Annotated in this window: 46 protein-coding genes, 1 tRNA gene and 3 rRNA genes (2 of these 50 running past the window's edge); 36 read left to right on the forward strand and 14 right to left on the reverse strand. The window is 67.1% G+C overall.

Annotated elements, in window-relative coordinates; genetic code table 11:
* On the forward strand, positions 1–331 hold the 3' portion of the coding sequence (locus tag H4W27_RS03440; protein WP_192594695.1) for a (deoxy)nucleoside triphosphate pyrophosphohydrolase. Its footprint begins 131 nt before the window's first position; 331 of the gene's 462 nt are visible here — the last part of the coding sequence; its start codon lies beyond the left edge, outside the window; the stop codon is at positions 329–331.
* 231 nt (positions 332–562) lie between these two features.
* On the opposite strand, the gene H4W27_RS03445 is transcribed toward H4W27_RS03440, so the two are convergent.
* Positions 563–1,450, reverse strand: coding sequence for a methyltransferase domain-containing protein (locus tag H4W27_RS03445; RefSeq protein WP_192594696.1), 888 nt, complete (start codon positions 1,448–1,450; stop codon positions 563–565).
* Entirely contained in the window at positions 1,405–2,490 is a 1,086-nt protein-coding gene (locus H4W27_RS03450) for a glycosyltransferase family 4 protein (protein WP_192594697.1), read from the reverse strand. Before H4W27_RS03450 ends, H4W27_RS03445 begins: the two co-directional genes overlap by 46 nt.
* A 97-nt stretch (positions 2,491–2,587) precedes the next feature.
* On the opposite strand from H4W27_RS03450, the gene H4W27_RS03455 reads away from it, so the two are divergent.
* From H4W27_RS03455 to pheT, 3 genes are read left to right on the forward strand one after another with little or no spacing between them, the layout of a single operon-like run.
* Positions 2,588–3,676, forward strand: coding sequence for a hypothetical protein (locus tag H4W27_RS03455; RefSeq protein WP_192594698.1), 1,089 nt, complete (start codon positions 2,588–2,590; stop codon positions 3,674–3,676).
* Between the two features lie 50 nt (positions 3,677–3,726).
* Positions 3,727–4,776, forward strand: a complete 1,050-nt coding sequence (pheS, locus tag H4W27_RS03460; protein WP_192594699.1) for a phenylalanine--tRNA ligase subunit alpha — start codon at positions 3,727–3,729, stop codon at positions 4,774–4,776.
* Between the two features lie 3 nt (positions 4,777–4,779).
* Positions 4,780–7,323 (forward strand): phenylalanine--tRNA ligase subunit beta, encoded by a 2,544-nt coding sequence (gene pheT / locus H4W27_RS03465; RefSeq protein WP_192594700.1) that lies wholly within the window; start codon positions 4,780–4,782, stop codon positions 7,321–7,323.
* 107 nt (positions 7,324–7,430) lie between these two features.
* Here pheT and H4W27_RS03470 read toward each other — a convergent pair whose 3' ends face one another.
* Positions 7,431–8,438 carry a quinone oxidoreductase family protein gene (locus H4W27_RS03470; protein WP_192594701.1) on the reverse strand — a complete coding sequence of 336 codons (1,008 nt, stop codon included), beginning with the start codon at positions 8,436–8,438 and terminating at the stop codon, positions 7,431–7,433.
* Between the two features lie 103 nt (positions 8,439–8,541).
* Between H4W27_RS03470 and argC the strand changes: the two genes are divergently transcribed.
* The 6 genes from argC (at position 8,542) to H4W27_RS03500 (ending at position 14,531) form a co-directional block, all read left to right on the forward strand.
* A complete protein-coding gene (argC, locus tag H4W27_RS03475; protein ID WP_192594702.1) occupies positions 8,542–9,573 on the forward strand; it encodes an N-acetyl-gamma-glutamyl-phosphate reductase in 1,032 nt (343 codons plus the stop codon).
* Entirely contained in the window at positions 9,570–10,769 is a 1,200-nt protein-coding gene (argJ, locus tag H4W27_RS03480) for a bifunctional glutamate N-acetyltransferase/amino-acid acetyltransferase ArgJ (RefSeq protein WP_192594703.1), read from the forward strand. The genes argC and argJ overlap by 4 nt, the downstream gene beginning before the upstream one ends.
* Positions 10,770–10,836: 67 nt before the next feature.
* A complete protein-coding gene (gene argB / locus H4W27_RS03485) occupies positions 10,837–11,781 on the forward strand; it encodes an acetylglutamate kinase (protein ID WP_192594704.1) in 945 nt (314 codons plus the stop codon).
* Positions 11,778–13,058: an acetylornithine transaminase gene (locus H4W27_RS03490; protein WP_192594705.1), complete on the forward strand. Its 1,281-nt coding sequence runs from the start codon at positions 11,778–11,780 to the stop codon at positions 13,056–13,058. Before argB ends, H4W27_RS03490 begins: the two co-directional genes overlap by 4 nt.
* Positions 13,055–14,029, forward strand: coding sequence for an ornithine carbamoyltransferase (gene argF, locus H4W27_RS03495; RefSeq protein WP_192594706.1), 975 nt, complete (start codon positions 13,055–13,057; stop codon positions 14,027–14,029). Before H4W27_RS03490 ends, argF begins: the two co-directional genes overlap by 4 nt.
* Position 14,030: 1 nt before the next feature.
* On the forward strand, positions 14,031–14,531 hold the full coding sequence (locus tag H4W27_RS03500) for an arginine repressor (protein ID WP_318782116.1): 501 nt from the start codon (positions 14,031–14,033) through the stop codon (positions 14,529–14,531).
* 1 nt (position 14,532) lies between these two features.
* Here H4W27_RS03500 and H4W27_RS03505 read toward each other — a convergent pair whose 3' ends face one another.
* Complete coding sequence (locus H4W27_RS03505) at positions 14,533–14,991, reverse strand: ankyrin repeat domain-containing protein (RefSeq protein ID WP_225938988.1); 459 nt, start codon at positions 14,989–14,991, stop codon at positions 14,533–14,535.
* A 174-nt stretch (positions 14,992–15,165) separates the two neighbouring features.
* Here H4W27_RS03505 and H4W27_RS03510 point away from each other — a divergent pair, with 174 nt between their 5' ends.
* The 17 genes from H4W27_RS03510 to H4W27_RS03590 all read left to right on the forward strand — a co-directional run bounded on the left by H4W27_RS03510 (position 15,166) and on the right by H4W27_RS03590 (position 37,958).
* Positions 15,166–16,404, forward strand: a complete 1,239-nt coding sequence (locus H4W27_RS03510; RefSeq protein WP_192594708.1) for an argininosuccinate synthase — start codon at positions 15,166–15,168, stop codon at positions 16,402–16,404.
* A gap of 2 nt (positions 16,405–16,406) precedes the next feature.
* Positions 16,407–17,903 (forward strand): argininosuccinate lyase, encoded by a 1,497-nt coding sequence (gene argH / locus H4W27_RS03515; protein WP_192594709.1) that lies wholly within the window; start codon positions 16,407–16,409, stop codon positions 17,901–17,903.
* Positions 17,904–17,987: 84 nt separating this feature from the next.
* Positions 17,988–18,752, forward strand: a complete 765-nt coding sequence (locus H4W27_RS03520; protein WP_192594710.1) for a lytic transglycosylase domain-containing protein — start codon at positions 17,988–17,990, stop codon at positions 18,750–18,752.
* Between the two features lie 59 nt (positions 18,753–18,811).
* Positions 18,812–19,531 (forward strand): DNA-3-methyladenine glycosylase, encoded by a 720-nt coding sequence (locus tag H4W27_RS03525; RefSeq protein WP_192594711.1) that lies wholly within the window; start codon positions 18,812–18,814, stop codon positions 19,529–19,531.
* 124 nt (positions 19,532–19,655) lie between these two features.
* On the forward strand, positions 19,656–21,920 hold the full coding sequence (locus tag H4W27_RS03530) for a HelD family protein (protein WP_192596401.1): 2,265 nt from the start codon (positions 19,656–19,658) through the stop codon (positions 21,918–21,920).
* A gap of 15 nt (positions 21,921–21,935) precedes the next feature.
* Complete coding sequence (tyrS, locus tag H4W27_RS03535; RefSeq protein WP_192594712.1) at positions 21,936–23,285, forward strand: tyrosine--tRNA ligase; 1,350 nt, start codon at positions 21,936–21,938, stop codon at positions 23,283–23,285.
* 714 nt (positions 23,286–23,999) lie between these two features.
* Positions 24,000–25,524, forward strand: a 16S ribosomal RNA gene (locus tag H4W27_RS03540).
* A 462-nt stretch (positions 25,525–25,986) separates the two neighbouring features.
* Positions 25,987–29,099, forward strand: a 23S ribosomal RNA gene (locus H4W27_RS03545).
* A gap of 254 nt (positions 29,100–29,353) precedes the next feature.
* Positions 29,354–29,470: ribosomal RNA gene (gene rrf / locus H4W27_RS03550) — 5S ribosomal RNA — on the forward strand.
* Together the 16S, 23S and 5S rRNA genes form the textbook arrangement of a ribosomal RNA operon.
* Before the next feature lie 233 nt (positions 29,471–29,703).
* Positions 29,704–30,552 (forward strand): tetratricopeptide repeat protein, encoded by an 849-nt coding sequence (locus H4W27_RS03555; RefSeq protein WP_192594713.1) that lies wholly within the window; start codon positions 29,704–29,706, stop codon positions 30,550–30,552.
* Complete coding sequence (locus H4W27_RS03560; protein WP_192594714.1) at positions 30,549–31,400, forward strand: HAD-IIA family hydrolase; 852 nt, start codon at positions 30,549–30,551, stop codon at positions 31,398–31,400. Before H4W27_RS03555 ends, H4W27_RS03560 begins: the two co-directional genes overlap by 4 nt.
* Positions 31,397–31,537 (forward strand): hypothetical protein, encoded by a 141-nt coding sequence (locus H4W27_RS03565; protein ID WP_192594715.1) that lies wholly within the window; start codon positions 31,397–31,399, stop codon positions 31,535–31,537. The genes H4W27_RS03560 and H4W27_RS03565 overlap by 4 nt, the downstream gene beginning before the upstream one ends.
* Positions 31,534–32,352 (forward strand): TlyA family RNA methyltransferase, encoded by an 819-nt coding sequence (locus tag H4W27_RS03570; protein WP_192594716.1) that lies wholly within the window; start codon positions 31,534–31,536, stop codon positions 32,350–32,352. Before H4W27_RS03565 ends, H4W27_RS03570 begins: the two co-directional genes overlap by 4 nt.
* A 10-nt stretch (positions 32,353–32,362) precedes the next feature.
* A complete protein-coding gene (locus H4W27_RS03575) occupies positions 32,363–33,331 on the forward strand; it encodes an NAD kinase (protein WP_192594717.1) in 969 nt (322 codons plus the stop codon).
* Complete coding sequence (gene recN, locus H4W27_RS03580; protein ID WP_192594718.1) at positions 33,328–35,172, forward strand: DNA repair protein RecN; 1,845 nt, start codon at positions 33,328–33,330, stop codon at positions 35,170–35,172. The genes H4W27_RS03575 and recN overlap by 4 nt, the downstream gene beginning before the upstream one ends.
* A gap of 35 nt (positions 35,173–35,207) precedes the next feature.
* Complete coding sequence (locus tag H4W27_RS03585) at positions 35,208–36,911, forward strand: CTP synthase (RefSeq protein WP_192594719.1); 1,704 nt, start codon at positions 35,208–35,210, stop codon at positions 36,909–36,911.
* Positions 36,912–36,914: 3 nt separating this feature from the next.
* Positions 36,915–37,958, forward strand: coding sequence for a site-specific tyrosine recombinase (locus H4W27_RS03590; protein WP_192594720.1), 1,044 nt, complete (start codon positions 36,915–36,917; stop codon positions 37,956–37,958).
* A gap of 22 nt (positions 37,959–37,980) precedes the next feature.
* On the opposite strand, the gene H4W27_RS03595 is transcribed toward H4W27_RS03590, so the two are convergent.
* The 4 genes from H4W27_RS03595 to H4W27_RS03610 all read right to left on the reverse strand — a co-directional run bounded on the left by H4W27_RS03595 (position 37,981) and on the right by H4W27_RS03610 (position 42,417).
* On the reverse strand, positions 37,981–39,129 hold the full coding sequence (locus H4W27_RS03595; protein WP_192594721.1) for a bifunctional 2-methylcitrate synthase/citrate synthase: 1,149 nt from the start codon (positions 39,127–39,129) through the stop codon (positions 37,981–37,983).
* 94 nt (positions 39,130–39,223) lie between these two features.
* On the reverse strand, positions 39,224–40,141 hold the full coding sequence (prpB, locus tag H4W27_RS03600) for a methylisocitrate lyase (protein WP_192594722.1): 918 nt from the start codon (positions 40,139–40,141) through the stop codon (positions 39,224–39,226).
* A gap of 3 nt (positions 40,142–40,144) precedes the next feature.
* Entirely contained in the window at positions 40,145–41,662 is a 1,518-nt protein-coding gene (locus H4W27_RS03605; RefSeq protein ID WP_192594723.1) for an MmgE/PrpD family protein, read from the reverse strand.
* A 71-nt stretch (positions 41,663–41,733) separates the two neighbouring features.
* Entirely contained in the window at positions 41,734–42,417 is a 684-nt protein-coding gene (locus tag H4W27_RS03610; protein ID WP_192594724.1) for a GntR family transcriptional regulator, read from the reverse strand.
* 157 nt (positions 42,418–42,574) lie between these two features.
* Here H4W27_RS03610 and H4W27_RS03615 point away from each other — a divergent pair, with 157 nt between their 5' ends.
* From H4W27_RS03615 to der, 9 genes are all read left to right on the forward strand, one after another.
* The gene (locus H4W27_RS03615; RefSeq protein WP_192594725.1) at positions 42,575–44,482 is read left to right on the forward strand and encodes an AMP-binding protein; all 1,908 of its coding nucleotides are present in this window, start codon (positions 42,575–42,577) and stop codon (positions 44,480–44,482) included.
* Between the two features lie 150 nt (positions 44,483–44,632).
* Entirely contained in the window at positions 44,633–45,298 is a 666-nt protein-coding gene (locus H4W27_RS03620; protein WP_192594726.1) for a trimeric intracellular cation channel family protein, read from the forward strand.
* Positions 45,299–45,513: 215 nt separating this feature from the next.
* Positions 45,514–46,350, forward strand: coding sequence for a ParA family protein (locus H4W27_RS03625; RefSeq protein WP_192596402.1), 837 nt, complete (start codon positions 45,514–45,516; stop codon positions 46,348–46,350).
* Positions 46,350–47,399 (forward strand): segregation/condensation protein A, encoded by a 1,050-nt coding sequence (locus tag H4W27_RS03630; RefSeq protein ID WP_318782118.1) that lies wholly within the window; start codon positions 46,350–46,352, stop codon positions 47,397–47,399. The genes H4W27_RS03625 and H4W27_RS03630 overlap by 1 nt, the downstream gene beginning before the upstream one ends.
* Positions 47,392–47,967, forward strand: a complete 576-nt coding sequence (scpB, locus tag H4W27_RS03635; protein ID WP_192594727.1) for an SMC-Scp complex subunit ScpB — start codon at positions 47,392–47,394, stop codon at positions 47,965–47,967. The genes H4W27_RS03630 and scpB overlap by 8 nt, the downstream gene beginning before the upstream one ends.
* Before the next feature lie 53 nt (positions 47,968–48,020).
* The gene (locus tag H4W27_RS03640) at positions 48,021–48,983 is read left to right on the forward strand and encodes a pseudouridine synthase (RefSeq protein ID WP_225938989.1); all 963 of its coding nucleotides are present in this window, start codon (positions 48,021–48,023) and stop codon (positions 48,981–48,983) included.
* Positions 48,980–50,167 (forward strand): prephenate dehydrogenase, encoded by a 1,188-nt coding sequence (locus H4W27_RS03645; protein WP_192594729.1) that lies wholly within the window; start codon positions 48,980–48,982, stop codon positions 50,165–50,167. The genes H4W27_RS03640 and H4W27_RS03645 overlap by 4 nt, the downstream gene beginning before the upstream one ends.
* Entirely contained in the window at positions 50,146–50,883 is a 738-nt protein-coding gene (gene cmk, locus H4W27_RS03650; RefSeq protein WP_192594730.1) for a (d)CMP kinase, read from the forward strand. The genes H4W27_RS03645 and cmk overlap by 22 nt, the downstream gene beginning before the upstream one ends.
* Before the next feature lie 37 nt (positions 50,884–50,920).
* Positions 50,921–52,408: a ribosome biogenesis GTPase Der gene (gene der, locus H4W27_RS03655; RefSeq protein ID WP_318782381.1), complete on the forward strand. Its 1,488-nt coding sequence runs from the start codon at positions 50,921–50,923 to the stop codon at positions 52,406–52,408.
* Between the two features lie 94 nt (positions 52,409–52,502).
* Here the strand turns inward: der and H4W27_RS03660 are convergent, their stop codons facing one another.
* From H4W27_RS03660 to nadC, 6 genes are all read right to left on the reverse strand, one after another.
* Positions 52,503–53,795: a serine hydrolase gene (locus tag H4W27_RS03660; RefSeq protein WP_192594732.1), complete on the reverse strand. Its 1,293-nt coding sequence runs from the start codon at positions 53,793–53,795 to the stop codon at positions 52,503–52,505.
* Between the two features lie 96 nt (positions 53,796–53,891).
* A complete protein-coding gene (locus H4W27_RS03665; protein ID WP_192594733.1) occupies positions 53,892–54,422 on the reverse strand; it encodes an acyl-CoA thioesterase in 531 nt (176 codons plus the stop codon).
* A 160-nt stretch (positions 54,423–54,582) separates the two neighbouring features.
* Positions 54,583–54,659, reverse strand: a tRNA-Pro gene (locus tag H4W27_RS03670).
* Between the two features lie 160 nt (positions 54,660–54,819).
* A complete protein-coding gene (gene mgrA / locus H4W27_RS03675) occupies positions 54,820–55,857 on the reverse strand; it encodes an L-glyceraldehyde 3-phosphate reductase (RefSeq protein WP_192594734.1) in 1,038 nt (345 codons plus the stop codon).
* A gap of 147 nt (positions 55,858–56,004) precedes the next feature.
* Positions 56,005–57,108 (reverse strand): cysteine desulfurase family protein, encoded by a 1,104-nt coding sequence (locus H4W27_RS03680; RefSeq protein WP_192594735.1) that lies wholly within the window; start codon positions 57,106–57,108, stop codon positions 56,005–56,007.
* On the reverse strand, positions 57,105–57,671 hold the 3' portion of the coding sequence (nadC, locus tag H4W27_RS03685) for a carboxylating nicotinate-nucleotide diphosphorylase (protein WP_192594736.1). 405 nt of this gene lie beyond the right edge of the window; 567 of the gene's 972 nt are visible here — the last part of the coding sequence; its start codon lies off the right edge, out of view — the gene reads right to left on this strand; its stop codon occupies positions 57,105–57,107. Before nadC ends, H4W27_RS03680 begins: the two co-directional genes overlap by 4 nt.

Below are 57,671 nucleotides of genomic sequence, written 5' to 3' on the forward strand. Positions count from 1 at the left end.
GGAGTTCCCCGGGGGGAAGCTTGAACCGGGGGAGACCCTGCACGAGGGCCTGCACCGGGAGCTGCTCGAGGAGCTCGGTGTCTCCGTCGTTCTGCATGAAGAGATCGTCGGAGGCGGTCACGCGAGCTTCTCTCCAGAATCTGGGTGGTGGCTGAAGGAGACGACGGCGATGCGGCTCTTCCGTGGAGAGCTGGTCGACGGCGAGCCGTTCCCGCTGCAGGATCATGATCGCGTGGACTGGGTGCCGGTGACGCCGCGGCTGCTGGATTACGCGTGGATCCCCGCGGATCGACCGATCGTGGAACAGATCCTTCGGGACGTCAGCGTCTGAACCCGCAACGGTGGAGGCGTCGAATGGGGAGATGCGCGCAGAAGCAGTGAGGAGGGCCTCTGCGCGCATCGCGCTTCCCATCGCGCAAGGCCATTAGAACACCTATTCTACGCGCCTGCAAGTGTCTTGAGCCGACACTCGAAGCTATGTTCGAGGCGTGAAACCTGTGAGAAAACTGTCAGAACGCAGGTTCGATGAGTTCATGCCGAGAAAGCACCGGCAGGGCCGGGATCACGGCTCCTGGGAGCGTGCCGGCAGCGCGAGCAGGTCGACATGTCCGACTCTGACCTGCAGGTCCCCTGTTGCGAGCTGCTGCTGGCGGACCTGCAGCCAGGCCGCCGCGGTCGAGGCCAGGGAAGGATCGTTCTCCACGGCCACATCGGCCCGATCGCTCAGATAGCGCGTGATGAGCGCGGCATCGGAGGTGTCCAGCAGCCAGTCGGTCTCACCGACGCTCACCTGAGCTCCGCGCTCGCGCAGCAGCTCGGCGACGATGCCCGCGGCGTCGGGTCCGAGCAGGTCTCCGCGGCGCTGGTGAGCGTCGAAGGCCTGGGAGATGACGGCGTCAGATTCGTGGGCGGGGTGGATCTCCACCGCGCCGGTCACGCTCAGGCTCAGCAGGGCAGCGACATCTCGTCCTGCGCGCGGGCCAGCTATCGCGTCGGCCAGGACTTCGGCCTCGGCAAGCGAGAGCAGGTCCAGCAGCGCCGAACAGGTCACCAGCTGGACCTCCTCGCCGGAGGTCAGGCCCGGGAGGTCGTCGACGGTGCCCAGCACCCGAACCGTCTCCCGGACCTCGGAATCGGCAGGAGTCTGCGATGCTACGTCCAACAGATCGGCATCATGGTCCAACAGCGTCCAGCGCTGGGACAGGTGGAGCCGCGGGGCCAGCCACGCCTGGTTCGATCCGGTGCCGGCCCCCACGTCGATCACCCTGACCGACGCGGCGTCGTCGACTGCGGTGAGCCCGCGCAGCGTCTCGGTCAGTGCGTCGATCAGCGGTGCGGCCTTCTCGCGGGCACGGTGGTCCGCTCGGCGTCGCTCGTCGAGCCAGTCGGCAGGCACCGGGCGAGTCACCAATGGAGCTCCGTGCTGAGATCCTGCGCTGCTTGTGACCATGACCGCAGTCTAGCCCGGTGCATTCCGGCGGCCGTCTGCCAGCGGCGACGAAGAGTGTCATCTTCGAACCAGCGCCGCAGCGTCTGGACCCAGGCCTCCGCAGCCCCTGGATCCAGCGCGGCTCCGGGGGTGGCGAGCGACGCTCGGGACGCGGGGGCCACACCGACCAGCGCCTCCTCAGCTCCGGTGCCCGCGCCGACGAGCACGGGAATGCCGTGGGCGAGCGCCTCGGTCACCACCATGCCGTAGGTCTCGGCCACGGAGGGCAGCACAAGCAGATCGGTGCTCTGCCAGAGCTCCTCCAGCATCTGACCGGCCAGCGGGCCCGGGACGGCGACCTGTCCCGCGGGGAATCCAGCCGCCGCGGCACGGACCTCCTCGGCGTAGCTGGGATCGGGACCGTCGGGTCCAGCGATCACGGCGGTCCACGGATGGTCGGTGAGCTCCCGCAGCACCTGCAGCAGCAGGAGTGGGCCCTTCCGGGGAGTCAGCGCTCCCAGGAAGAGCAGCCGCCGCGGGGAGCTGCCGGTGGCCAGAGGTGCAGCGTCGACCCCGGGCTCTGCCACGGAGACCCTGCGCAGTCCGTACCGTGCCTGCAGGTCATCCCGGGCCCAGCCGCTGGTGGCGACGACGACGTGCGCCGCATGCACCGCGGCACGCTCGCTCGCGGCCAGGCGCGCCTGCTCCGGGAGGCTGAGTCCGGACTCGGCGGGCAGCGGAAGATGCACCAGCACGGCGACCTCGGTGCCGGCCGCGGCTGCCTGGGCGAGCTCGGCTGGAGCCGCGGAGGCGATGATCCCATCGACGAGCACCCGAGGACTGCCGTCCAGCGCCCGGGCCAGCGCGCGACGGTCCGCAGTGCTCGGGCAGGGCCAGCTTCCCGGCACGGGCACCTCGGCGACCTCGATTCCGGTCTTGCGCCAGGCCTCGAGCACCCGCTGGTTGTAGGTGAGACCGCCGCTGGGTCCCGGCAGGTCCCGTGGAACGAGCAGCGCTCGCTGCGCCCCTCCGGGAGCCGCGTCATATGAGTGGTCCACCATGCCGACAAAACTATCGGTTCCGTCGGCCGCAGAGACCCACCGACGGGCCGAAGCGTCGAACCTGCCTTCTCTGCGATGGACCGGTAGCGTGAGCCTCATGGAGACAACAGCTGCCGCCGCCCAGAAGCTGCGCCCGGGGATCACACTGGGTGCCCTGATGCTTGCCCTGACCCTGCCAGCCTGCGGAGCGGAGGATTCCGACTCCGAGCCGGACTCTGCAGGTGCCACAGCGGAGGCCTCAGGAAGCGCCGCCTCCGGTGAGAGTTCGGGTGAGAGTTCTGCAGGTGAGGGTGCTCAGGAAGAGGAGTCTGCGGAGGCTCCGGACACGGAGGATGAGCAGTCTGAGGAACCCGGAGAGCAGCCCTCCGAAGACCAGGCCGAAGAGGAACCGCTGGAGCTTCCCGGTGGAGGGGACACGCTCTTCCCTGACCGTCGTTTTCTCGCCGCCTATGGCTCCCCGGGCATCCCCGCCCTGGGAGTCCTCGGTGAGGCGGAGGCGGAAGACACCGCTGAGCGGGTGAAGTTCTACGCAGAGCAGTACCAGAAGCACTCCGAGGAGCCGGTCCAGCCGGCCTTCGAGATCATCACCTCCGTCGCCACCGGTGATCCAGGTCCCGATGGCGACTACTCCAACGCGCTGGATCCTGAGGTCATCGAACCCTGGGTGGAGCTCGCCGCCGAGGAGGACATCTACGTCGTGCTGGACCTGCAGCCCGGACTCGCCACGTTCCTGGAGCAGGCGGAGCTGTATGAGGATCTTCTGGCCCAGCCCCATGTCGGGCTGGCCCTGGATTCGGAGTGGCGGCTCAGCGAGGGACAGCGGCACATGCAGCAGATCGGCACCGTCACGGCGGAAGAGATCAATGAGGTCTCCGACTGGCTGGCCGAGCTCACGGCCGAGCACGAGCTGCCGCAGAAGATGCTGCTCCTGCACCAGTTCAAGCACACCATGATCCAGAACCGCGAAGATGTGGACACGTCCCACGAGGAGCTCGCGATCGTGCTGCACGCGGACGGGCACGGCTCGCCGGATCTGAAGCTGGAGACCTACGAGGCCCTGCAGGAGGGTCTCAGCGAGGACATCTGGCTCGGCTGGAAGAACTTCTATGACGAGGATTCCCCGACCTTCACCTCGGAGCAGACCTACGACGTCGACCCCAAGCCGTGGTTCGTCTCCTATCAGTGACCCGCATAAACTGAGCCAGATCGTTTCTAGTCACCTCACACGGGAGCAGAATGTCCACGCCTGAAACACCGCACCCCCTGGACGAGTCCGCCGTCGAGGCCAGTGTCGAACAGGCCATCGCCGCCTTCGCCGCGGCGCAGGACCTCGAAGAGCTCAAAGTCGCCCGCCTAGCCCACACCGGTGACAAGGCTCCGATCGTGCTCGCGAACCGGCAGATCGGCACGCTGGACAAGACCGAGAAGGCCGCCGCAGGCAAGCTCCTCGGCGGCGCTCGCGGGAAGATCCAGAAGGCGCTCGCCGCGCGCACCGAGGTGCTCGAGGTCGAAGACGCCGAGCGGATCCTGGTGGAGGAGACGGTGGACGTCACCGCGGCCGGCCGCCGTCGTCCCCTCGGTGCGCGGCACCCGCTCTCCGTGCTGCAGGAACGTGTCTCCGACGTCTTCATCGCCATGGGCTGGGAGATCGCCGAAGGCCCCGAGGTGGAATCCGAGTGGTTCAACTTCGACGCCCTGAACATCGCCCCTGATCATCCCTCCCGGGAGATGCAGGACACCTTCTTCGTGGAGCCCACCGAGGCACATCTGGTGCTGCGCACCCACACCTCTCCGGTGCAGATCCGTTCCCTGCTCACCCGCGAGCTGCCGGTCTATGTGCTCTGCCCCGGCAAGACGTTCCGCACCGATGAGCTCGACGCCACCCACACCCCGGTCTTCCACCAGTTCGAGGGTCTGGCCGTGGACAAGGGCCTGACCATGGCGGATCTGAAGGGCACATTGGAACATTTCGCCCGGCAGATGTTCGGCGAGGCGGCCGCGATCCGGCTGCGCCCGAGCTACTTCCCCTTCACCGAGCCGTCCGCGGAGCTCGACGTCTGGCACCCCGAGGCCAAGGGCGGCCCGCGCTGGGTCGAGTGGGGAGGCTGCGGGATGATCAACCCGGCCGTGCTGCGCGCCGCCGGCGTGGACCCTGAGGAGCACACCGGCTTCGCCTTCGGGATGGGGATCGAGCGCACGCTGATGTTCCGCAACGGCGTGCCCGATATGCGCGACATGATCGAGGGCGACATCCGCTTCAGCCAGCACTTCGGAATGGAGGTCTGAGACATGCGCATTCCGCTGACTTGGATTCGTGAATACACCCAGTTCCCCGCCGAGGCCACCGCTGAGGACCTCATGGCTGAGCTGGTCAAGGTCGGGCTCGAGGAGGAGGACGTCCACCGCCCCACTGATGAGCTCGCTGGTCCGATCGTCGTCGGCGAGGTGCTGGAGAAGATCCCCGAGCCGCAGTCCAACGGCAAGACCATCAACTGGTGCCAGGTCCGCGTGGTCCCCGAGGGAGAGTCGCAGACGCTGACCCACGAGGGGATCGACCCGTCCGGAGTGCAGGGGATCGTCTGCGGCGCCCACAACTTCGAGGTCGGGGACAAGGTCGTCGTCACCCTGCCCGGCGCGGTGCTTCCCCGTGATTTCCGCATCGCCGCGCGCAAGACCTATGGCCACGTCTCCGCCGGCATGATCGCCTCCGTGCGTGAGCTGGGCATCGGCGAGGACCACGACGGCATCCTGGTGCTCTCCACGCTCGGACTGGACCCCGAGCCCGGCACCGACGCGATGGAGCTGCTGGGACTCTATGACTCGGCGGCGGAGATCAACGTGACTCCGGACCGCGGCTACGCGTTCTCCCTGCGCGGGATCGCTCGGGAGTACTCCCACGCCACCGGCACGCCCTTCATCGATCCGGCGGAGCAGATCCAGACCGACGCCGCCGCCGGGCCCGGCCTCGAGATCACGCTCAATGACCAGGACCCCATCTATGGGGTCCAGGGCTGCAGCCGCTTCGTCACCCGCAAGGTCACCGGCATCGACCCGCAGGCACCGACCCCGCCGTGGATGGCCTCCCGGCTGCGCCTGGCCGGGATGCGTTCGATCAGCATCGCGGTGGACGTGTCCAACTACGTGATGCTGGAACTGGGCCAGCCCAACCACTGCTACGACGCTGCCAAGCTCGACGGCGGCATCCAGGTCCGCCGCGCCGCGGCAGGCGAGAAGCTCGTCACTCTGGATGAGAAGGAACGCAGCCTGCACGTCGAGGACCTGGTGATCGCCGACCAGGCCGGGCCCGTCGGCATCGCCGGAGTCATGGGTGGTGCGCGGACCGAGGTGGATGACACCACCTCTGCGGTGATCGTGGAGGCGGCGCATTTCGACCCGATCAGCGTCAGCCGCAGCAAACGCCGGCACAAGCTCCCCTCAGAGGCCTCCAAGCGTTTCGAACGCGGAGTGGACCCGCTGCTGGCTCCCCTTGCGGCGCAGCGGGTGGTGGACCTGCTGGTCGAACTCGCAGGCGGCACCGACGCGGGCGAGCTCAGCGATGCCGGAGCACCGGTCCTGCCGGAGCCGATCCTGCTTGAGCCGGCGCTGCCGGAGAAGCTCACCGGGGTGTCCTACACCGAGGAGCAGATCCAGCAGACACTGATCGCGATCGGGGCCGAGGTGACCCAGTCCGGGGACCAGCTGCTGGTCACCCCGCCCAGCTGGCGCCCCGATCTGACCATCCCCGCCGCCCTGGTGGAGGAGATCGCCCGGCTCGTCGGCTATGACCAGATCCCGTCCAGGCTGCCCGTGCCCCCCGCAGGCCGGGGGTTCTCCTTCTCCCAACAGCGGCGCCGCAGCGTCTATTCAGGCCTGGCCGCTGCCGGGTTCACCGAGGTGCTGAGCTATCCGTTCTACTCCGAGACGGCCAATGCCCGCTTCGGACGTCCTGAGGAGACGGAGGCGCCGCTGCCGATGCTCCGGCTGGCGAACCCCATCGCCAGCCAACAGTCCACGCTGCGGACCACGGTGCTGCCGGGTCTGCTGGAGGCGCTGCGCCGCAACGTCTCCCGCGGGTTCACCGACCTCGCGCTCTTCGAGGCCGGGATGGTCTTCCTGCCCAAGGCGCAGCTGGGATCCGCGACGATCCCTGGGCTCGGCGCCCATCCCGGCGAGGACGTGCTGGCTGATCTGGATGCAGGCATTCCGGATCAGCCGCTGCACATCGCTGCGGTCCTCTGCGGCTCCGAGCCGGCGGAGCTGCCAGGTGCGGCAGGACGACGTCGAGACTGGGCTGACGCCATCGACGCCGCAGAGAAGGTCGCTGACCTGCTGCGGGTTCAGCTGGAGGTCGTCCAGGGCCGCCATCAGGCCTTCCATCCCGGTCGCACTGCTGAGCTGCGCCTGAGCGGGACCCGCGTGGGCCACGCCGGTGAGCTGCACCCGAAGGTGATCGAGGAGCTGGATCTTCCTGCCCGCACCTCAGTGATGGAGCTGGACCTCTCCGCGCTGATCTCCGCCGCACCGGAGCAGGTCAGCGCCGCGGCGTTCTCGACCTTCCCGCCCACCACCCAGGACGTCTCATTGATCGTGGCACAGACGCTGCCGGCGGCGACGCTGGAAGCGACACTGGCCGAAGGCGCTGGACCTCTGTTGGAGGGGATCGAGCTCTTCGACGTCTACGCGGGGGAGCACATCGAGACGGGTCATAAGTCCCTGGCCTATGCCCTGCGCTTCCGAGCGGAGGACCGCACGCTCACCGCTGAGGAGGCCTCTGAGGCCCGCGCCTCGGCGGTGGCCCTGGCGAGCGAGCGTCACGGCGCCGTGCAGCGCTAGTCTGCAGCGCGAGATTCAGCATCAGATGCAGCTCGGCCCCGGTCCTCGCGAGAGGATCGGGGCCGAGCTGCACCAGCCGGAGCTTCTGAGTCGTGGCGGCAGCAGACTCAGGCCGTGAGCACCAGCTTGCCGGTGGTGCGCCGGTTCTCCAGGTCATCGTGGGCGCGCCCCGCCTCGTCCAGCGGGTAGGCGGCGCCGATGCTGAGCTTCAGATCACCCTTCGTGAGCGAGTCGAAGAGCTCCGCGTAGCGCCAGGAGCGCTCTTCGGCATTGCGCAGGTACCAGTGTGTGGCAGGGCGGGTGAGGTAGAGGCCTCCGCGCCGGTTCAGATCCTGGGGATCCAGCGGGGGGACCTGCCCGGAGGCGCCGCCGAAGAGCACGAAGGTTCCCCGGATCGCCAGGGAGTCCAGGGAGCCGAGATAGGTGTCCCTTCCCACGCCGTCGAAGACCGCGGCCACACCTTCGCCCTTGGTGATCTCGCGGACCCGATCGGCGAAGTTCTCGTAGCCGAGCACATAGTCGGCGCCCGCAGCCTGGGCGATCTGCGCCTTCTCCTCGGTGGAGCAGGTGGTGATGACCCGCGCTCCCTTGGCCTTGAGCAGCTGGGTCAGCAGCTGCCCGACCCCGCCGGCGCCCGCGTGGGTCAGAACGGTCTCGCCGGGGGAGACCCGGTAGGTGGAGTTCATCAGATAGTGGGCGGTGATGCCCTGCAGCGGCAGCGCCGCGGCCTGTTCGTCGGTCACCTCGTCGGGGACCGGCATGGCCTTCCCCGCGTCCACCAGGAAGTGGGAGGCGTAGGTGCCGGTGTCGGCCTCCATCGTGGTCACGCGCTGGCCCGGGGAGAGACTCTCCACTGCCTCGCCCACGGCGAGGACCCGTCCGGAGGCCTCGGTGCCAGGGGTGAACGGGTACTGCGTCGGATAGACGCCGCTGCGCTGGTAGGTCTCGATGAAGTTGACGCCCACGGCGGCGGTCTCGACCAGCACCTGGTGGGGGCCCGGCTCCGGCAGAGCCGACTCCGTCGCGACGAGCACCTCGGGACCCCCTGCCTGCGCGGCGTGCACCACTCGTGCTCTGTCCGGCAGATCCTCTGGGAAAACGCTCTGTTCATTCATGGCGGCAAGCGTACCCAACACGGACCCGCACCGACGAAGTCTCCGGGCCAGCGCAATGCATAAATATTGGATAAGACGCATATATCCGCTTAGACTGCTGACCATGACCTATAAGATCGCTGTCTCTGGAGCCTCGGGCTATGCCGGGGGAGAAGTCCTGCGGCTGCTGGCGGGCCACCCTGAGGTGGAGATCGGCGCAGTCACCGCGCATTCCAGCGCCGGGGAAAGGCTGGGCTCGCTCCAGCCTCAGCTGATCCCGCTGGCCGATCGCGTGCTGACCGAGACCACGGCGGAGAACCTCGCGGGACACGACGTCGTGTTCCTCGCGCTGCCACACGGGGCCTCAGGAGAGATCGCGGCCCAGCTGGGTGAGGACACCATCGTCATCGATGCCGCCGCTGACCACAGGCTGGAATCGGCCTCCGCCTGGGAACAGTTCTACGGCTCCGCCCATCAGGGCGCCTGGCCCTATGGGCTGCCCGAGCTGCCGGGCCAGCGGGCCAGGCTCGCAGGTGCCCGCAGGATCGCCGTGCCCGGATGTTATCCGACCACCATCATGCTCGGCCTGGCCCCGGCGCTGGGGAGCGGCCTGGTGCAGCCGGATGACATCGTCATCGTGGCCGCCACCGGAACCTCCGGGGCGGGCAAGGCGCTCAAGCCCCACCTGCTCAGCGCCGAGGTCATCGGCGGCATGAGCCCCTATGGGGTCGGGGGCGTGCACCGGCATACACCGGAGATCGAGCAGGGACTCAGCACCGCCGCAGGTGTTCCGGTGCAGATCTCCTTCACCCCGACCCTGGCCCCGATGTCCCGCGGGATCCTGGCGACCTCCACCGCCAAGCTCGCCCCCGGGACCACGGAGGCGCAGCTGCGGGACGCCTATCGGCAGCAGTACGACGCCGAGGCCTTCGTGCATCTGCTCCCCGAGGGTCAGTGGCCGAGCACCAAACAGGTCATCGGATCCAATCACGTGACCATGCAGCTGGCCGTCGACGCGCACGCGGGCCGGGCCGTCATCGTCTCCGCCGCGGACAACCTGACCAAAGGCACTGCTGGCGGAGCCGTGCAATCGATGAACATCGCCCTGGGTCTGGACGAGACCACGGGACTCAACCTGTTGGGAGTCACGCCATGAGTGTCACCGCCGCTGAAGGATTCACCGCCGCCGGCGTCGCCGCCGGGCTGAAGTCTGCCGCTCCCGACGGAGCCCGGCCCCGTGATGTGGCCCTGGTGCTCAACCACGGTCCGGACAAGCACGCCGCCGCAGTGTTCACCACCAATCGGGTGGCGGCGGCACCGGTGCTGTGGTCCCAGCAGGTCATCTCCGACGGCCGCGCCGACGCCGTGGTGCTGAACTCCGGGGGTGCCAATGCCTGCACCGGGGCGCCGGGCTTCGCCGACACGCACCAGACCGCCGAGTACGTGGCCGAGAAGCTCCAGGCCACCGGCGCCGAGGTCTCCGCCGGGGACGTGCTGGTCTGCTCCACAGGACTCATCGGGGAGCGCCTGGACATGCCCGCCCTGCTCGGCGGTGTGGCCTCCGCCGTGACGGAGCTGAACCCGGACGACGCCGCCGGACAGCGTGCGGCCCAGGCGATCATGACCACCGACTCGGTGATGAAGATCTCCAGCGCCTCCGGAGCCGAGTTCACCGTCGGAGGCATGGCCAAGGGTGCCGGCATGCTCGCCCCGGGAATGGCGACCATGCTCTCCGTGGTGACCACCGACGCCGTCATCGCGCAGGCTGATCTTGATGCCGCGCTGCGCGAAGCCGTGCGGCTGAGCTTCAACCGGGCGGACTCCGATGGCTGCATGTCCACCAATGACACCGTCATCGCCATGGCCTCGGGAGCACACCCCCAGGCTGATCCCTCCGGAGTGGACCTTGCGGAGTTTCAGGCCGCGCTGAACCAGGTGTGTCAGGATCTCGCCGCGCAGCTCATCGCCGACGCCGAGGGCGCCCATCACGAGATCGCCATCAGCACCGTCAACGCCGCCACCGAGGAGCAGGCTGAGACCGCGAGCCGCTCGGTGGCTCGGTCGAACCTCTTCAAGACCGCGATCTTCGGGCAGGACCCCAACTGGGGTCGGATCCTCTCCGCCGTGGGGACGACCGATGTGGACTTCGATCCGAGCACCATCGATGTCGCGGTCAACGGAGTCTGGGTCTGCCGGGCCGGCGGGATCGGGGACGAGCGCTCCCTGGTGGATCTCAGCGGACGCCACGTCAAGGTGGTCATCGACCTGAAGTCCGGCGGTGCCGAGGCGACGATCCTGACCAACGATCTCACCCACGACTATGTGCATGAGAACTCCGCCTACTCGACCTGATCAGCGCACCGCCGCCAGGCCCTCCAGCTTCACCCCGTCCACCCAGTCCAGCCACCCGAGGACACCGATGACCTCCACTCTGAAGCCCCGCGACGCCGGGAGCCTCGGCTCAGCCGGGGACAAGGCCGCCGTCCTGGTCGAGGCCCTGCCCTGGATCCAGAAGTTCGCCGGTGAGACCATCGTGATCAAATACGGCGGCAACGCCATGGTCAACGATGAGCTGCGCCGCGCCTTCGCCGAGGACGTCGTCTTCCTGCGCCATGTGGGCGTCAATCCGGTGGTCGTCCATGGCGGAGGGCCACAGATCAACGCGATGCTGGAGACGCTGGGCATCGAATCAGAGTTCCGCGCCGGTCAGCGGGTGACCACGCCCGAGGCCATGGATGTGGTCCGCATGGTGCTCACGGGTCAGGTCGGTCGCCAGCTCATCGGGCTGATCAACAGTCATGGGCCCTACGCCGTGGGACTCTCCGGCGAGGACGCCGCCCTGCTGCAGGCGACCCGGACCAGCGTGGAGATCGACGGCGAGACCGTGGACCTCGGCCTGGTCGGAGAGGTCAGCGGCGTCAACCCCGAAGCGATCAAGGACATCCTCGCCGCCGGACGCATCCCCGTGATCTCCACGATCGCGCCCGAGTTCGACTCGGCCGAGCCCGGTGCCCAGCCCACCGGCGAGGTGCTCAACGTCAACGCGGACCTTGCCGCCGCCGCCGTCGCCTCCGCGCTGGGCGCCGCGAAGCTCGTGATGCTCACCGACGTGGAGGGTCTCTATGCGAACTGGCCGGACAAGTCCTCCCTGATCTCCTCACTGAGCGCCACGGACCTGCGCGCCATGCTGCCCAGCCTGGAATCAGGCATGATCCCCAAAATGACCGCGGCCCTGAAGGCCGTCGAGTCCGGCGTGCCGCGAGCCCACGTGGTGGATGGACGCGCCCCGCACTCGATGCTGCTGGAGATCGTCACCACCGAAGGCGTGGGAACGCAGATCGTGCCCGATGAGGAGGACGCATGAGCAGGCAGAACACAGCCGCCGGGACCGGGGACTCCGGGGACGAGCTGCTGGCCCGCTACAGCGACTCGCTGCTCGGAGTGTTCGGCACCCCGCAGCGGGTGCTGGTGCGCGGATCTGGCGCAACCGTCTGGGATGCTGACGGCCGCGAGTACCTCGACCTGCTCGGCGGCATCGCCGTCAACGCACTGGGCCACGCCCACCCGCTGATCACCAGCGCGGTCTCCTCCCAGCTGAGCACGCTGGGTCATATCTCCAACTTCTTCACCAGCCCGCCCCAGATCGCTCTGGCGGAGAAGCTGCTCACGCTGGCCCAGGCGCCGTCGGGCTCCAAGGTCTTCTTCACCAACTCGGGAACCGAGGCCAACGAGGCCGCCTTCAAACTGGCGCGCCGCCACGGCGGGACCTCCCGCTCCAGGATCATCGCCCTGGAGAACGGCTTCCACGGCCGGACCATGGGCGCCCTGGCGATGACCCACAAACCCAGCTATCGGGAACCCTTCGAGCCCCTGCCGCAGGGGGTGGAGTGGGTGCCGGCCGGCGATGCCGCCGCCCTGCGCGCCGCCGTGGATGAGACCGTGGCAGCCGTCATCATCGAACCCATCCAGGGTGAAGCCGGGGTCCACGGCCACCCGGACGGCTACCTCGAGCAGGCTCGTGAGATCACCCGGGCCGCCGGTGCGCTGCTGATCTTCGACGAGGTCCAGTCCGGCATCGGCCGCACCGGCGCGTGGTTCGCCTCAGCCCCGGCCGAGACAGACGCGGTGATCCCCGATGCGATGACGCTGGCAAAGGGCCTCGGCGGGGGATTCCCCATCGGCGCCATGCTGACCTTCGGCGAACACGCCAGCTCCCTGCTGAGCCCGGGCCAGCACGGCACCACCTTCGGCGGCAACCCCGCCGCCACCGCCGCCGCACTCGCCACGCTGGACGCCATCGAGGCCGGTGACCTGCTCTCCCAGGTCCGCCGGGTCAGCGCCCATGCCCAGCAGGAGCTCGAGGAGCTGGACTTCGTGGCAGAGGTCCGCGCGCACGGGCTGCTCATCGGCATCGACATCGCCCCCAGCCTCAGCGGCGCCCCCGGGGAGGCCCCCAGCGCCGGCGGACCGTCCGCCGCGCCCGCTCCCGCCATGGTCGCCGCGGCGCTGGAGGCCGGCTTCATCATCAACGCCACCGGTCCGCACACGCTGCGGCTGGCCCCTCCGCTGATCACCACCATCGAACAGATCCAGCGCTTCATCGACGCCCTTCCCGAGATCCACCGCAGGAGCACCTCATGACCGTCCGCCATTTCCTCACCGACCTCGACCTCAGCCCCGCCGAGCTCGACCAGGTGCTGACCCTCGCCGGTCATCTGAAGGCCGATCCCTATGCGATAAGGGCACTGGCCGGTCCGCAGACGGCGGCCGTGTTCTTCGACAAGACCTCCACGCGCACCCGGTTCTCCTTCGCTGCGGGAATCTCGGCCCTGGGGGGTGCTCCACTGGTGGTCAATCCCGGGGAGTCCCAGCTCGGTCACAAGGAGTCCATCGCGGACACCGCCCGAGTGCTCGAGCGGATGGTCAGCCTGATCATCTGGCGCACCTATGCGCACTCGGGCCTGGAGGAGATGGCCGAGCACAGCGGCGTCCCGGTGATCAACGCGCTCTCGGACGACTACCACCCCTGTCAGCTGCTGGCCGACCTGCTCACCGTGCGGGAACACCTGGGCTCCACGACGGGCCGCTCGCTGGCCTACCTGGGCGATGCGGCGAACAACATGGCCAACTCCTATCTCCTGGCCGGGGCCAACGCCGGCATGGATGTCCGGATCGCCGGGCCGGAAGGCAGCCTGCCGGAACCAGGGATCATCGAGGCCGCCCGTGGGCGCGCCGCGCTCACCGGCGGCGCAGTGCTGGTCACCACGGATCCGGCGGAGGCGCTTCGCGGAGCCGATGTGGTGGCCACCGACACCTGGATCTCCATGGGCCAGGAGGAGCAGAAGGAGCAGCGGCTGACCCGCTTCGGCGACTATCGCGTCGACGCGGCGGCGATGGCGCAGGCCGCGCCGGGCGCCGTCGTCCTGCACTGCCTGCCCGCCTACCGCGGGGTGGAGATCAGCGCCGAGGTGATCGACGGGCCGCAGTCCGTGGTCTGGGACGAGGCGGAGAACCGGCTGCATGCGCAGAAGGCGCTGATGGCCTGGCTGCTGGTGGAGTCCGGGCTGGCCGATGCCGAGACCGAGCGGCTTGTCCGAGCGGCGGTGCGCTGAGGTGACGCCGACCACGAAGACTGCCCGCCACGCGCAGATCCGCGAGCTGATCTCCCGATCCTCGGTGCGCTCCCAGGCTGAGCTCGCACAGCGCCTGGCGGACGCCGGCGTCACGGTCACCCAGGGCACGCTCTCCCGGGACCTCGAAGAGATCGGTGCGGCGCGGGTGCGCGGGGCGCAGGGTTCGCTGATCTACGCGGTGCCCTCGGACGGCCACGATCGCGAGCTGCAGGCGGATCAGACCGAAGCGATGATGACGGCGCGCCTGATCGCGCTGTGCAAGGATCTGCTGGTCTCCGCGGAGCCCAGCGCGAATCTGGTCATCCTGCGCACCCCGCCGGGAGCGGCGCAGTTCCTGGCCAGCGCAGTGGATCACGCCGGGCTGCACGAGGTGCTGGGCTGCATCGCCGGCGATGACACGATCATGGTGGTCACCACGAGCCCGACCGGGGGAGCGGCCGTGGCCGATCGGTTCACCGGCTTCGCCGAGGGTCGCAGCTAGTTCAGCTCTGGTGTGCGTCCAGGATCGCGCGCATCGAGTCGAGGCTGAAGATCTCGGCCACCGCATAGGCACTCTGCCGTCCCAGGTGGGGATCCGAGCCCGCTGCCAGGAGCGCTCTGGTCGCCTCCTCGTTCTGCCGGAACACCGCACAGCCGAGCGCCGTCTGGCCGCGATCGTTGATCCGGTGAACATCGGCGCCGCGGGCGAGCAGGCCCTCGGCCAGCTCCGTATGATCGTTGTAGACCGCGAGGATGAGCAGCGAGTCACCCTTGTCGTTGCTGAGGTTCACCGGCACGCCGCGGTCCACCAGGTCCAGCAGCTCCTGGGTCCTGCCGGAGCGGGCGACGTCGAACATCGAGGCGAGAAACTCCATCTGTTCCGCGGTGAGCTCAGGGGTGCCGCCGTCGGCGGGCGGCTGGTTCTCCGGGGCATCGGCCGAGGGGCGGGAGTCTTGTGACATGGCCGCAAGTCTATCGGAGCCCGTGCCGAGAGGGTCCCGAGAACGCCTTCGTCGCGTCATGGTACCGATAGCCTGAGCGGGAGGCGGACTCACTGAACCCGAGTTTATGCAGACCTTCGAATAATTATGTAGAGTGTTCCCGAGCCAAGATTCCGTTCTTCAAGGAGACCCGCTGTGACTGATCGTATTGTTCTCGCCTATTCCGGCGGCCTCGACACCTCTGTGGCGATCGGCTGGATCGCCGAAGCCACCGGCCAGGAGGTCGTCGCCGTCGCTGTCGATGTGGGACAGGGCGGTGAGTCGCTGGAGACCGTGCGCCAGCGCGCGCTGGACTGCGGCGCCGTGGAGGCCTATGTCGCAGACGCCCGCGACGAGTTCGCCGACCAGTACTGCATGCCCACGCTGAAGGCCAACGGCCTCTACATGGACTCCTACCCGCTGGTCTCCGCGATCTCCCGCCCGGTGATCACCAAGCACCTGGTCGCCGCCGCGCAGCAGTTCGGGGCCACCACTGTGGCCCACGGCTGCACCGGCAAGGGCAATGACCAGGTCCGCTTCGAGGTCGGCATCCAGACCCTGGGTCCAGAGCTCAAGTGCATCGCCCCGGTCCGTGACCTCGCGCTGACCCGTGAGCTCGCCATCGAATATGCCGAGAAGCACAGCCTGCCGATCGAGACGACGAAGAAGAACCCCTTCTCGATCGATCAGAACGTGTGGGGCCGCGCGGTGGAGACCGGCTTCCTGGAGGACATCTGGAACGGTCCCACCAAGGACGTCTACGACTACACCGAGGACCCCTCCTTCCCGCCCTCGCCCGACATCGTGAACATCACCTTCGATCAGGGCGTGCCCGTGGCCCTGGACGGTCAGACCGTGACCGCGCTGGAAGCGATCGAGCAGCTCAACCGCCGCGCCGGCGCCCAGGGCATCGGTCGGATCGACATCGTCGAAGATCGCCTGGTCGGGATCAAGTCCCGCGAGATCTACGAGGCCCCCGGTGCGATGGCGCTGATCGCTGCGCACCGCGAGCTGGAGAACATCACGCTGGAGCGCGAGCAGGCCCGGTTCAAGAAGACCGTGGATCAGCGCTGGACCGAGCTGGTCTATGACGGCCAGTGGTTCTCCCCGCTCAAGCGGAACCTGGACAGCTTCATCGACGAGACGCAGAAGTACGTCTCCGGCGAGATTCGCCTGGAGCTGCACGGCGGCCGCGCCACCGTGCAGGGCCGCCGCTCCGAGACGAGCCTGTACGACTTCAACCTCGCCACCTATGACGCCGGCGATGCCTTCGATCAGTCCAGCGCCCGCGGCTTCATCGACATCTTCGGCCTCTCCTCCAAGGTGGCCTCCCAGCGCGAGCAGCGTATCCACGGCAAGCCGGACTTCTCCGGCCTGGGCAGCCTGGACCGCTGAGCATGACCCCGGAGAGCGTGAATGCGGAGAGCCCGGATTCTCAGAGCGGCCGGCACGGCACCAATGAGGGGGCGCTCTGGGGCGGCAGGTTCGCCACAGGCCCCGCCGATGCGCTGGCGGCGCTGAGCAAGTCCACACATTTCGACTTCCGGCTCGCCCGCTATGACATCGCCGGATCTCGTGCCCACGCGCGGGTGCTGCACCGCACCGGCCTGCTCGATGATGGTGAGCTTCGCGGGATGCTCCAAGCCCTTGATCAGCTCGAGGCCGACGTGCTCTCCGGGGCCTTCGTGCCCGCGGTCAGCGATGAGGATGTCCACGGCGCACTGGAGCGCGGACTGCTCCAGCGCGCCGGCGAGGACCTCGGCGGAAAGCTCCGAGCCGGACGCTCCCGCAATGACCAGATCGCGACCATGGGGCGGATGTTCCTGCGCGATCACGCCAGGGTCGTCGGTGCCGGGGTGCTGGGCACCATCGAATCATTGGTCGCTCAGGCTCAGGCGCACCCGCACGCCCCCATGCCCGGACGCACCCACCTGCAGCATGCCCAGCCGGTGCTGCTGAGCCATCATCTGCTGGCGCATGCCTGGGCGCTGCTGCGTGACCTGCAGCGCCTCATGGACTGGGATCGGCGGGCGGCCACCTCGCCGTATGGCTCTGGGGCACTCGCCGGGTCCTCGCTGGGCCTGGACCCGCAGCGGGTGGCCGAGGAGCTCGGTTTCGACCAGGCCGCGTGGAACTCCATCGACGGCACCGCGGCGCGGGATGTCTATGCCGAGTTCTCCTGGGTCAGCGCGATGATCGGGGTGGACCTCTCGCGGATCAGCGAGGAGATCATCTTCTGGGCCACCAAAGAGGCAGGATTCGTCACTCTCGATGACGCCTTCTCCACCGGCAGCTCGATTATGCCGCAGAAGAAGAACCCCGATGTGGCAGAGCTGGCCCGCGGCAAGTCGGGTCGGCTCATCGGTGACCTGACCGGACTGCTGGCCACGCTGAAGGGTCTGCCGCTGGCGTACAACCGCGACCTGCAGGAGGACAAGGAGCCGCTCTTCGACGCTGTGGACACTCTGGAGCTGCTGCTCCCGGCGGTCTCCGGGATGATCGCGACCCTGGTCTTCCACACGGACCGGATGGCCGAGCTGGCCCCGCGCGGCTTCGCCCTGGCCACCGACATCGCCGAATGGCTCGTCCGGCAGGGCGTGCCGTTCCGGGTGGCCCATGAGCTCTCGGGTGAGGCGGTGCGCGTCGCTGAATCCCGCGACGTCGAACTCTGGGACCTCACCGATGAGGAGCTGACGGGCATCTCAGCACTGCTGACCCCTGCCGTCCGAGAGGTGCTGACCACCTTCGGTTCGCTGAACTCGCGATCCTCCCGCGGCGGCACCGCCCCCTCGGCCGTGGCGGAACAGCTCGCCGAGCTGAAGTCGCAGCTGCAGACGGTCGAGGAGTTCCTCGCCTCGCCGGGCAGCAATGTCGGTCCCGACACCGTCAGCTGAGCGGTGTCGATTGATCCGTCGGTGCCGATCGCCCCGTCTGTGGCTTGTGCCCGTCTGTGACATGGGCCCGCTGAGGCTGCGCGCATGAGCCGGCGCCGAGCCGTCCTGGCCCTCACGGCCGGGGCGATTCTGTTCGTGAGTGCCGGCTGCTCCGCGCCGCGGGAGGCGCCTGCGCTGGAGTACCCGAGCGCACCGGACCAGCGCCTGCCCGAACCTGCGGAACCGGCCGAGGCCGCGGCGCCCTGGGAACACTGGGCACCGAGCGCCGGTCTCGCCGACGAGCAGTGGCTCGAGACCGTGGCAGAACGCACCGGCATCCCGCAGCGTGCCCTCGCGGCCTATGCCGGAGCGGCACTGCTGGTCTCGCAGACCCGTCCCGACTGCGGGCTGGGCTGGAACACGCTGGCGGGCATCGGTCAGGTCGAGTCTCAGCACGGAACCTACGGCGAGGCTCAGGTGGCATCCGACGGACAGGTCTCCCCCCGGATCATCGGGGTGCCGCTGGATGGTGCTCCCGGCCTGGCCGAGATCCCCGACACCGACGGCGGCAGCCTGGACGGCGACGCCGACTGGGACCGCGCCGTCGGGCCCATGCAGTTCATCCCGGGAACCTGGGCGCTCTACGCCCAGGACGGCAGCCGAAGCGGCGCCTCGGATCCGCACCAGTTCGACGACGCCGCGCTCACCGCCGCCGTATATCTCTGCGAAAGCGGCGGAGAGCTGAGCTCAGACCAGGGATGGGTGGACGCCGTCGTCGCCTATAACCAGTCCGTGGAATACGTCAACGATGTCGCGGCCCACGCGCAGGGCTACGTCAGCCCTGGTGAGCCTTCAGCTGGCAGTCGGTGACCGAGACCGAGGACTGAACCGGAGACCCGAGCCGGGTCCGCTTCTGCCATCATGGGCAGATGGATTCTGCGCGCCTGAATGCCCTCTTCGACGGCCACGCCACCGAGCTGGCGCCTGCGCTGCTGGGCTGTGAGCTCACCGTCAGCACGGCAGAGGGCTCGGTGCGCGTCCGGCTGACCGAGGTCGAGGCCTATGGGGACCAGGGCGAGGACCCGGGTGCACACAGCTACAACGGCAGGACAGCCCGCAACTCCTCGCTGTTCGGGCCTCCCCGGCACACCTACGTCTACCTCAACTACGGGATCCACCGCTGTCTGAACTTCGCATGTGACGCGGACGGAACGGCAGGCGGTGTCCTGCTGCGCGCCGCGGAGGTCCTGGAGGGCCGTGATCTTGCCGTGGAGCGTCGGGGCGGACGGGACACCGGGGCCAAGCTGCTCTCCGGCCCCGGCCGGCTGGGCCAGGGGCTGGGCATCACCCTGCCCATGGATGCCACCGCACTGAACATCATCGATGACTCCGGGTCCGGACTCGACGTGGAGGCCCTCGACCCCTCTCCGGCGCGCTTCACGCTGAGCCCGCCCGCGGCCGCGCTGCCGAGCGAGCAGGTCAGCCGCGGGCCGCGGGTCGGGGTCTCGGGAACCGGGGGCAGCAGACGGTACCTATGGCGCTACTGGATCGAGGCTGACGCCTCGGTCTCGGCCTACCGACCTGGGAAGAACGTTCCAGTCGAGCTCGGGTCCCGGGAAGATCAGCAGCCAGCCGGGAGGGCCAGCTGAGTTCCGGAGGGACTCGTCATCTTCGGTTCACTCGAATAGAGGTATGATTGATGGTCAGCAAATTCGCGACGGAGAGCTGCGCTGCTTGATGAGTGACTCACACCCCTCGGCCACGGCCGAGATCATGCCCGAAGACAATGACATCCCTGTGCCCGGCCTCGAGGCCGGAGTCGAGGAGGAGCGCGAGTACGTCGGTCTGCTCTACTCCCGGCTCGATGAGCTGCGCGCCGAGAAAGAGGCGCAGCTGGCCAAGGTGCGCAGTGTGGGCTCCACCGGCACCATGCAGAACGCCTCTGAACGGGATGCCTTCGCCGCGATGTATGAAGATCGCCTGGCGCAGCTCAACGCGGTGGATGACCGCCTGGTGTTCGGCCGGCTGGACCATGACTCCGGCGAGTGCCGCTACATCGGACGCATCGGACTGACTGCGGCGAACCATCAGCGACTGATGCTCGACTGGCGCGCCCCAGAGGCCGGCGTATTCTATCAGGCCACGGCCTTCGAGCGCCAGGGGGTGCGTCGTCGTCGCCATCTGCTGCTGAAGCGCCGCGAGGTCCACGGCGTGGAGGACGACGTCCTGGACGCCTCCATGCTGGAGGAGGGCAGCCACAACCATGGCGACGGCGCCCTGCTCGCCGCGCTGACCGCGCGGCGCACCGGACAGATGGGCGACATCGTCGCGACCATCCAGTCCGAGCAGGATCGGATCATCCGTGCCGGGATGCCCGGGGTCATGGTGGTCCAGGGCGGACCAGGCACCGGAAAGACGGCTGTGGCGCTGCACCGCGCCGCCTACCTGCTCTACAGCAACCGCGATCGGCTGAAGTCTGCAGGCGTGCTGATCGTGGGGCCGAACTCCACCTTCATGTCCTATATCGACCGGGTGCTGCCCTCCCTGGGCGAGACCGGCGTCGTGCTGTCCTCCCTCTCCGAGCTCTTCCCCGGGGTGCGCGGCGGCGAGGAGAAGGACCCGCGGATCGAGGAGATCAAGGGTCGCCTGGACTGGGTCCAGATCATCGGAGCAGCCGTGGCCCACCGGCAGCGCACCATCGGGGAGGTACGCGACGTCACCGTGGACGGCACCCGTGTGGGCGTCACGCCCAGGATGGTCAACCGCGCCCTGGAACGTGCCCGGGCCACCGGCAAGCCCTATAACGAGGCCCGGACCACCTTCGTGAAGGTCCTGGTCAAAGAGATCGCCGAGAAGCTCGAGCGCATCATCGAGAAGCGCTCCGAGGGCAATGAGGCTGACCGGTCCTATCTGCTCGAAGATGTCCGCAGCGCCCGGGACGTCCGCGTGCTGCTGAACCTGTGCTGGATGCCGCGCAGCCCCCAGAACCTGCTCGAGGATCTCTTCGCCAGGCCGAAGTACCTGGCCGAAGTCGCCCCGGAGCTCAGCTCCGCCGAACGTGAGCTGCTCCGGCGCGAGCCGGGCAGCCCCTTCACCAGTTCCGATGTTCCGCTGCTCGATGAGGCGGCCGAGCTGCTCGGCGCCCTGGACGTGACCGCTGGTCGGGAGGCCGCGCGGCAGAAGGCGGCGCAGGCCCGGTCCCTGGAGAACGCGCAACGCGCGGTGGAGAACGCCACCCCGCAGCTGGAGGAGATGGGGATCGAGGGCTTCCTCGACGCCCAGGCCGTGGTGGACATGAACACCGAGTCCGGGCCGCGGCTCACCGCAGCCGAACGCGCGCAGGTCGATCGCACCTGGACCTATGGACATGTCGTGGTCGATGAGGCGCAGGAGCTCTCGCCCATGCAGTGGCACGTGCTGATGCGCCGGTGCCCGCTGAAGTCCTTCACCATCGTCGGCGACATCGCCCAGGGATCCTCCCCCTCTGCCGCCTCCAGCTGGCAGGAGGCGATGGCGCCCTTCGTGGGCGAGCGCATGCGCGTGGAGGAGCTCACCGTGAACTACCGCACCCCGGGCACCATCGTGGAGCTGGCCGAACGCGTGGCCGCGGCCAATGGGCTCACCACCACCTCGCTGCGCAGCGTCCGCGAGGGGGAGCACCCACCCGTGGTGGAGAAGGTCGACGCCGAGAGCCTCATCGCCGCGGCCGCTGCGGCCGTGCGCACTGAACAGGACCGAGTGGGGGAGGGACTCGTCGCGGCGATCGTCCCGGAGCGCCTGCTCGGGGCGACCCGGCGCGCACTGGTGTCCGAGTTCGGTTCACGGGTCGGCCGGGGCGCCGGCTCGCTGACCGAGGACATCCTTGCCCTCTCCGCCGACGAGGCGAAGGGTCTGGAGTTCGACGCCGTGGTGCTCATCGAGCCGACCGAGATCCTCGAGGAGACGGCCGGGCGGGTGGGCAGTCTCTATGTCGCGCTGACCCGACCCACGCATGCTCTGCACGTGGTGGCGTCGCGGGACCTTCCGGCCGGGTTCTGAACCAGCCGGCCGGTCATGATTGGTGCTAACGTACCTGCTGTGACGCAGACGAGCCTCGAATCCACGAACCCGGCGCTGGCCGAACAGCGCAACGACGCAAGCTTCGAGAGTCTCTGGCAGGAGCTGAACTGGCGCGGACTGGTTCACGTCTCCACCGATGAGGGGGCGCTGGAGGAGGCGCTGGCGGGAGATCCGCTGGTCTATTACTGCGGCTTCGATCCCACTGCGGCTTCGCTGCACCTGGGTCACCTGGTGCAGCTGCTGACGATGCGGCGCATCCAGCTCGCCGGGCACCGGCCGCTGGCCCTGGTGGGCGGATCCACCGGACTCATCGGAGATCCGCGCCCCTCGAGTGAACGCACCCTGCACACCCCTGAGATCGTGGCCGGCTGGGTCGACTCCCTGCAGAACCAGATCAAGCACTACATCTCCTTCGACGGAGACAGCGGCGCCACCATGGTCAACAACCTGGACTGGACCCAGGGCGTCAGCGCCATCGAGTTCCTCCGCGACATCGGCAAGTACTTCCGCGTGGGCACGATGATCAAGAAGGACATCGTCGCCAAGCGGCTGAACTCCGAGGAGGGAATCTCCTACACCGAGTTCAGCTACCAGATCCTCCAGGGCTTCGACTATCTGCAGCTGTTCCGCCAGTACGGCTGCACGCTGCAGTTCGGTGGATCCGACCAGTGGGGGAACCTGACCTCCGGCACCGAGCTGGTGCGCCGGGCCGAGAACGCGCATGTCCATGCACTGGGCACCCCGCTGATCACGAATTCGGACGGCACGAAGTTCGGCAAGTCTGAGGGCAACGCCATCTGGCTGGACTCCGAGCTGTGCTCGCCCTACGCCTTCTATCAGTTCTGGCTCAACCAGTCCGATGCCGATGTGATCGACCGGCTCAAGGTCTTCACCTTCCGCACCCGTGAGGAGATCGCCGAGCTGGCGCGCTCCGTGGAGGAGGAACCGTTCAAGCGAGCGGCCCAGCGGGCGCTGGCCTGGGACGTCACCTCTCTGGTGCACGGGGAAGAGGCGACGCACAAGGTGATCGAGGCCGCTGAGGCGATCTTCGGCAAGGGCGAGATCGCAGAGATCGACGAACCCACGCTGAACGCAGTCTCAGCCGAACTGCCCCGCGCGAGCGTGCCGGCCAGCGAGGCCACGGCGGTTCGACTCCTCGTCGACACCGGACTGGTGAAGTCCAACGGCGAAGCGCGCCGAGCCATCAAGGACGGCGGGGCCTACATCAACAACGCAAAGATCACCGACGGCGAGGCTGTGCTGACCGAGGCTGACTGGCTGCACGGGAAGTTCCTGCTCATCCGCCGGGGCAAGAAGAACCTGGCCCTGGTCCACCGATCATGAGTCCGCGGGGGGCAAAAACCCCCAAGTCACAGGCATCGAGGCATGTGACCGAGGTCGCACCCGATCTGGTTTGCACCGCGAGCTGAGCCTGTGTAAAGTTCTGTCTCGTGCTCATGGGGCGCAGCGGAAAAGCTTGAAGCGGACCGCGCAGCCCCGGAGCAGAGTTTGAAAATCATATAGCTTCCTTCTTCTGGGCATCGTCGTGATGCTGATGCCGGCCTCGCCGCTGGCAGCATCGTGAGCGGTCCAGGAGGGTTCTGAACAGTCGATGAACTGGGCATGAGCAGGGGTCAACATCGAGTTGACTTCGCTGATGACCAGGACGTAGAGTTGAGAACCGCGCAGCAGGGCGAAGGCTCGCAGCGCAGACAATCATCTGGTCAACACAGCGGAAACGCTGAATTGACGATGCGGAAGCTTGTTGGTAAGCTTGAAAAGTTGCTTCGGAGCGATTCAGGGGAACATTTACTCCTGATGGTGCCGGTAGCGGTTGTTGTTTGAGAACTCAATAGTGTGCCAAGTTTATTGATACCAAATTATTTATTTGGTTAATAACTGTGACATTACCACCCCCGTGGTAGTGATCGCAAAATTTAGCCAAGGATTCATACTGGTGTCCGTGGTTGATGGCGTAGGGATCGTGAGGGCCTTGTTTTTCTGGCAAGGTCTGGTTCTTGTGTTGTTGATCGTGGATGCCGATCTCTTATTAATTTTTTAATGGAGAGTTTGATCCTGGCTCAGGATGAACGCTGGCGGCGTGCTTAACACATGCAAGTCGAACGATGAAGACCGTGCTTGCACGGTCGGATTAGTGGCGAACGGGTGAGTATCACGTGAGTAACCTTCCCTTGACTCTGGGATAAGCCCGGGAAACTGGGTCTAATACCGGATACGACCAGTCCTCGCATGGGGTGCTGGTGGAAAGATTTATCGGTCTTGGATGGACTCGCGGCCTATCAGCTTGTTGGTGAGGTAAAGGCTCACCAAGGCGATGACGGGTAGCCGGCCTGAGAGGGTGACCGGCCACACTGGGACTGAGACACGGCCCAGACTCCTACGGGAGGCAGCAGTGGGGAATATTGCACAATGGGCGAAAGCCTGATGCAGCGACGCCGCGTGCGGGATGACGGCCTTCGGGTTGTAAACCGCTTTCAGCAGGGAAGAAGCGAAAGTGACGGTACCTGCAGAAGAAGCGCCGGCTAACTACGTGCCAGCAGCCGCGGTAATACGTAGGGCGCGAGCGTTATCCGGAATTATTGGGCGTAAAGAGCTCGTAGGCGGTTTGTCACGTCTGCTGTGAAAGCCCGGGGCTCAACCCCGGGTGTGCAGTGGGTACGGGCAGACTAGAGTGCAGTAGGGGAGACTGGAATTCCTGGTGTAGCGGTGAAATGCGCAGATATCAGGAGGAACACCGATGGCGAAGGCAGGTCTCTGGGCTGTTACTGACGCTGAGGAGCGAAAGCATGGGGAGCGAACAGGATTAGATACCCTGGTAGTCCATGCCGTAAACGTTGGGCACTAGGTGTGGGGGACATTCCACGTTTTCCGCGCCGTAGCTAACGCATTAAGTGCCCCGCCTGGGGAGTACGGCCGCAAGGCTAAAACTCAAAGGAATTGACGGGGGCCCGCACAAGCGGCGGAGCATGCGGATTAATTCGATGCAACGCGAAGAACCTTACCAAGGCTTGACATGGACCGGATCGCTGCAGAGATGCAGTTTCCCTTCGGGGCTGGTTCACAGGTGGTGCATGGTTGTCGTCAGCTCGTGTCGTGAGATGTTGGGTTAAGTCCCGCAACGAGCGCAACCCCTATCCTATGTTGCCAGCACGTCATGGTGGGGACTCATGGGAGACTGCCGGGGTCAACTCGGAGGAAGGTGGGGACGACGTCAAATCATCATGCCCCTTATGTCTTGGGCTTCACGCATGCTACAATGGCCGGTACAATGGGTTGCGATACTGTGAGGTGGAGCTAATCCCTAAAAGCCGGTCTCAGTTCGGATCGAAGTCTGCAACTCGACTTCGTGAAGTTGGAGTCGCTAGTAATCGCAGATCAGCAACGCTGCGGTGAATACGTTCCCGGGCCTTGTACACACCGCCCGTCAAGTCACGAAAGTGGGTAACACCCGAAGCCGGTGGCCTAACCCTTGTGGGGGGAGCCGTCGAAGGTGGGACTCGCGATTGGGACTAAGTCGTAACAAGGTAGCCGTACCGGAAGGTGCGGCTGGATCACCTCCTTTCTAAGGAGCAGGACCCGAGTCGGGTCCGCCATCTTATGTCGCCGTTCGTGTGACTGGTGGTTTGCTCAAGGGTGGAATATCAATGAATCGTCATCATGTTCTTGGCACTGGTTCCTCCGGTACGCCTGTGCTGCTCAGTTCGCTGAGCGGGTCACACGGGTCGGGAAGAGGTTCTGGTGTCATCTGTGCATGGTGCTTGGCACACTGTTGGGTCCTGAGACAACAATGGTTGTTTCGAGGATCTGGCCCTCGGCTTCAGGTAGCCGGCCCCCGTCAGTGGGGTTGGTGATGGTGGTGGGGGTTGTTGTTTGGGAACTGCATAGTGGACGCGAGCATCTTTTGTTCTTTTGAACAGAGTACTCGAATGATGCTGGTCGCACTTTTGGTGTGGCTGGTGTTTTTTGTGTCAATTTTTTGTCGAGCATTTATATCTGAGTGTCATCGCAGCTACTGTGATGGCGGTCGTAAGTGTTTTAGGGCGCATGGTGAATGCCTTGGTAGTAGGAGCCGATGAAGGACGTGGGAATCTGCGATAAGCCTGGTGGAGTTGATAACCGAGCGTTGATACCAGGATTTCCGAATGGGGAAACCCCGCATGCTGTGATGGTGTGTGACCACCGGTTGAATGTATAGACCGGTTGGAGGGAACGTCGGGAAGTGAAACATCTCAGTACCGACAGGAAGAGAAAACAATGTAGTGATTCTGTGAGTAGTGGCGAGCGAAAGCGGATGGGGCTAAACCGGCTGCGTGTGATACCTGGTAGGGGTTGCGTGGTCGGGGTTGTGGGACATCTCGTTGAGGATCTACCAGTCCTCAGGGTTGAGGTGCGGGCGTATAGACGAAGAAGGTTGAGTCCTTCGCCGTAGAGGGTGTGAGTCCCGTAGTTGTAATGCGTTCCGCCGGCCTGTGGATGTATCCCGAGTAGCACGAGGCTCGAGGAATCTTGTGTGAATCAGCCAGGACCACCTGGTAAGCCTAAATACTACCTACTAACCGATAGTGAATCAGTACCGTGAGGGAATGGTGAAAAGTACCCCGGGAGGGGAGTGAAATAGTACCTGAAACCATGTGCCTACAATCCGTCAAAGCATCCTATAGGGGTGTGATGGCGTGCCTTTTGAAGAATGAGCCTGCGAGTTAGTGCTCAGTGGCGAGGTTAACCCGTGTGGGGAAGCCGTAGCGAAAGCGAGTCTGAATAGGGCGTTTGAGTCGCTGGGTCTAGACCCGAAGCGGAGTGATCTACCCATGGCCAGGTTGAAGCGCGTGTAAGAGCGCGTGGAGGACCGAACCCACCTAGGTTGAAAACTGGGGGGATGAGCTGTGGGTAGGGGTGAAAGGCCAATCAAACTCCGTGATAGCTGGTTCTCCCCGAAATGCATTTAGGTGCAGCGTTGCGTGTTTCTTGCCGGAGGTAGAGCTACTGGATGGCCGATGGGCCCTACAAGGTTACTGACGTCAGCTAAACTCCGAATGCCGGTCAAGTGAGAGCGCAGCAGTGAGACTGTGGGGGATAAGCTTCATGGTCGAGAGGGAAACAGCCCAGACCACCAGTTAAGGTCCCTAAGCGTGTGCTAAGTGGGAAAGGATGTGGAGTTGCTTAGACAACCAGGAGGTTGGCTTAGAAGCAGCCATCCTTGAAAGAGTGCGTAATAGCTCACTGGTCAAGTGATTCCGCGCCGACAATGTAGCGGGGCTCAAGCACACCACCGAAACTGTGGCATTTGGTCCCTTGAGGACTGGATGGGTAGGGGAGCGTCGAACACTGCGGTGAAGCAGCAGCGTAAGCTCGTCTGTGGAGTGTGTTCGAGTGAGAATGCAGGCATGAGTAGCGAAAGACACGTGAGAAACGTGTCCGCCGAATGACTAAGGGTTCCAGGGTCAAGCTAATCTGCCCTGGGTTAGTCGGGACCTAAGGCGAGGCCGACAGGCGTAGTCGATGGACAACGGGTTGATATTCCCGTACCGGTATAAGACCGCCCATGGTGAACTGGTGATACTAACTGCCCGAATCGTGCGTGATTGGTCCCTTTCGAGGGGCTGACGTGCACGAGGAGCGCAGGACCTGAACCGGGGAGCCAAGCGTATTAACAGGTGTGACGCAGGAAGGTAGCTGAGCCCAGCGATGGTTGTCTGGGTCTAAGAATGTAGCCCGAATCCTAGGTAAATCCGGGGTTCGTTATAAGGGTGAGACTTGATGGGCCCCCACTTTGGTGGGGGATTCAGTGATCCTATGCTGCCAAGAAAAGCATCGGCGCGAGGGCTTGTACCGCCCGTACCCATAACCGACACAGGTGGTCAGGTAGAGAATACTAAGGCGATCGAGAGAACCACGGTTAAGGAACTCGGCAAAATACCCCCGTAACTTCGGGAGAAGGGGGACCACCCTGGTGATCCAGGCTTGCTTTGGTGAGCTGGTGGTGGTCGCAGAGACCAGGGGGAAGCGACTGTTTACTAAAAACACAGGTCCGTGCGAAGTCGTAAGACGATGTATACGGACTGACTCCTGCCCGGTGCTGGAAGGTTAAGAGGAAGGGTTAGCCACTTGTGGCGAAGCTCTGAATTTAAGCCCCAGTAAACGGCGGTGGTAACTATAACCATCCTAAGGTAGCGAAATTCCTTGTCGGGTAAGTTCCGACCTGCACGAATGGAGTAACGACTTCCCCGCTGTCTCAACCGTGGACTCGGCGAAATTGCACTACGAGTAAAGATGCTCGTTACGCGCAGCAGGACGGAAAGACCCCGAGACCTTTACTATAGCTTGGTATTGGTGTTTGACATCACTTGTGTAGGATAGGTGGGAGACTGTGAAGCGGCCACGCTAGTGGTTGTGGAGTCATCGTTGAAATACCACTCTGGTGTTGTTAGGCATCTAACTTCGGGCCCTGATCGGGTCCAGGGACAGTGCCTGGTGGGTAGTTTAACTGGGGCGGTTGCCTCCTAAAGAGTAACGGAGGCGCCCAAAGGTTCCCTCAGCCTGGTTGGCAATCAGGTGTCGAGTGTAAGTGCACAAGGGAGCTTGACTGTGAGAGCGGCAGCTCGAGCAGGAACGAAAGTTGGGACTAGTGATCCGGCGGCACCGTGTGGAAGGGCCGTCGCTCAACGGATAAAAGGTACCTCGGGGATAACAGGCTGATCCTGCCCAAGAGTCCATATCGACGGCATGGTTTGGCACCTCGATGTCGGCTCGTCGCATCCTGGGGCTGGAGTTGGTCCCAAGGGTTGGGCTGTTCGCCCATTAAAGCGGTACGCGAGCTGGGTTTAGAACGTCGTGAGACAGTTCGGTCCCTATCCGCTGCGCGCGCAGGAGATTTGAGAAGGTCTGTCCTTAGTACGAGAGGACCGGGACGGACGAACCTCTGGTGTGTCAGTTGTACTGCCAAGTGCACCGCTGATTAGCTACGTTCGGGATGGATAACCGCTGAAAGCATCTAAGTGGGAAGCCGGCTTCAAGATAAGATCTCCGTCACCTTCGGGTGTGAAGGCTCCCAGCTAGACTACTGGGTTGATAGGCCAGATGTGGAAGCGCAGCAATGCGTGAAGCTGACTGGTACTAATAAGCCGATCACTTACACCACACTCAGTGGTGCTCGATGAGTTTATTGAACACTGCGTGTTCGCGTCCACTAGGCGGTTCTCTGCCAACAACCCTGCACTATTTCCCTGTTCTTTTACAGGGGGTGGTGTGGTGGGTCAGAAGAGAACGTGTTTTGTTTTTGAATAGTGTTGTTGTGAGTTTAGGTTTACGACACCGTGTACCCCGTCATGAGGACCGGACCCTGTTTGGGTTGGTTGTTGTGGTGGTGTGGGAATCTGGTGTTGTTCTAGAGTTACGGCGGTCATAGCGTGGGGGAAACGCCCGGTCCCATCCCGAACCCGGAAGCTAAGGCCCACTGCGCCGATGGTACTGCACACTGGAGTGTGTGGGAGAGTAGGTCGCCGCCGGACACTTTTTGTTGAGAGGGTTGAAGCCCGGTCCCCTTTGTGGGACCGGGCTTCACCTGTATCCGGGCACAATCGCCCGAGGAGAACATCGCACAGCAGCACCTGTCCTCTCCGGCCGACCGACTCCGTCGTCTCCGCAGCGCCCGTGAATGCCGCGCACCGCCAGGAGGGTCCCTCATCGTGAAGCGGTATCCTGAGAGGGCCCTGCGCACGTAATCCAAGGAGAACCCCCACCCATGTACGACGAGTCCTGCGGAGACCGCCCCAGGCCCCCGCGCAATCCGCGCGACCTGCGCCGGTCCAACAGCGAGGATCGCACGCGTTCTCCCGAGATCGATGAGGATGTCACCGGCAAGGAGCTGGATCGCCCTGCCCTGCTGCAGCTGCGCACGCTCAACGACACCAACCGCCCCTGGGTGGCCCGCCACCTCGTGATGGCCGGACGCCTTGTGGACATAGACCCTCAGCTCGCCTTCGAGCATGCCCTTGCCGCCTCCCGTCGCGGAGGACGACTTGCGGTGGTCCGCGAGGCGGTGGGCCTGACCGCCTACGCCGCGGGGGACTACGCCGAGGCGCTGCGCGAGCTGCGCACGTATCGCAGGATCAGTGGAGACCAGACCCACCTGCCCGTTCAGGCTGACTGCGAACGCGGACTCGAGCGTCCACAGAAGGCGATCGAACTGGCCGAGTCCTCCGACGCGGCCGACCTCAAGGGACCCGTGCGGGCCGAGATGGCAATGGTCATCTCCGGCGCCTATACGGACCTCGGCGACCACGCCTCCGCCGTCACTGCGCTGGAGATCCCGGAACTCGACATCAACCGCGCCTTCAGCTTCTCCCCGCGGCTCTTCACCGCCTACGCCGCGGCACTCGAAGCGACGAGCCGCGAGGACGAGGCCCAGCGCTGGTACGAGCAGGCCTTCGCTGCAGAGCGCGCGCTGGGGTCAGGGGCCTTCGAGGACCCCGAGATCCTCGACTTTGACGATGAGCCGGCTGAACTGCCCAAGGTCAAGGACGTGCTCGGACGCTCGGGTGAACGCGGCGGTGAGCGCAGTCAGGACCGGCGCCACGGAGGACGTGGATGACGGCAGGTCTGATCCACTCCTATGACGGAGTGCTCTTCGACCTCGACGGTGTGCTCTACGCCGGACCCTCCGCGATCGACGGCGCCGCCGAGGCCGTCGAGGAGCTGGTGCGTCTGGAGGTTCCCCGCGCCTACGTCACGAACAACGCCTCACGTTCAGCGCAGCAGGTTGCCGAACACCTGCAGTCACTGGGCATCCCGGCGCTGACCGAGGAGGTCTTCGGCTCGGCACCCGCCGGGATCATTCTGCTGACGGAGTCCGTGGCACCAGGTGCCAGCGTCCTGGTCACTGGCAGCGACTACCTGCGTGAGCTGGTCGAGCAGGCCGGGTTCGTCGTCGTCCGTTCGTCCGTGCAGACGCCGGACGCAGTGATTCAGGGCTTCGATCCCTCCCTGAGCTGGGCCGATCTCGCAGAAGCCTCCTACGCCATCAATGCCGGGGCGCAGTGGTTCGCCACCAACCTCGATCTCAGCATTCCCCGTGAGCGAGGCATCGCCCCGGGCAACGGGGCGCTCATCGAAGCTGTGGGTCGCGCCACCGGCCAGCGGCCCCGTGCCGCTGGCAAGCCGGAACCGGTCATGTTCACCCAGGCCGCCCAGTATCTGCAGCTGACCAACCCGCTCGTGGTGGGGGACCGGCTCGACACCGATGTTCTCGGAGGCAACCGGGCGGGCTTCGACACCACGCTGGTGCTCACCGGCATCGACTCCGAGGCCGCCGCCGCCCAGGCCGAACCGGAATCCCAGCCCCGCTGGATCATCGAGCACCTCGGCGCGCTGTTCGACGGAGCTCACCGTCCCGTGCGGACCGCCGAGCATCCGGCCCCGCAGCAGGGCCCGAGCACATGAATCAGGACGAGCCCGACGATGCCGAGACGAATGCGCCGCTCAGTCTCGAGGAGCTCGAAGCCGAGATCACCCGCTCCGAAGGGCTGGTCCAGGACCTGAGCCAGCGGCTGAGACAGACCACCGACGAACCCTCATGAACGACGCCGGCAGCAGGCTTCGTCTGGACAAGATGCTCGTCGCTCGCGGGCTGGCGCCCAGCCGCACCCGTGCGGCGCAGCTGATCGCCGCGGACCAGGTCACGGTGGACGGCGCCCCGGTGCACAAGCCCGCCGCGCTGATCGACGAGTCCCAGCACCTCCAGGTCCGCGCGCAGGACCCCTGGGTCAGCCGGGCCGCGCACAAGCTTGTCGGCGCCCTGGCGGCGTCCCCCCAGGTCACCGTGCAGGGTGCCCGCTGCCTGGACGCGGGCGCCTCCACCGGAGGGTTCACCCAGGTGCTGCTGCATGCCGGAGCCCGCGAGGTGGTCGCCGTCGACGTCGGACATGGTCAGCTGCACCCGGACATCGCCGCGGACCCCCGGGTGCAGAACCACGAGGGACTGAACCTGCGGCACCTGAGCCGTGGTGACCTGGGCGACCCGTTCGACCTCATCGTGGCGGACCTGTCCTTCATCTCCCTGCGCCTGGTGCTCCCCGCGCTCGCCGCGCAGACTCACCAGGCCACGGACCTGCTGCTCATGGTCAAGCCCCAGTTCGAGATCGGTCGTGGCCGACTGGGCCGCACCGGTGTGGTGAGCAGCCCCGCGCTGCGCCGTGAGGCCGTGGAATCGGTCCTGCACGCCGCCGCCGCCCAGCAGCTGAGCCTCGTCGGGGTCCACCGCTCGACGCTGACCGGTCAGGACGGCAACGCCGAATTCTTCCTCCAGCTGGGCCGCGCCGAGCTCGGCACAGCCTCCTCCGCGGATGCGGCACAGCTGATCAGCGATAGGCTGGGCAAGGTCGAGTTCGACTGAAGGAGGCTCCATGACCAGAGAGATCCTGGTGCTCGCCCATACGGGCAGGCGTGACGCCGTGGAAGCCGCTGTCACGGTGGCGGAGCGACTCCACAGTGCGGGCCTGCGCCCCGTCATGCTCGAGCGCGACATCACCGCCCTGAACCACGTGCTGGGTGACCGGCTGCAGGGACTGAGCATCGCGGTGGCCGAGCACGAAGTGCCGCTGGCCGACTGCGAGGTCGGCATGGTCCTCGGCGGAGACGGCTCCATCCTCCGCGCGGCGGACCTGGTGCGCACGAAGCGCCTGCCGCTGATGGGAGTCAACCTCGGTCATGTCGGCTTCCTGGCTGAGTCCGAGCGGACCGAGCTCGACGCCTCCGTGCAGTGGGTCGTGGATCAGAACTACACCGTGGAGCGACGGATGGCGCTGGACGTCCAGGTCTGGCAGGCGGGCCGTCATGTGGGCAGCAGCTGGGCGCTCAACGAGGCCAGCATCGAGAAGCAGTCCCGGGAACGCATGATCGACCTGGTGATCGAGATCGACGGCCGACCCGTCTCCGCCTTCGGCTGCGACGGCGTGGTCATGGCAACCCCCACCGGATCCACCGCCTATGCCTTCTCCGCGGGCGGTCCCGTGGTCTGGCCTGAGGTGCAGGCCCTGGTGATGGTCCCCATCTCCGCCCACGCGCTCTTCTCCCGCCCCCTGGTGACCGATCCCGACTCCATCATGGCCGTGGAGGTCCTCCAGCGTGAGGAGGAGCAGGGCGTGCTCTGGTGCGACGGCCGTCGCTTCATGGAGCTGCCCCCGGGCTCCCGCGTCGAGGTGACACGCTCGGCTGAGCCTGTCCTGCTGGCACGGGTCCATCAGACCCCGTTCTCCGAACGCCTGGTGGACAAGTTCAACCTGCCCACCACCGGGTGGCGCGGACCCGTCGACCCGGCGAACCAGGTCGAGACCCTCGAGCCATTCCAGAGCGAGGAGGCGGTCGAACGGTGATCGACTACGTCACCATCAGCGACCTCGGCGTGATCGAACACGCGGAGCTGCCACTCGATGCCGGGCTCAATGTGGTCACCGGCGAGACCGGCGCGGGCAAGACCATGGTGGTCACCGCGCTGGGTCTGCTGCTCGGAGCTCGTGCTGAGGCCAGTGCCATTCGCTCGGGAGCGCCGCAGGCCACCGTTGATGCCGGGATCACCGTGCCCAGCACCCACCGCTGCGTCAGCCTCGCCCAGGACGCAGGCGCCTGGCTGGAGACCCCAGAGCCCCTGAAGGCCCCAGAGAACCCCGAGGCTCCAGAGGCCCCAGAGATCCTGGAAACCTCGGACGGCGCCGCAGCCCAGAAGACTCCTGCCGCATCCGCAGCGACCCCGGCCGGCCAGGTCGAGATCCTGCTGGGCCGCACGCTGAGCAGCAAAGGACGCAGCCGGGCGAACGTGAGCGGCCGCAGCGTGCCCATCGCACTGCTCGGCGAGATCGGCAGCTCCCTGGTCACGGTCCACGGTCAGAGCGACCAGCTGCGGCTGCGCTCCTCCGCCGCGCAGCGTCGCGCACTGGACCGCCACGCCGGGGCCGAGTTCGCCCAGGCGCTGAGCACCTACCGCGAACAGTTCTCCGGCTACCAGCGCAAGGTCGCCGAGCTCGAGGAGATCACCACCAACGAGCGCGAACGACGCCGCGAAGCCGAACAGCTGCAGCAGTCCCTGGAGCAGATCGACGCCGTGGAGCCGCTGCCCGGTGAGGACCAGGAGCTGAAGACGGAGTCCCTGAAGCTGGAGAACGTGGAATCCCTGCGCGAGGCCGCCCGCTCCGCGCAGCTCTCCCTCTCCGGCCCCGATGCTGCCGAGGTCCTGGACGATGCCCCGCACGCCGTGGCCCTGGTGGAATCCGCCGCCACGGCGCTGGCCGCGGTCCAGGAGCAGGACCAGGAGCTGGGACAGATCGCCGAGCAGATCTCCTCGGTCTCCAGCCTGCTCAACGACGCCGCCTCCGAGCTTGGCATCTATGCGGCGAACCTCGATGAATCCGGCCCCGAGCGGCTCGCCGAGGTCCACCAGCGCCGCGCAGACCTGGAACGACTCATCCGGCTCTACGGCCCGGACATCGACGCCGTGCTGGCCTGGGCCGAGGATGCCCGCGCCCGGCTGCACAGCCTGCAGTCCGATGCGGACCGGATCGAAGAGCTGAGCGCGGAGATCGGCGAGCTGGGAGCCCACCTCTGGGCCCAGGCCGAGGAGCTGCGCCGTCGTCGTCTCCAGGCGGGGGAGCAGCTCGGCGCCGCGGTCGGTGAAGAGCTGGCCGCGCTGGCCATGCCGCAGGCACGCATGGTCATCGACGTCGCCGAGACCAAGGAGCTCGGGCCCGACGGCGCCGACACCGTGGCCATGCTGCTCGCGCCGCACCCCGGAGCCGATCCGCTGCCGCTGGGCAAGGGAGCCTCAGGCGGTGAGCTCTCCCGCGTCATGCTCGCGCTGGAGGTGGTGCTCGCCGAGGGCTCCGAGACCGAGACCTTCATCTTCGACGAGGTGGACGCCGGCGTCGGCGGCAAGGCCGCCGTGCAGATCGGCCGACGGCTGGCGATGCTGGCCCAGCACCGGCAGGTCATCGTGGTGACCCACCTGCCGCAGGTCGCCGCCTACGCGCAGAACCACATCCGGGTCTTCAAGTCCTCGGTGCAGGACAGCTCGGTCTCCGGCGGCTTCACCGCCTCTGACGTGACCCCCCTGAACGAGGAGCAGCGGGTCAGCGAACTGGCGCGCATGCTCGCCGGCCAGGAGGACTCCGAATCAGCGCGCGCCCATGCCCGCGAACTCATCAGCGCAGCCGCTGCGCTGTAGCTCACAGGCATGGCACTACATCCACCTCCCGTTCAGTGTTAGGATCGAACTCCGTGGTGCAGAGAAACAGTTCCAGGAACCAGAACAGCCTCCCTACTAGTCGACAGATCTTTGTCACGGGAGGTGTGGTCTCCTCCCTCGGCAAGGGCCTGACCGCCTCCTCCCTGGGGCATCTGCTCCGGGCCCGTGGCCTCTCCGTGGTCATGCAGAAGCTGGATCCCTATCTCAACGTGGATCCCGGCACGATGAACCCCTTCCAGCACGGCGAGGTCTTCGTCACCGAAGACGGCGCCGAGACGGACCTGGACATCGGACACTACGAGCGCTTCCTCGACGAGAACCTCGACGGCGTCAACAATGTGACCACCGGTCAGATCTATTCCACCGTCATCGAGAAGGAACGCCGCGGGGACTACCTCGGCGACACCGTCCAGGTGATCCCGCACATCACCAACGAGATCAAGCGGCGCATGCGCCTGCCCGCCGAGGGCAAGGACGCCCCCGATGTGATCATCACCGAGATCGGCGGCACCGTCGGCGACATCGAGTCCCAGCCGTTCCTCGAGGCCGCCCGGCAGGTCCGCCAGGACATCGGCCGGCAGAACGTCTTCTTCCTCCACGTCTCCCTGGTGCCCTATATCGGCCCCAGCCAGGAGCTGAAGACCAAACCCACCCAGCACTCGGTGGCCGCCCTGCGCTCGATCGGCATCCAGCCCGACGGCATCGTGCTGCGCAGCGACCGCGAGCTGCCCTCCGAGATCCGCGGCAAGATCTCACGGATGTGCGATGTGGTCGAGGATGCGGTCATCAACTGCGCCGACGCCCCGAGCATCTATGACATTCCGCGGATCCTGCACCGCCAGGGGATGGACGCCTATGTGGTCCAGGCCCTGGACCTGAAGTTCAAGGACGTGGACTGGTCCAAGTGGTCCAAGCTCGTCAACGCCGTGCACCATCCCGATCACGAGGTTGAAGTGGCGCTGGTGGGCAAGTACATCGACCTTCCCGACGCCTACCTCTCGGTCACCGAGGCTCTGCGCGCCGGCGGATTCGCCCACAGCACCCGGACCAAGATCCGCTGGGTCGCCTCCGACCTGTGCGCCTCCGAAGAAGGTGCGGCCAAGGCGCTGGAGGGCGTGGACGCGATCTGTGTGCCAGGCGGCTTCGGCGTGCGCGGACTCGACGGCAAGATCGGGGCGCTGCGGCATGCCCGCGAGCACGCCGTCCCGGCCCTGGGCCTGTGCCTCGGACTGCAGACCATGGTCATCGAATACGCCCGCAACGTGCTGGGCCTGACCGAGGCGAGCTCCACCGAGTTCGATCCGCAGACCGGCTACCCGGTGATCGCCACGATGGCAGAGCAGGAAGCCATCGTCGAAGGAGCCGGGGATCTGGGGGGCACCATGCGCCTGGGCGCCTATGACGCCAAGCTCATCGAAGGCTCGGTGGTCGCTGAGACCTATGGGTCCACGCTGATCTCGGAGCGGCACCGGCACCGCTACGAGGTCAACAACACCTATCGCGAGCAGCTCACCGAGGCCGGGCTGGTCTTCTCCGGCACGTCCCCGGACGGGACGCTCGTGGAGTTCGCGGAGCTGCCGCGGGAAGTCCACCCGTACTACGTCTCCACCCAGGCGCATCCTGAGCTGAAGTCCCGGCCCACGAACCCGCATCCGCTCTTCGCCGGTCTGATCCGCGCAGGGCTGGACCGTCAGCTCGCCCAGGGCGGACGCGGCTGAGTCATGACTGACCAGGACGGGTCCGCCGGTCCTGAGCAGGCACGGGAACGGCACATCCAGCTCCGTCTGGAGGTGCCGTCCTCGCCTGTGGGCGCCGAGATCGAGGACTACCTCACCCATCTGCGCATCGAACGCGGCTCGGCGGCGAACACGCTGAGCTCCTACCGCAACGACCTGCTGCGCTATGGCGCGTTCCTGCTCGACCGGCGGGTCGAGGAGCTGCGCGGGATCGATGAGTCTCTGATCGCTGACTTTCTGCAGCGGCTGAGCACCGGCGACGACGGCGGCTCGGCCCTGTCCCAGCGGTCCATGGCCCGAGTGCTGGCCTCCGTGCGGGGCGCGCACCGCTATTGGGCCGGCGAGGGGCGGACCACCCATGATCCGGCGAAGCACGTGTCCGCGCCCAAGCCGCGCCAGTCGCTGCCCAAGGCGCTCAGCGTGGACGAGGTTCAGCGGCTCCTGGATGCCCCGAGCCGGGACACCGAGCTGGGCCGCAGGGATCGCGCGCTGCTGGAGTTCCTCTATGCCACCGGTGCCCGGATCACCGAGGCGGTGAGCCTGGACGTGGATGACATCCATGAGCTCCGCGCCCAGCCCGCCGCGTCAGGCGCCCAGCCCGCGGACGGGCTGGTCATCGTCCGGGTGACCGGCAAGGGGGACAAGCAGCGCATGGTCCCGGTGGGGCGCTACGCCCAGCAGGCCATCAACGACTATCTCACCGCCGGCAGACCGGCCCTGGCCGCTCGCATCGGGCGCCGCGCGCCGTCGCCCGCGCTGTTCCTGAACAGGCTCGGCGGCAGGCTCTCCCGGCAGTCCGCCTGGACCGTGCTGCAGACCCATGCCGCGGCCGCGGAGATCGGCCAGGAGGTCTCCCCGCACACGCTGCGCCATTCCTGCGCGACGCACCTGCTCGAAGGCGGCGCTGGAATCCGCCTGGTCCAGGAGATGCTGGGCCATGCCTCGGTGACCACCACACAGATCTATACGAAGGTCACGGCAGAGGCGCTGCAGGAGAGCTACGCCACCGCACATCCGCGGGCCCGCTGAGGCCCGAGAGCGCAGTTCACCCTCAGAGGCTGCGCTCGTCCGGTCCGCTGTACGCGCTCAGCGGGCGGATCAGCGAGTTGTCGGCGCGCTGCTCCTGGATGTGCGCCGTCCAGCCGGTGATCCGTGCGGCGATGAACAGCGGAGTGAACATCTCCGTGTCGAATCCCATCAGGTGGTAGGTCGGGCCGGCCGGGTAGTCGAGGTTGGGCAGGATGTTCTTCGCCTCGCCCATGGCGGCCTCGAGTCCGTCGTAGAGACCCATGAGCTCCCCGCGGCCGTAGTACTCGACCATCGCATCCAGCGCCTGCTTCATGGTCGGCACCCGCGAGTCCCCGGACTTGTACACGCGGTGCCCGAAGCCCATCACCTTGCGCTTCTCGGCCAGCGCCTGCTCCATCCAGGTCTTGGCCCGCGCCGCAGCCTCTTCGCGGGTCTCGTCCTTGTCGATGCCGATCTCCTCGAAGGTATGCATCACCGCCTCGTTGGCACCGCCGTGCAGCGGTCCCTTCAGGGCACCGATCGCAGCGGTCACCGCGGAGTGCAGGTCCGACAGCGTGGAGGTCACCACGCGGGCGGTGAAGGTCGAGGCGTTGAAGGAGTGCTCGGCGTAGAGCACCATCGAGACCCGGAAGGCGTCGACCACCTCTTCGGGCGCCTCCTCCCCGAACGTCATCCAGAGGAAGTTCTGCGAATAGTCCAGATCATCGCGCGGCTCCACGACCTCCTGCTTCCTGCGCCGACGCTGGTCATAGGCGACGACGGCGGGGAACGCGGCGAAGAGCTCCTTCGCCTTGCGCAGCTCCACCTCGGGGGAGGAGTCCCCCGACTGGGGATGGTTCGCTCCGAGCACGGAGACCGCAGTGCGTCCCACGTCCATCGGGTGCGCATCCAGGGGCAGCAGATCGATCGCCGCCTTGACCCGAGAGTCCAGCGCCCGGTGGGAACGCTCCAGCGCGATGAACTCGTCCTTCTCCTCCTGCGTGGGCAGCTCGCCGGTCCAGAGCAGCAGCGCCACCTCCTCGAAGGAGAGCTGGGCGGCGAGCTGCTGGACCGGGTACCCGCGGTAGAGCAGAGAGTTCGACTCAGGGTTCACCTTGGAGACGGCGGTGTGGTCGGCGACCACACCGGCCAGTCCCTTGTAGATCTTCTCGGAATTGGTCTGTTCGGTCATCAGGGACCTCCTCGGTCATTGCTGCATGTTGCTGCATGTTGCGGCGTCTGTTGCCGCGTCTGTGCGGTGCGTGGCGTGCTGCGGGTCCAGCGGTTCAGGAAGAGCTGCTGTGCACATCGGGGACGTCGAAGTTGAAGATGGACGTGTCGAAGGCGTTGTAGCCCTCGTAGTCGACCAGCTCATAGAGCCGCGCGCGTGTCATCATCTCGGCAACCGCACTCTGCTGGGAGCCCTCGGCGACCAGCGTATCCAGGGTGCGCTCGATCGCACCCATGGCTGAGCGCAGCGAGGTCACCGGGTAGATCACCATCGCCACCCCGGCTTCGGCCAGCTCCTCGCGGGTGAACAGCGGAGACTTGCCGAACTCGGTCATGTTCGCCAGCACCGGCACATCCACCGCCTCACAGACCGCCGCGAACTCGCTGAGGTCCTTCATGGCCTCAGGGAAGATCGCATCGGCCCCGGCGTCGACCAGTGCCTTGGCGCGCTCGATCGCGGGCTGCAGGCCCTCGACGGCGCGCAGGTCGGTCCGCGCCATGATCAGGAAGTTCTCATCCCGACGGCCGCGGGCGGCCGCCGCCACCCGCTGCGTGGCGGTCTGCAGATCGACCAGGTTCTTGCCATCGAGGTGACCGCAGCGCTTAGGGTTGAACTGGTCTTCGATGTGACACCCGGCGAGTCCAGCGTCCTCGAGCTCCTGGACGGAGCGGGCCACGTTCATCGGTTCGCCGAAGCCGGTGTCGGCGTCGACCAGCGCGGGGAGGTTCGTGGCGCGGGCGATCTGGCCGGCCCGCTGGGCGACCTCGGTCAGTGTGGTCAGTCCGATGTCGGGCAGACCGAGCTCATTGGCCAGCACGGCGCCGGAGATGTAGATGCCGTCGAAGCCCTTCGCCTCGATCAGCGGGGCGGAGAGCGGGGTGAAGGTGCCCGGGAACTGGCGCGCCGCCCCGGGGGTGAGCATGGCGCGCAGATCCACGCGCTTCTGCGCGGGCGTGGTGGAGGAGTAGAGCATGGTCTAGAACAGTCCCTTCGGGGCGGCGGCGGGATCGATGACCCCGGCCGCGGCGCGGATGTTGAGCTGATCGAGCTCCCCGGCCGGCAGAGTCTCCAGGCGCTGGACGGCGGAGAGGAAACGGTCTGCCTCCCCTGCGGAGACGACTCCCTCGGCCAGGGTGCGGAACTTCGCGATGTACTGCTCGCGGGCGAAGGGCCGGGCACCCAGCGGGTGGGCGTCGGCGACGGCGATCTCATCGCTGATCAGCTGACCGTCATGCATGGTGATCTCCACAGACCCGCCGAAGGCCTTCTCGGCGATGTCGGTGGAGTGGTAGCGACGCGTCCACTCGGGATCCTCCCTGGTCGTGACCTTGTGCCACAGGTCCACCGTGTCCGGACGCTGTGCACGTTCTGGGGCGTAGGAGTCAACATGATGCCAGGCGCCGTCCTGCAGCGCCACGGTGAAGATGTAGGGGATGGAGTGATCCAGCGTCTCGCGGGAGGCGGTGGGCTCATACTTCTGCGGATCGTTCGCGCCGGAGCCGATCACGTAATGGGTGTGATGACTGGAGTAGATCACCACGGACTTCACCCGGCTGGAATCGGCGAGCTCCGGGTGGGCGTGGTGGAGTCGTCGCGCCAGGTCGATCCAGGCCTGGGCCTGGTACTCCGCGGAATGTTCCTTGGTGTAGGTGTCCAGGATGGCGCGCTTGGGCTCGCCCGGGGCCGGCAGCGGCACCTCGTAGGAGGCATCGGGTCCGTCGAGCATCCAGGCGATCACTCCGTCCTCGCCCTCATAGATGGGCACCGGTGAGGTCTGACCGCGCATCGCCCGGTCCACCGCCTCCACTGCCATCTTCCCGGCGAAGGCCGGCGCATGGGCCTTCCAGGTGGAGATCTCGCCCTTGCGTGACTGCCGGGTGGCTGTGGTGGTGTGCAGGGCCTGGCCCACGGCTTGGAAGATGGTCTCGGCGTCCAGGTTGAGCATGGTTCCGATCCCTGCGGCGGCGGAGGGTCCGAGGTGTGCGACGTGGTCGATCTTGTGCTTGTGCAGCGACATCGCCTTGACCAGGTCGACCTGGATCTCATATCCGGTGGCGATGCCGCGGATGAGTTCGGTCCCTGAGCGGCCGGTGTGCTGAGCGACTGCCAGCACGGCGGGGATGTTGTCCCCGGGATGGGAGTACTCGGCTGCGAGGAAGGTGTCGTGGTAGTCCAGTTCCCGCACGGCCACCCCGTTGGCCCAGGCCGCCCATTCCGGACTGGACCTCGTGGAGATGCCGAAGATGGAGGCGCCCGAGCCATGGGCGGAGATCGGATGGTCCAGGGCCTGTGCCCGTGCGGCGACGATCGGGCCGCGGTTCAGCGAGGCGACGGCGACCGAGGCGTTGTCGATGATGCGGTTGATCACCATCTCGGTGACCTCGGGTTCCACGGCCACGGAGTCGGTGGCGACGCGGGCGATCTTGTAGGCGAGCTGGTCTTCGCGGGGAAGGTTCTCTTCGCTGCGGTAGACCCGGACGTTATGGGTGAGCATTCTCGTGGTTCCTCTCGGACGGGGTTCAGGCTGTTGCGGTTCAGCCTGGGGCGGTTCATGTCGGGCAGGCGTCAACTTCGCTCGTGCTGGGCGGTGATGTAGGCATGGCTGCGGCGCAGGTGGATCAGCATGGCGGCGCCGGCGGTCTCGGGGTCTCCCGAGGCGATGGCCAGGCAGACCTCGCGGTGCTCCCGCGCCGAGGCCTGCAGACGCGCGGGCTCATGCTGGGCGAGCCGCCTGGCGCGCACCAGATGGGCTCGCATGCTGCGCAGGGCGTGGCTCAGGTAGGGGTTGGCCGCGGCCTTTGACAGGGCCTCGTCGAGCTCTGCGGTCAGATCGTAATACTGCGTGTCATCGGGCGCCGCGGCGGGGGAGCCCGCAGAGGCATCTGCGGGGGAGTCCGCAGACACCTGCAGCGTGGACTCGGCCGCGGCGAAGCGATCGGCCAGCGTCGCGAACCGCTGCGGGTCTCCGCGTTCGGCCGCCAGCCGCGCGGACTGGACCTCCAGGGGCAGCCGCAGCTCGAAGAGAAGGTCCACATCCTCCGCGGAGATGGAGCTGACCACAGTCCCACGGCCGGCGGCCTGCACAGCGAGGCCGTCGGCGATCAGCCGGGAGAGCGCCTCACGCAGCGGGGTGCGGGAGAGGCTGAGCCGTTCGGCCTGCTCCACCTCGCCCAACAGGCTGCCTGGCTCCAGTTCACCGTCGAGGATCTCCTGACGGAGTGTCGCATAGGCACGGTCACTGGCACGCATAGCCCCAGTGTATACAGATCACGCATGAATGCCGAGTAATCTGCAATATCTTCTTCCGATCTGCGTTCTATGTATACAGAGGCCTTTACTTGATGTGACCCAGGTCATACGCTGGTGGCAGCGCCTCAGCACACACCCGATGAGCAGGAGCACCACCATGACTTCCCAGACCTACCGTCAGCTGCACGACCGTTCGCTGCGTCAGCGCGACGAGTTCTGGCTTGAGGCCGCAGCCTCTGTGCATTGGGAGCAGGCGCCGCAGCGAGCCCTGGATGACTCAGCGGCCCCCATCTACCGCTGGTTCCCCGACGGACGGCTCAATCTCAGCTACAACTGCCTGGACCGACACCTCGAGGCGGGCCGTGGAGAGCAGACCGCGCTGATCTATGACTCGGCGGTCACCGAGGACTCTCGAAGCTATACCTACGCCGAGCTGACCGATGAGGTGGCACGCTGTGCCGGGATGCTGGCCGGGCTGGGAGTCGGTGCAGGTGATCGGGTCGTGATCTACCTGCCGATGATCCCGCAGGCACCCATCGCGATGCTGGCCTGCGCCCGACTGGGTGCCGTGCACTCGGTGGTCTTCGGCGGGTTCGCCGCCCGGGAGCTCGCCTCGCGCATCGACGACGCCGCCCCCGACGTCGTGCTCACGGCCTCTGGCGGCGTCGAGCCCAGCCGGCGGGTGGAATACCTCCCCACTGTGGCCGAGGCGCTGCGCCTGGCCACCCACAAGGTCAGCAGCGTGGTGGTCCAGCAGCGTGACGGCTTCAGCCACAGCGTGCAGGAGGTTGCTGATGACTCGCAGGCTCAGTGGCACGACTGGGAGCAGCTCACCGCACAGGCGAGTCCGGCATCGCCGGTCACGGTCAGCGCAACCGATCCGCTCTACATCCTCTACACCTCCGGGACCACGGGCCGGCCCAAGGGAGTGGTGCGTGATCAGGGCGGCACCGCCGTCGCGCTGAGCTGGTCGATGGAGGCGATCTACGCCGTCGGACCAGGACAGATCATGCTCACGGCCTCCGATGTGGGCTGGGTGGTGGGCCACTCCTATATCGTCTACGCGCCGCTGCTGGTGGGCGCCGCCACCGTGCTCTATGAGGGCAAGCCTGTGGGTACCCCCGACGCCGGCGCCTTCTGGCGGATGGTCGAACAGCACCGGATCACGGCCCTGTTCACCGCCCCGACGGCCCTGCGCGCCATCCGCAAGACGGACCCCGAAGCGGCGCTGGCAGGCGACTATGACCTCTCCTCGCTGGAGCACCTCTTCGTGGCGGGGGAGAGGCTGGACCCGGCCACCCAGCGCTGGATCGGGGACGCGCTGCAGGTCCCGGTCATCGACAACTGGTGGCAGACCGAGACCGGCTGGCCGATCGCCGCGAACCCGGTGGGCCTGGACCCGCTGCCGGTCAAAGAGGGCTCCGCCACGCTGCCCATGGTCGGCTATGACGTGTCCATCCTGGGTCCCGCCGGAGAGGAGCTCCGCGCAGGCCAGGAGGGCAACATCGCGCTGCGCCTGCCCATGCCACCCGGCACCCTGCCCACGCTGTGGGGCGATGACCAGCGCTTCATCGACTCCTATCTCTCCGCCTTCCCCGGCTTCTACGCCACGGGGGACTCCGGCTATCTCGATGAGGACGGCTACCTCTTCGTCATGGGCCGCACCGATGACGTGATCAACGTGTCCGGCCACCGGCTCTCGGCCGGAGCCATCGAGGCGGTGATCGCCTCCCACCCGGCCGTGGCAGAATGCGCCGTCATCGGGCTGGCCGATGAGCTCAAGGGCCAGCGCGCCTCTGGCTTCGTGGTGCTCAAGGCAGGCAGGGAGGACGACGCCGAGACCCTGCGCGCCGAACTGACCGACCTCGTGCGTCGGATGATCGGGCCCGTGGCCGACTTCAAGAGCGTCTCCGTGGTCTCGGCCCTGCCCAAGACCCGTTCGGGCAAGATCCTGCGCAAGACCATGCGGCAGATCGCCGACGGCGAGCAGCCCCGCATCCCGTCGACCATCGAGGACGCCTCGGTGCTCGATGACCTGACACCGGTGCTGCGCCCGCAGCGATAGCAGACTGTGCCCGTGAGGGCAGGACGCTGCGGCCCCGGGGGCAGGCGGCCGCGCCCGCGAGGGTAGGCTGTTCGCGGCGTCGCCGGACTGCGCGCCGGTCGAGGCCCCGGGCGCAGCCGCGTCCGTGGGCCGGGGAACGAGGGGGAGAGCATGGACGTCCTGCTGCTGGCCGTGGAGCTGATCGGCACCTTCGCCTTCGCCGTCTCCGGGGCGCTGCTGGCCGCGCGCAAAGGCTTCGACGTGGTCGGCTCGGTGCTGCTGTCCTCCATGGCGGGGCTGGGCGGCGGCGTGGCGCGCGATGTGCTGATCGGCTATGGCCCGCCGCTGGCGCTGCAGAACCCGATCTACCTCGCGCCGGTGCTGCTGGCCGTGGTGCTGGTGCTCACCGGACTGCTGCACGAGACCCGACTGCGCCGCACGCTGCTGGTCTTCGACGCCGTCGGGCTCTCGCTGTTCTGCCTCACCGGCACCGTCATCGCCTGGGAGGCAGGACTCACCGAACTCGCCTGCGTCCTGCTGGGCATCACCACCGCCGTGGGCGGAGGCGCGATGCGCGACGTCGTGGCCAACGAGACCCCGCAGATCTTCAACCCGCGCGGGGTCTACGCCGTGCCCGCCATGCTCGGGGCGGTGTTGGCCGTGACCGCGCTGAGCCTGGAGCTGTCGCTGCTCTGGGCCGGGCCCGGCATCGCTCTGGTGGTCTTCACGCTGCGCATGATCTCGCTGCGACTCGGCTGGCGGGTGCCGCTGGCCGGACGCACTTTCCGCGACTCCGGTGCCGACTCAGCCCGCGGCGCAGGCTCGGAGACCGAGTGACACGGGCACCGCGCCAACCTTCCAGCGCTACTTGCTCCCCACCTTGCCTGCCGCGTGAGTCGGGGTAACCTGGACAAGTTGTTGTCCGCTTCAGGAAGTCGAGGGATCACGTGAGCGAGCCGGGTGCCCGGACGGGCGAAACGCCTGACCGGGAAGCGAGCGAGTCGAGCAGCGCGCAGCCGACCGAGCTCTTCACCATCCACGGTGACGCGATCATGGGCCCGACGGGCCGTCCCAAGCACGAGTTCGCCGATCCCGCGCCGCTGAGCAGCCACGGCCCCGCCCGAGTGATCGCCATGGTCAACCAGAAGGGCGGGGTGGGCAAGACCACGTCCTCGATCAACATGGGCGCAGCGCTCGCCGAATACGGTCGCCGCGTGCTGATGGTGGACTTCGACCCCCAGGGCGCCCTCTCCGCAGGGTTCGGCACGAGCCCCCATGAGCTGGAGACCACGGTCTACAACGTGCTCATGGAGCGCGAGGTCAAGACCCGCGACGCGATCGTCTCGACCCACGTGGAGAACGTGGACCTGCTCCCGGCCAACATCGACCTCTCCGCCGCCGAGGTCCAGCTCGTCAACGAGGTGGCCCGCGAACAGGTCCTGGACCGGGCGCTGCGCCAGGTGCGCAATGACTACGACGTCATCATCATCGACTGCCAGCCCTCCCTGGGACTGCTCACGGTCAACGCGCTCACCGCCGCCCACGGTGTCCTCATCCCGCTGGAGGCCGAGTATTTCGCGCTGCGCGCCGTGGCGCTGCTGGTGGACACGATCGAGAAGGTCCAGGACCGGCTCAATCCCGACCTGGAGATCGACGGCGTGCTGGTCACCATGGTGGACCTGCGCACCCTGCACGCCCGGGAGGTCATCGCCCGCATCGTCGAAGCCTTCGGGGACAAGGTCTTCGAGACCGTGATCAAGCGCTCGGTGAAGTTCCCCGATGCGACGGTCGCCGCCGAGCCCATCACCGCCTACGCCCATAAGCACGAGGGGGCCAAGGCGTACCGCCAGCTGGCCCGCGAGCTGATCCTCCGAGGTGGTTCGCCTTAGTGGCGGACCCGGACTCGGTCGAGGTTCCCGCGCCGGAGCCAGCCCCCGCGCGAGAGACCGACGCCGCGCAGGGGGCGTTCACCGTGTCCCTGGCCAACTTCGACGGCCCCTTCGACCTGCTGCTGGGACTCATCGCCAAGCGCGAGATGGACGTCACCGCCGTGGCGCTCTCCGCGGTCACCGACGAGTTTCTCAGCTATGTGCGAGGACTCTCCCATCATCGGGCGCTGGACGAGTCCTCGAACTTCATCCTGATCGCCGCCACCCTGCTGGACCTCAAGGCCGCGCAGCTGCTTCCCGGCGGAGAGATCGAGTCCGAGGAGGACTTCGCCGCCCTGGAGGCACGCGATCTGCTCTTCGCCCGGCTGCTGCAGTACCGCGCGTTCAAGCACATCGCCGGGCACATCGCCGAGCAGATCCAACAGCACGCTGATCGGTTCCCCAGGCAGCCCGGCGTCCACCCGGGGCTGAGCGACCTGCTGCCGGAGCTGGTCTTCAAGACCACCCCCGAGGACCTCAGGGCCATCGCCGAGCGAGCCTTCGCCCGTCCCGCCATGGAGCCGGACCACATCAGGTTCGAACACCTCCATGCCCAGAGCGTGGACATCGCTGAGGAGATGGCGGTGATGACCCGGATGCTGCGGGAGGCGGGGGCCGTCAGCTTCACCGAACTCATCCAAGGGGCGCAGAGCCGACTCGTCGTCGTCGTCCGCTTCCTCGGGCTGCTCGAGCTCTACCGCGACCGGGACGTGGCCTTCGAACAACAGGCACCCCTGGGCGAGCTCACGGTCACCTGGTCCGGGCCCGCGGCGGGAGAGATTCCGGCCATGGAGCGCGCAGCCGCGGAATGGGAGGCGGGGGAGACCCGCGTGCCGCCGGCCGACGCGCAGTCGAACCCTGAGCCGAACCCTGACCCGAATCATGAGTCGAGCCATGAGCCGCAGCATGAGTTGAGCCGTGAGCCGAATCATGAGTTGAGCCGTGAGCCGCAGATCCCGGGGCCCGCGCACCCCGACACGCCTACGAAGGAGCGCAGCAGCGATGACTGAATCGATCAGCGAGGACCTTCTCGCCGCTGCGGAGGCGGTGCTGATGATCACCGAGGAGCCCGTGCCGGCCGCCGAGCTCGCCGTGGCCCTGGAGATCCCCGAGCATCAGGTGATCGCCGTGCTCGACGCGCTGCGCCTGGACATCGACGGGATCACCGAGGGCTCGCGCCGGCGCGGCTACGAGCTGCGGGAGATCGCCGGCGGATACCGCTACTACTCCCGGGCGGACTACGCCGAGCAGGTCTCCGCCTTCGTCCTGGGGGGAGCGACCACCCGGCTCTCCCAGGCCGCGCTGGAGACCCTCGCCGTGATCGCCTACCGGCAGCCCGTGGCCCGCTCTCAGGTGGCCGCGATCCGTGGGGTCAACGTGGACGGGGTGGTCCGGACCCTGGTCCATCGGGGACTCGTGGACACCGCGGGGACCGATCCGCTGACCGGCGCCACGCTCTACACGACCACCGCGGACCTGCTGGAACGGCTGGGGATCAACTCGGTGCAGGAGCTGCCCCAGCTGTCCCCGCACCTGCCGGGGATCGAAGCCGCGGGAGAGCTGGGCGAGGAAGGCTGAGCGGCCGCGGAGAGTGGACCGGAGGATTGGACACTCCCGATAGAATGGAGACCATGAATTCTTCGGGCACCGACCGCCATGCGGACAGTTCGCAGCGGCGAGAGCCCCGAGCTGCCCGGGCCGCGCGCACCCCGAAGGCCGGCCAGTCGGGCGGACCCTTCTCCTCAGAGGATCCCCAACGGATGATCTCCACGGGCACAGGCCGCGCCAAGCCCCGCCGTGACGAGGCCGAGGAGAACTTCACCGCCGTGCATGACCCTGAGGGGATCCGGCTGCAGAAGGTCCTGGCCCAGGCCGGGGTCGCCTCCCGTCGGGTCTGTGAGGCACTGATCTCCGAGGGACGAGTGGCCGTGGACGGCAAGGTCGTCATCGAGCCCGGCATCCGGGTGACGCCGGACCAGGTCACCATCCACGTGGACGGAGTGCGCGTCAGCCTCGCCGTGGAGCACCAGTACGTGATGTTCAACAAGCCCGCCGGTGTGGTCACCACGATGTCAGATCCCCAGGGCAGGCCCTCCATCAATGACTTCCTCACCGAGGACATGATCGCCGCCCGGCTCTTCCACGTGGGTCGCCTCGACGCCGAGACCGAGGGTCTGCTGCTGCTCACCAACGACGGCGAGCTCACCAACCGGCTCACCCACCCCTCCTACGAGGTCCCCAAGACCTATGTGGTCGAAGTCGCCGGCCCGGTGACCAAGGCCGTGGGCAAGACCCTGCGCGCCGGCATCGAGCTCGAGGACGGACCCATCGCAGTGGACGACTACCGGCACCTGGGCAGCGACGGCAGCCGCACCATGCTGCAGGTCACGCTGCACTCGGGGCGCAACCGGATCGTCCGGCGCATCTTCGATCACGTGGGCCACCCCGTGCTGCGCCTGGTGCGCACCGGCATCGGAGAGCTCACCATCGGAGACCAGCAGCAGGGCACCGTCCGCGAGCTCGGCCGCTTCGAACTCGGCCACCTGCTGGACCTGACCAGCAGCGACCCCGGCGCCGGGGGAGAACCACGATGAATCTGCTCAAGGCACCACCGGCCAGCGTGCGCCGCACCCCCACCGTGCTCATCCGCGGCACCGGGCTGCTGGGCACCAGCATCGGCCTGGGTCTGCGCGCCGACGGCCACGAGGTCCTGCTCTCTGACCCCTCCGCCACCGCCGAGTCCATCGCCGCTGACATCGGTGCGGGCAGGATCCTGGACGCCGTCGATCAGGCCGACACCGGGCCGGGCGGGCCCGCTGTGCCCGAGATCGTGATCGTCGCGGCACCGCCCGAGGCCACTGCGGCGGAGGTCTCCGCCGCGCTGCTGCGGTTCCCGGACGCCGTCGTGCTGGACATCGCCTCCACCAAGGCGGAGATCCTGCAGCTGCTGCTGGCCCAGGTTCGGGACGAGGACGCTGCCCTGACCGAGGCCGATCTGCGCCGGTATGTGGGCACCCACCCCATGGCCGGCCGGGAGAAGTCCGGTCCCGTCGCCGCACGCGGTGAGCTCTTCACCTCGATGCCCTGGGTGGTGTGCCCCGCCGTGGATCCCGCCACCGGCGTCCAGCTCTCGGCCCCCGAGGCGGTGGCCTGGGCCGAGGAGGTCGGGCGCCGGCTCGGAGCCACGGTGCACCATATGGACCCCGCCCGCCACGACGAATCCGTGGCGCTGATCTCCCACCTGCCGCAGATCGCCGCCTCGCTGGTGGCCTCACGGCTGCAGCAGGCACCCACCTCTGCGCTGGCGCTCGCGGGCAACGGACTGCGCGACGTCACCCGCATCGCGGCCTCCGATCCGGGCCTCTGGGTGCAGATCCTCTCCTCCAACGCCGCCCCGGTGGTGGAGATCCTCTACGGACTGCGGCAGGATGTGGAACGGCTGATCAGCACGCTGGAGGACCCGCGGGCCCCCGGCAGGCAGGCGGACATCGCGCAGCTGATCGCGGAGGGCAACTCCGGAGTGGCGCGCGTGCCCGGCAAGCACGGAGCGCCGCCGCAGTCCTTCGCGGTGCTCACCGTCATCGTCGATGACCGGCCCGGACAGATCGCCGCAGTGCTCAACGACGTGGCACGCGTCGGAGTCAACGTGGAAGACATGCGCATGGAGCACTCCGCCGGCCACCAGGTCGGCATGGTGGAGCTCTCCGTGCTGCCCGGACGGCGAGACGAGCTCGCCGCAGCGATGACAGATCTTGGATGGAAGGTAGTGCTCTCGTGAGTGATGGACAGCGGCTGATCATTGCGGTGGACGGACCCTCGGGCTCGGGGAAGTCCAGCGTCTGCCGCGCCGTGGCGACCCAGCTCGGCGCCGCCTACCTGGACACCGGGGCGATGTACCGCGCCGCCACCTGGTACTGCCTGGCCCAGGGCGTGGACCTCGACGACGAGCAGGCCGTAGCCGTCGCCGTCGAAGAGGTGCCGCTGAAGATCTCCACCGACCCGGAGCACCAGGTCATCATGGTGGGCTCCGTCGACGTCACCGACGCCGTCCGCGAGACCCGGATCTCGGAGCGCGTCTCCGAGGTCGCCACCAACCGCGCCGCCCGTGCGCTGCTGGTCGCCGCGCAGCGACGGATCATCGACGACTCCGGCTTCATCGTCGCCGAGGGACGGGACATCACCACCGTGGTGGCCCCCGATGCGCAGGTGCGCGTGCTGCTCACCGCCTCCGCCGAGGCCCGGCTGCGCCGCCGCGGCCTCCAGCTCGGCGGCACCGAGACCGCCGAGGCGCTGCGACGCCAGGTGATCGATCGTGACACCCGCGACTCCACCGCATCCAATTTCACCGAGGCCGCCGACGGCGTCGCCGTGCTGGACTCCTCGGATCTGACCTTTCAGGAGACCGTGGACACGCTGACCCAGCGCGTGCACGCAGTCTCTGCCGAACCACTCTCGACCCCATCTGCAGGAGCATCCCGTGGCGAATCACGCTGACAACAATTCCTCCGAGCCCGCGGAATACGTTCCGCCCGTGGAGGACGATCGGCTGGCCGAGCGCCTCGCCGCGATCACCGAGGAGGAGGCCGAGGCCAGGGCGCGCGCCCTGCGTGCCGGGCTCTCGGACTACGAGCTGGCCGAAGAGGACGCCGCCGTCCTGGAATACGACGAGGACGATGAGGACTACGAGCCCTACGTCGCCGCGCCGCCGGCCCTGGCCGTGATCGGACGCCCGAACGTGGGCAAGTCCACCCTGGTCAACCGCATCACGCGCTCCAAGGAGGCCGTGGTCGAAGATGTGCCCGGCGTGACCCGGGACCGCGTCTCCTATGACGCGGAGTGGAACGGCAAGGACTTCACCCTGGTGGACACCGGCGGCTGGGAGCAGGATGCCCGCGGCATGCACAAGCGCGTCGCCGAGCAGGCCGAGATGGCCGTGGACGAGGCAGACGCCGTCGTGTTCGTGGTCGACGGTCTGGTCGGCGCCACCGCCGTGGATGAGGCCGTGGTGCGGATGCTGCGGCGCAAGAAGAAACCGGTCCTGCTGGTGGCCAACAAGGTCGACGCCCCCTCGCACATGAGTGAGGTCTACGGACTCTGGAACCTCGGCCTCGGAGAGCCCTACCCGGTCTCCGCCCTGCACGGCACCGGAACCGGTGACCTGCTCGACGCCGCGGTGAAGGCGCTGCCCGAGTTCGCCGAGCATGGCGGGATGGTCCCCACCGGCGGGCCGCGCCGCGTGGCGCTGGTCGGTCGGCCCAATGTGGGCAAGTCCTCGCTGCTGAACAAGCTCGCCGGATCCGAGCGCGTGGTCGTCGACGCCGTGGCCGGGACCACCATGGACCCTGTCGATGAGTTCATCGAACTCGGTGGGCAGACCTGGCGCTTCGTGGACACTGCGGGCATCCGTCGTCGTCAGCACATGGCCTCCGGCTCTGAGTACTACGCCATGCTGCGCACCCAGCGTGCGCTGGACAAGGCTGAGGTTGCCGTCGTCCTGCTCTCGGTGGAAGATCCGGTCTCTGAGCAGGATGTGCGCATCATCCAGATGGCCGTGGATTCCGGACGCGCCCTGGTGATCGCCTACAACAAGTGGGACCTGATGGACGAGGAGCGCCGCTACTACCTGGAACGTGAGGTCTCCCGGGACCTGGCCCATATCGCCTGGGCCCCACGGGTCAACGTCTCCGCGCTGACCGGCTGGCACAAGGACAAGCTGGCCCCCGCACTGGAGACCTCGCTGGCCAGCTGGGGCCGACGCATCTCCACCGGTCGGCTCAACGCCTTCCTCGGTGAGCTGGTCGCGGCGACCCCGCACCCGGTGCGCGGCGGCAAGCAGCCCCGGATCCTGTTCGCCACCCAGCCTTCCACGAAGCCCCCGCGCTTCGTGCTGTTCACCACCGGATTCCTGGACCCGGGCTACCGCCGATTCATCACGCGCCGGCTGCGCGAGACCTTCGACTTCACCGGCTCACCGATCGAGGTCTCGATGCGGGTGCGCGAGAAGCGCAAGCGCAAATAGGGGACCGCAGACCCAGATGACAGGAAAGAGGCCTCGGCATCCGCCGGGGCCTCTTTCGCGCGCTGCGCAGGAATCTGATCCGGGCGCAGACCGCTCAGTACAGGGCGGCCTCGACCTGCCGGGTGATCGAGGCGATGGATTCCCAGTCCGAGCCGTCGGACAGGATCGAGATCACGTAGGTTCCCTGCGGGTGCCGAACGATCGCGGCGTCGTTGAGGTATCCCTGGATGAAGCCGACCTTGTTCAGCACGGCGCCTGCGCTGCCGGCGGGCACGCCTGCACGGTAGATGTTGCCTTCCAGGGCCCCCAGCAGCCGGGAGCGGCTCTCCGCGCTCAGGTTCAGCGAGCCAGTCTCGAGACGGGCGAGGAACGCGGTCAGGTCATTGGTGGAGGTGCGGGTGTAGGAGGGGATGAAATCTGTGGTGGGACCGCCGGTCTCCGCGGCGATGTCACGCAGGCCTCGCCAGCCGATCTCATCACGGAAGACATCCGCGCAGGGATTGTCGCTGACCGTGATCATGTCATTGAAGCAGGTCTCGCGGTCACGTCCCCCGTCCACAGGGTCGTCCCAGTCCAGCTCCCCGGACTCGACCCGTTCCAGGATGCCGTAGGCCACGAAGAGCTTATAGGTGCTGGCGCTGACCCGTGATTCGCTGCCGGCCGTGGACCCGCTGCGGCCCTGGCCGCCGAGCTCGGTGACGCTGATCGAGATGTCCCCCGGGTGCGACTCGGCGAGCTCGCCTAGGTAGGTGTCGAGGTCACCGGTGAAGGTGGGGAAGTCATCGGGGCCCTCTGGCGCTGGCTCATCCGGGTCAGGAGTCGGCTGCGCGGGGGTCTCCGGCTGCGTCGGCTCCTCGTCTTCGGCAGACTCCTCCGCCGACTCTTCGGCCGCGTCCTCCTGCCGCTGCTGCTCGCGCTCTGCCTCCTCCTCGGCTTCGGCCTGTTCCCGTGCGAGCTGCTCCGCCTCCGCGTCGAGCTGCGCCTGGTGTCGCTCCCGGGCCTCCGAGAGGGCCGCCACCCCGTCTGCGGCCGCCTCGCGCTGAGCGTCCCGGGAATTCTTCACCTCAGCGGCCAGCGCCGGAAGGGGGGCCTCCGCCGCCGTGCCGGCGTTCTGCTCAACGGCTTCGGCGCCCTGCTGCGCGGCGGAGACGGCGGGCTGGGCGTCGTCGTCAGGGCTGTCGGACTCGCTGCTGGTCTGGCGGCCCTCATCGAAGGCAGGGGCGGCCTGGATCCCCTCCGCCTGGACCGAGGCAGGCTGGAAGACGGCAGGGCTGCATGAGGTCAGCAGCAGTGCGGCAGTGGCAAGACCGAGCGCCCGGAACCTGAAGCTGTGCCGGGCGGGTCTGGCCTCCTGACCGCGATGGGGAAGGTATTCGCGGGGAAGCATGAGTTTGATCGTATCCAGGCTTGGGGTGTGAATCTGGGATTTGCGGGGAGGAACGCGGGTCACGATCGGGCAGAGCGTCACCTCGCTGGCGTGTCGTCACCTGCGGAAGGGGGAATCCGCCAGGAACTTCGCGGCACGTTCTCGCTGCTCTGCTGTGAGCCGCAGCAGCCTTCCGGTGGGTGTGTCGAGGAACGCCAGCTGGGTCTCGGCGAGCACACAGCGCGCGCCGTTCACCCCGTCACGGACCTCGTAGGCCAGGGTCAGGCCGGCGCCCTTGAGATTGGTCACCCAGACGTCGATCTCGGCAGGCACGTCACGATACTCAAGGCTTGCCAGGTAACGGACCCGGTGTTCGACGACGAGCGCCTGCGCACCCTCGGGCAGCTCGTTGAACAGCGGCGAGAGCGGCTCGCCCACTGGACATCCGGTGTTCGCGGGTGCTCCGAAGGCTCGGATCCGCGCTTCTTCGAGCAGACGGATGACCTCGACGTTGTTGATATGCCCATAGGCGTCCATATCGCCCCAGCGCAGCGGCACCCGGGTGCGCAACCGCGGGGAGGGGGTGCCGGGGGTGTCAGAGGTCTGAGTGTTGGTGGTCTCGGCGGCGGTGGCGTCGGGATCAGTCATGGTCGCTACCCTAACCCCAGCGTTTTACCTCCCCCTCCGTGCTCTACCGGGCCTACCGTCGTGGCGGTATTCCTCGGAGGGCCCGGTAAAACGCAGAGCGGAAAGAAAAGCAGCCCGAACCGTGTGGTCCGGGCTGCTTCCCTTGCTCCAGATGAAGATGTGGTCGGGCTAGCGGGATTTGAACCCACGACCTTCCGTCCCCCAGACGGACGCGCTACCAAGCTGCGCTATAGCCCGAAATCCTCCCAGCGAAACCGCCGGAAGCACCAGGAAAGTCTATCGCATGATCCGGCTCGAGGTTGCATCGGGGCACCCGGCCCAGCTGGTCGACCGGTGGGGCGGGGAACTCTCCCCGCCCCACCGGCCGGTCCGGAACCGGGCCAGCACCGGTCCAGCCTCAGCTGCTGGTGCTCTCCCGTGCAGTGCTCCAGATGTCGATGCCTCCGTCGACGGCGTGCTCATCGATCGCGGCCAGCTCTTCCTGGGAGAAGCTGCGCTGATCCAGCGCCGCCAGATTGCTCTTGAGCTGCTCGGGACGGCTGGCTCCGATGACCAGGGAGCTGACTCGGTCGTCACGCAGCGCCCAGGCCAGCGCCATCTGGGCGAGGCTCTGACCGCGCTCCGCGGCGATGTCATTGAGGGCCCGGATGTGCTTGAGGTTCTCCTCGGTGAGGAAGTCCTCGCGGAAGGAGCCCTTGGTCGCGGCACGTGAGTCCGAGGGCACTCCGTCCAGGTACTTGTCCGTCAGCATCCCCTGGGCCAGTGCGCTGAAGCCGATGACCCCGGCGCCGACCTCCTCGACAGCGTCGAGCAGTCCCTCGGTCTCGATCCAGCGGTTGAGCATCGAGTAGGAGGGCTGGTGGATCAGCAGCGGCGTGCCGAGATCCTTCAGAATCGCCGCTGCCCTGCGGGTGTCCTCCGAGGAATAGGAAGAGATGCCGGCGTAGCGCGCCTTGCCGGAGCGAACTGCCGTGTCCAGGGCGGACATCGTCTCCTCCAGCGGAGTATCAGCGTTAGGACGGTGGGAGTAGAAGATGTCCACGTGGTCCAGCCCCATCCGGTTCAGCGACTGATCCAGGCTGGCGAGCAGGTGCTTGCGGCTGCCGGTCGGTCCGCCATAGGGCCCTGGCCACATGTCCCATCCGGCCTTGGTGGAGATGATCAGCTCGTCACGCAGCCCCGCGAAGTCCTCGCGCAGGATCCGCCCGAAGTTGATCTCCGCGGACCCGGCAGGAGGTCCATAGTTGTTGGCGAGATCGAAGTGGGTGATCCCGTGGTCGAATGCCATATGGATGATCTCGCGCTGGTTCTCCAGGGCGAAGTCGTCACCGAAGTTGTGCCAGAGCCCCAGCGAGAGCGGGGGCAGCACCAGGCCGGAGCGGCCCACGCGGCGGTACTCCGCGTTCTCGTAGCGGTCTTCAGCGGGAACATACATGGGAGCTCCTGGGATTCGCAGTGTCAGTGTTCAAAGCGTCAATCTTCATCGTCTCGGTGCAAGCCTGCCGACCAGACAGAGGACAGGCCCGTGATCACCTTACGCCCGCAGCGCCGATCCGCCGGGCCCGCTCCTGCGTGCCAGAAGTCAGGGGCCGAGAGGCAGTGATTCCGCTGCCCGGGCGAGGTCACCGGAGGACACGGAGGCCCCGAAGCTGAACCGCACCGCGCTCTGCGCCACCTCGGCGGAGTACCCCATGGCCAGCAGCGCGGGGCTGGGTTCGCCGGACCCGGCCGCGCAGGCCGATCCCGAGGAGCAGAAGATCCCCTGACGCTCGAGGTCCAGCAGCGTGGATTCGCCGCTGCGTCCGGGCAGGACGAAGGAGGCGTGCCCGGCGAGCCGCTGCGTCCGATGACCGGTCAGCCGCGCCCGGGGCACGCGGGACTCCACCGCAGCGATGAATTCGTCTCGACGCCGCGCCAGCGCCTCCACGTCGGTGTCAGCAGCAAGAGTCAGCGCGGCCGCCATGCCCACCGCCCCGGCCACGTTCTCGCTTCCTGAGCGCAGGTCCCGCTGCTGCCCGCCCCCGTGGATCAGCGGCTCGAAGGGCGTCCGACGGCGCAGGTACAGCGCACCGATGCCTTTGGGAGTGCCGAGCTTGTGACCGGCCAGGCTCATCGCGCTGACCCCGAGCGTCTGCACATCGAGCGGCAGCGTCCCCGCGGCCTGCACCGCGTCGGTGTGGAAGGGCACGCGATGCTCTGCGCAGAGGGACGCCAGCGCGGCGATGTCCTGGACCGTGCCCACCTCGTTGTTGGCCCAGGCGACGGAGACCAACGTGGTGTCCTCGCGCAGTCGGACTGCGAGCGCCTCAGCGGAGACGAGACCGTCCTCGTCCACGGGCACGGTCTCCACCTCGTAGCCCAGCCGACCCAGCCAGGCGGCTGATTCGGTGACCGCAGGGTGCTCCAGCGCGGAGATCAACACATGCCGGCCGCGGGGATCCGCGAGCGCGATCCCTTTCAGCGCGGCGTTGTCGGACTCCGTTCCGCCCGAGGTGAAGATGATCTCCGCCGGGCGGGCATTGAGATGCATGGCGACCTCGGCCCGCGCGGACTCCAGAGCCCGGGACGCCGCGGCCCCGGGCTCATGGACGCTGGATGGATTGGCATGACCGGTCAGGTGCGGCCACATCGCCTCGAGCACCTGGCGCTTGACCGGGGCGGCGGCGGACTCGTCCAGGTAGATCACGGGCGCGGCAGCTCCAGCCCAGCCGCGTCGCCGCTCGTGTCCCCACCCGCATCTGCGCCCATATCGCCGCTCACATCCAGGCCCCTATCGCCGCTCGCATCCAGTTCCATATCCAGTCCCATGTCCAGCCCCAGGTCCAGTGCGCGGGCGCCGTGGGTCAGCGCACCCACGCTGATGATGTCCACCCCGGTGGCAGCGATCGCCCCGATGGTCTCCAGGTCCACTCCGCCGGAGGCCTCGATGAGGGCCTTGTCGCCGATGAGGTCCACTCCGCGCCGGAGGTCCTCCAGTGAGAAGTTGTCCAGCATGATCGTGTCCGCGCCCCCGGTGAGCACGGCGTCGATCTGGTCGACCCGGTCCACCTCCACCTCGATATGGGTGGTGTGCGGCAGGCGCTCGCGGGCACCGCGGATCGCTGCCGTCAGTGCCTGGGGTGAGTCGCCCACCAGCGCCAGATGATTGTCCTTGGCCATGACCGCATCCGAGAGGGAGAACCGGTGGTTGTGCCCACCCCCGCACCGCACTGCGTAGCGCTCCAGCGCGCGCAGCCCGGGAGTGGTCTT

This window comes from Nesterenkonia lutea, from assembly GCF_014873955.1.
GTDB lineage: Bacteria > Actinomycetota > Actinomycetes > Actinomycetales > Micrococcaceae > Nesterenkonia > Nesterenkonia lutea.

What these genes read in the sequence shown, in the direction of transcription:
- H4W27_RS03445 (WP_192594696.1), bottom strand. Translation starts at nt 1,450, where the DNA reads ATGGTCACAAGCAGCGCAGGATCTCAGCACGGAGCTCCATTGGTGACT.
- H4W27_RS03450 (WP_192594697.1), bottom strand. Translation starts at nt 2,490, where the DNA reads ATGGTGGACCACTCATATGACGCGGCTCCCGGAGGGGCGCAGCGAGCG.
- H4W27_RS03455 (WP_192594698.1), top strand. Translation starts at nt 2,588, where the DNA reads ATGGAGACAACAGCTGCCGCCGCCCAGAAGCTGCGCCCGGGGATCACA.
- pheS (WP_192594699.1), top strand. Translation starts at nt 3,727, where the DNA reads ATGTCCACGCCTGAAACACCGCACCCCCTGGACGAGTCCGCCGTCGAG.
- pheT (WP_192594700.1), top strand. Translation starts at nt 4,780, where the DNA reads ATGCGCATTCCGCTGACTTGGATTCGTGAATACACCCAGTTCCCCGCC.
- H4W27_RS03470 (WP_192594701.1), bottom strand. Translation starts at nt 8,438, where the DNA reads ATGAATGAACAGAGCGTTTTCCCAGAGGATCTGCCGGACAGAGCACGA.
- argC (WP_192594702.1), top strand. Translation starts at nt 8,542, where the DNA reads ATGACCTATAAGATCGCTGTCTCTGGAGCCTCGGGCTATGCCGGGGGA.
- argJ (WP_192594703.1), top strand. Translation starts at nt 9,570, where the DNA reads ATGAGTGTCACCGCCGCTGAAGGATTCACCGCCGCCGGCGTCGCCGCC.
- argB (WP_192594704.1), top strand. Translation starts at nt 10,837, where the DNA reads ATGACCTCCACTCTGAAGCCCCGCGACGCCGGGAGCCTCGGCTCAGCC.
- H4W27_RS03490 (WP_192594705.1), top strand. Translation starts at nt 11,778, where the DNA reads ATGAGCAGGCAGAACACAGCCGCCGGGACCGGGGACTCCGGGGACGAG.
- argF (WP_192594706.1), top strand. Translation starts at nt 13,055, where the DNA reads ATGACCGTCCGCCATTTCCTCACCGACCTCGACCTCAGCCCCGCCGAG.
- H4W27_RS03505 (WP_225938988.1), bottom strand. Translation starts at nt 14,991, where the DNA reads ATGTCACAAGACTCCCGCCCCTCGGCCGATGCCCCGGAGAACCAGCCG.
- argH (WP_192594709.1), top strand. Translation starts at nt 16,407, where the DNA reads ATGACCCCGGAGAGCGTGAATGCGGAGAGCCCGGATTCTCAGAGCGGC.
- H4W27_RS03520 (WP_192594710.1), top strand. Translation starts at nt 17,988, where the DNA reads ATGAGCCGGCGCCGAGCCGTCCTGGCCCTCACGGCCGGGGCGATTCTG.
- H4W27_RS03525 (WP_192594711.1), top strand. Translation starts at nt 18,812, where the DNA reads ATGGATTCTGCGCGCCTGAATGCCCTCTTCGACGGCCACGCCACCGAG.
- H4W27_RS03530 (WP_192596401.1), top strand. Translation starts at nt 19,656, where the DNA reads ATGCCCGAAGACAATGACATCCCTGTGCCCGGCCTCGAGGCCGGAGTC.
- tyrS (WP_192594712.1), top strand. Translation starts at nt 21,936, where the DNA reads ATGATTGGTGCTAACGTACCTGCTGTGACGCAGACGAGCCTCGAATCC.
- H4W27_RS03555 (WP_192594713.1), top strand. Translation starts at nt 29,704, where the DNA reads ATGTACGACGAGTCCTGCGGAGACCGCCCCAGGCCCCCGCGCAATCCG.
- H4W27_RS03560 (WP_192594714.1), top strand. Translation starts at nt 30,549, where the DNA reads ATGACGGCAGGTCTGATCCACTCCTATGACGGAGTGCTCTTCGACCTC.
- H4W27_RS03565 (WP_192594715.1), top strand. Translation starts at nt 31,397, where the DNA reads ATGAATCAGGACGAGCCCGACGATGCCGAGACGAATGCGCCGCTCAGT.
- H4W27_RS03570 (WP_192594716.1), top strand. Translation starts at nt 31,534, where the DNA reads ATGAACGACGCCGGCAGCAGGCTTCGTCTGGACAAGATGCTCGTCGCT.
- H4W27_RS03575 (WP_192594717.1), top strand. Translation starts at nt 32,363, where the DNA reads ATGACCAGAGAGATCCTGGTGCTCGCCCATACGGGCAGGCGTGACGCC.
- H4W27_RS03590 (WP_192594720.1), top strand. Translation starts at nt 36,915, where the DNA reads ATGACTGACCAGGACGGGTCCGCCGGTCCTGAGCAGGCACGGGAACGG.
- H4W27_RS03595 (WP_192594721.1), bottom strand. Translation starts at nt 39,129, where the DNA reads ATGACCGAACAGACCAATTCCGAGAAGATCTACAAGGGACTGGCCGGT.
- prpB (WP_192594722.1), bottom strand. Translation starts at nt 40,141, where the DNA reads ATGCTCTACTCCTCCACCACGCCCGCGCAGAAGCGCGTGGATCTGCGC.
- H4W27_RS03605 (WP_192594723.1), bottom strand. Translation starts at nt 41,662, where the DNA reads ATGCTCACCCATAACGTCCGGGTCTACCGCAGCGAAGAGAACCTTCCC.
- H4W27_RS03610 (WP_192594724.1), bottom strand. Translation starts at nt 42,417, where the DNA reads ATGCGTGCCAGTGACCGTGCCTATGCGACACTCCGTCAGGAGATCCTC.
- H4W27_RS03615 (WP_192594725.1), top strand. Translation starts at nt 42,575, where the DNA reads ATGACTTCCCAGACCTACCGTCAGCTGCACGACCGTTCGCTGCGTCAG.
- H4W27_RS03620 (WP_192594726.1), top strand. Translation starts at nt 44,633, where the DNA reads ATGGACGTCCTGCTGCTGGCCGTGGAGCTGATCGGCACCTTCGCCTTC.
- H4W27_RS03625 (WP_192596402.1), top strand. Translation starts at nt 45,514, where the DNA reads ATGGGCCCGACGGGCCGTCCCAAGCACGAGTTCGCCGATCCCGCGCCG.
- scpB (WP_192594727.1), top strand. Translation starts at nt 47,392, where the DNA reads ATGACTGAATCGATCAGCGAGGACCTTCTCGCCGCTGCGGAGGCGGTG.
- H4W27_RS03640 (WP_225938989.1), top strand. Translation starts at nt 48,021, where the DNA reads ATGAATTCTTCGGGCACCGACCGCCATGCGGACAGTTCGCAGCGGCGA.
- H4W27_RS03645 (WP_192594729.1), top strand. Translation starts at nt 48,980, where the DNA reads ATGAATCTGCTCAAGGCACCACCGGCCAGCGTGCGCCGCACCCCCACC.
- cmk (WP_192594730.1), top strand. Translation starts at nt 50,146, where the DNA reads ATGGAAGGTAGTGCTCTCGTGAGTGATGGACAGCGGCTGATCATTGCG.
- H4W27_RS03660 (WP_192594732.1), bottom strand. Translation starts at nt 53,795, where the DNA reads ATGCTTCCCCGCGAATACCTTCCCCATCGCGGTCAGGAGGCCAGACCC.
- H4W27_RS03665 (WP_192594733.1), bottom strand. Translation starts at nt 54,422, where the DNA reads ATGACTGATCCCGACGCCACCGCCGCCGAGACCACCAACACTCAGACC.
- mgrA (WP_192594734.1), bottom strand. Translation starts at nt 55,857, where the DNA reads ATGTATGTTCCCGCTGAAGACCGCTACGAGAACGCGGAGTACCGCCGC.